This window comes from Azotosporobacter soli, assembly GCF_030542965.1.
Lineage (GTDB): Bacteria > Bacillota > Negativicutes > SG130 > SG130 > Azotosporobacter > Azotosporobacter soli.
On the sequence record NZ_JAUAOA010000019.1, the window covers coordinates 1 to 57,671 of the forward strand.

At 53.2% G+C, this 57,671-nt stretch carries 56 protein-coding genes and 1 other annotated feature (1 of these 57 running past the window's edge); of the genes, 10 read left to right on the forward strand and 46 right to left on the reverse strand.

The window, feature by feature from the left end; genetic code table 11:
• Positions 1-189: 189 nt before the first annotated feature.
• The 3 genes from QTL79_RS13940 to QTL79_RS13950 all read right to left on the reverse strand — a co-directional run bounded on the left by QTL79_RS13940 (position 190) and on the right by QTL79_RS13950 (position 2,568).
• The gene (locus tag QTL79_RS13940) at positions 190-1,182 is read right to left on the reverse strand and encodes an LCP family protein (RefSeq protein ID WP_346355577.1); all 993 of its coding nucleotides are present in this window, start codon (positions 1,180-1,182) and stop codon (positions 190-192) included.
• A gap of 98 nt (positions 1,183-1,280) precedes the next feature.
• The gene (gene rbr / locus QTL79_RS13945; protein ID WP_346355578.1) at positions 1,281-1,817 is read right to left on the reverse strand and encodes a rubrerythrin; all 537 of its coding nucleotides are present in this window, start codon (positions 1,815-1,817) and stop codon (positions 1,281-1,283) included.
• Positions 1,818-2,061: 244 nt separating this feature from the next.
• The gene (locus QTL79_RS13950) at positions 2,062-2,568 is read right to left on the reverse strand and encodes a DUF134 domain-containing protein (protein ID WP_346355579.1); all 507 of its coding nucleotides are present in this window, start codon (positions 2,566-2,568) and stop codon (positions 2,062-2,064) included.
• 161 nt (positions 2,569-2,729) lie between these two features.
• On the opposite strand from QTL79_RS13950, the gene QTL79_RS13955 reads away from it, so the two are divergent.
• The 4 genes from QTL79_RS13955 (at position 2,730) to QTL79_RS13970 (ending at position 6,332) form a co-directional block, all read left to right on the forward strand.
• Complete coding sequence (locus QTL79_RS13955; RefSeq protein ID WP_346355580.1) at positions 2,730-3,686, forward strand: phenylacetate--CoA ligase family protein; 957 nt, start codon at positions 2,730-2,732, stop codon at positions 3,684-3,686.
• Positions 3,687-3,715: 29 nt separating this feature from the next.
• On the forward strand, positions 3,716-4,054 hold the full coding sequence (locus QTL79_RS13960) for a DUF3870 domain-containing protein (protein ID WP_346355581.1): 339 nt from the start codon (positions 3,716-3,718) through the stop codon (positions 4,052-4,054).
• 260 nt (positions 4,055-4,314) lie between these two features.
• Positions 4,315-5,412: a dipeptide epimerase gene (locus QTL79_RS13965; protein WP_346355582.1), complete on the forward strand. Its 1,098-nt coding sequence runs from the start codon at positions 4,315-4,317 to the stop codon at positions 5,410-5,412.
• Between the two features lie 23 nt (positions 5,413-5,435).
• On the forward strand, positions 5,436-6,332 hold the full coding sequence (locus QTL79_RS13970; RefSeq protein ID WP_346355583.1) for a serine hydrolase: 897 nt from the start codon (positions 5,436-5,438) through the stop codon (positions 6,330-6,332).
• Positions 6,333-6,394: 62 nt separating this feature from the next.
• Here the strand turns inward: QTL79_RS13970 and QTL79_RS13975 are convergent, their stop codons facing one another.
• Complete coding sequence (locus tag QTL79_RS13975) at positions 6,395-6,805, reverse strand: hypothetical protein (protein WP_346355584.1); 411 nt, start codon at positions 6,803-6,805, stop codon at positions 6,395-6,397.
• A 127-nt stretch (positions 6,806-6,932) separates the two neighbouring features.
• Positions 6,933-7,571, reverse strand: a complete 639-nt coding sequence (locus QTL79_RS13980) for a flavodoxin family protein (protein ID WP_346355585.1) — start codon at positions 7,569-7,571, stop codon at positions 6,933-6,935.
• Between the two features lie 153 nt (positions 7,572-7,724).
• On the opposite strand from QTL79_RS13980, the gene QTL79_RS13985 reads away from it, so the two are divergent.
• Positions 7,725-8,057 carry a winged helix-turn-helix transcriptional regulator gene (locus QTL79_RS13985; RefSeq protein WP_346355586.1) on the forward strand — a complete coding sequence of 111 codons (333 nt, stop codon included), beginning with the start codon at positions 7,725-7,727 and terminating at the stop codon, positions 8,055-8,057.
• A gap of 10 nt (positions 8,058-8,067) precedes the next feature.
• On the opposite strand, the gene QTL79_RS13990 is transcribed toward QTL79_RS13985, so the two are convergent.
• A complete protein-coding gene (locus tag QTL79_RS13990) occupies positions 8,068-9,858 on the reverse strand; it encodes a MutS-related protein (RefSeq protein WP_346355587.1) in 1,791 nt (596 codons plus the stop codon).
• A gap of 157 nt (positions 9,859-10,015) precedes the next feature.
• Positions 10,016-10,255: a hypothetical protein gene (locus QTL79_RS13995; RefSeq protein WP_346355588.1), complete on the reverse strand. Its 240-nt coding sequence runs from the start codon at positions 10,253-10,255 to the stop codon at positions 10,016-10,018.
• Between the two features lie 216 nt (positions 10,256-10,471).
• Here QTL79_RS13995 and QTL79_RS14000 point away from each other — a divergent pair, with 216 nt between their 5' ends.
• The gene (locus QTL79_RS14000; protein WP_346355589.1) at positions 10,472-10,822 is read left to right on the forward strand and encodes a hypothetical protein; all 351 of its coding nucleotides are present in this window, start codon (positions 10,472-10,474) and stop codon (positions 10,820-10,822) included.
• A gap of 58 nt (positions 10,823-10,880) precedes the next feature.
• Here QTL79_RS14000 and pssA read toward each other — a convergent pair whose 3' ends face one another.
• From pssA to QTL79_RS14025, 5 genes are all read right to left on the reverse strand, one after another.
• Positions 10,881-11,402 (reverse strand): CDP-diacylglycerol--serine O-phosphatidyltransferase, encoded by a 522-nt coding sequence (gene pssA, locus QTL79_RS14005; protein WP_346355590.1) that lies wholly within the window; start codon positions 11,400-11,402, stop codon positions 10,881-10,883.
• Complete coding sequence (locus tag QTL79_RS14010) at positions 11,389-13,266, reverse strand: ATP-binding protein (protein ID WP_346355591.1); 1,878 nt, start codon at positions 13,264-13,266, stop codon at positions 11,389-11,391. The genes pssA and QTL79_RS14010 overlap by 14 nt, the downstream gene beginning before the upstream one ends.
• 14 nt (positions 13,267-13,280) lie before the next feature.
• The gene (locus tag QTL79_RS14015; protein WP_346355592.1) at positions 13,281-14,318 is read right to left on the reverse strand and encodes an HD-GYP domain-containing protein; all 1,038 of its coding nucleotides are present in this window, start codon (positions 14,316-14,318) and stop codon (positions 13,281-13,283) included.
• Between the two features lie 211 nt (positions 14,319-14,529).
• Positions 14,530-15,141: a hypothetical protein gene (locus QTL79_RS14020; protein WP_346355593.1), complete on the reverse strand. Its 612-nt coding sequence runs from the start codon at positions 15,139-15,141 to the stop codon at positions 14,530-14,532.
• Positions 15,128-15,367 (reverse strand): helix-turn-helix transcriptional regulator, encoded by a 240-nt coding sequence (locus QTL79_RS14025; protein WP_428845484.1) that lies wholly within the window; start codon positions 15,365-15,367, stop codon positions 15,128-15,130. The genes QTL79_RS14020 and QTL79_RS14025 overlap by 14 nt, the downstream gene beginning before the upstream one ends.
• A gap of 187 nt (positions 15,368-15,554) precedes the next feature.
• Between QTL79_RS14025 and QTL79_RS14030 the strand changes: the two genes are divergently transcribed.
• A complete protein-coding gene (locus QTL79_RS14030) occupies positions 15,555-16,307 on the forward strand; it encodes a hypothetical protein (protein ID WP_346355594.1) in 753 nt (250 codons plus the stop codon).
• A gap of 49 nt (positions 16,308-16,356) precedes the next feature.
• Here the strand turns inward: QTL79_RS14030 and QTL79_RS14035 are convergent, their stop codons facing one another.
• A complete protein-coding gene (locus tag QTL79_RS14035; protein WP_346355595.1) occupies positions 16,357-17,190 on the reverse strand; it encodes a PhzF family phenazine biosynthesis protein in 834 nt (277 codons plus the stop codon).
• Positions 17,187-17,603, reverse strand: a complete 417-nt coding sequence (locus QTL79_RS14040) for a 2-thiouracil desulfurase family protein (RefSeq protein WP_346355596.1) — start codon at positions 17,601-17,603, stop codon at positions 17,187-17,189. Before QTL79_RS14040 ends, QTL79_RS14035 begins: the two co-directional genes overlap by 4 nt.
• Before the next feature lie 142 nt (positions 17,604-17,745).
• Between QTL79_RS14040 and QTL79_RS14045 the strand changes: the two genes are divergently transcribed.
• Complete coding sequence (locus QTL79_RS14045) at positions 17,746-18,336, forward strand: hypothetical protein (protein WP_346355597.1); 591 nt, start codon at positions 17,746-17,748, stop codon at positions 18,334-18,336.
• Positions 18,337-18,406: 70 nt separating this feature from the next.
• On the opposite strand, the gene QTL79_RS14050 is transcribed toward QTL79_RS14045, so the two are convergent.
• The 10 genes from QTL79_RS14050 to kdpF form a co-directional block, all read right to left on the reverse strand.
• Positions 18,407-19,072, reverse strand: coding sequence for a response regulator (locus tag QTL79_RS14050; protein ID WP_346355598.1), 666 nt, complete (start codon positions 19,070-19,072; stop codon positions 18,407-18,409).
• A 1-nt stretch (position 19,073) separates the two neighbouring features.
• A complete protein-coding gene (locus tag QTL79_RS14055; protein ID WP_346355599.1) occupies positions 19,074-20,801 on the reverse strand; it encodes a sensor histidine kinase in 1,728 nt (575 codons plus the stop codon).
• A gap of 187 nt (positions 20,802-20,988) precedes the next feature.
• The gene (locus QTL79_RS14060; RefSeq protein WP_346355600.1) at positions 20,989-21,732 is read right to left on the reverse strand and encodes an NADPH-dependent oxidoreductase; all 744 of its coding nucleotides are present in this window, start codon (positions 21,730-21,732) and stop codon (positions 20,989-20,991) included.
• A 96-nt stretch (positions 21,733-21,828) separates the two neighbouring features.
• Complete coding sequence (locus QTL79_RS14065; protein WP_346355601.1) at positions 21,829-22,509, reverse strand: response regulator; 681 nt, start codon at positions 22,507-22,509, stop codon at positions 21,829-21,831.
• A 17-nt stretch (positions 22,510-22,526) separates the two neighbouring features.
• Positions 22,527-25,214, reverse strand: a complete 2,688-nt coding sequence (locus tag QTL79_RS14070) for an ATP-binding protein (RefSeq protein WP_346355602.1) — start codon at positions 25,212-25,214, stop codon at positions 22,527-22,529.
• Positions 25,215-25,323: 109 nt separating this feature from the next.
• Complete coding sequence (gene kdpC, locus QTL79_RS14075) at positions 25,324-25,914, reverse strand: potassium-transporting ATPase subunit KdpC (RefSeq protein WP_346355603.1); 591 nt, start codon at positions 25,912-25,914, stop codon at positions 25,324-25,326.
• Positions 25,905-26,228, reverse strand: a complete 324-nt coding sequence (locus QTL79_RS14080; protein ID WP_346355604.1) for a helix-turn-helix domain-containing protein — start codon at positions 26,226-26,228, stop codon at positions 25,905-25,907. Before QTL79_RS14080 ends, kdpC begins: the two co-directional genes overlap by 10 nt.
• Before the next feature lie 16 nt (positions 26,229-26,244).
• A complete protein-coding gene (gene kdpB, locus QTL79_RS14085; protein WP_346355605.1) occupies positions 26,245-28,278 on the reverse strand; it encodes a potassium-transporting ATPase subunit KdpB in 2,034 nt (677 codons plus the stop codon).
• Between the two features lie 11 nt (positions 28,279-28,289).
• Entirely contained in the window at positions 28,290-29,993 is a 1,704-nt protein-coding gene (gene kdpA, locus QTL79_RS14090; protein ID WP_346355606.1) for a potassium-transporting ATPase subunit KdpA, read from the reverse strand.
• Positions 29,994-30,086 (reverse strand): K(+)-transporting ATPase subunit F, encoded by a 93-nt coding sequence (gene kdpF / locus QTL79_RS14095; protein ID WP_346355607.1) that lies wholly within the window; start codon positions 30,084-30,086, stop codon positions 29,994-29,996.
• Positions 30,087-30,282: 196 nt separating this feature from the next.
• Between kdpF and QTL79_RS14100 the strand changes: the two genes are divergently transcribed.
• Positions 30,283-30,579, forward strand: coding sequence for a DUF4405 domain-containing protein (locus QTL79_RS14100; RefSeq protein ID WP_346355608.1), 297 nt, complete (start codon positions 30,283-30,285; stop codon positions 30,577-30,579).
• An 80-nt stretch (positions 30,580-30,659) separates the two neighbouring features.
• On the opposite strand, the gene QTL79_RS14105 is transcribed toward QTL79_RS14100, so the two are convergent.
• From QTL79_RS14105 to QTL79_RS14145, 9 genes are all read right to left on the reverse strand, one after another.
• Positions 30,660-31,376 carry a hypothetical protein gene (locus QTL79_RS14105; protein WP_346355609.1) on the reverse strand — a complete coding sequence of 239 codons (717 nt, stop codon included), beginning with the start codon at positions 31,374-31,376 and terminating at the stop codon, positions 30,660-30,662.
• Positions 31,377-31,423: 47 nt separating this feature from the next.
• Positions 31,424-33,808, reverse strand: coding sequence for an MFS transporter (locus tag QTL79_RS14110; RefSeq protein WP_346355610.1), 2,385 nt, complete (start codon positions 33,806-33,808; stop codon positions 31,424-31,426).
• Between the two features lie 26 nt (positions 33,809-33,834).
• Positions 33,835-35,010, reverse strand: a complete 1,176-nt coding sequence (locus tag QTL79_RS14115) for an ABC transporter substrate binding protein (protein WP_346355611.1) — start codon at positions 35,008-35,010, stop codon at positions 33,835-33,837.
• On the reverse strand, positions 35,007-36,368 hold the full coding sequence (locus tag QTL79_RS14120; RefSeq protein WP_346355612.1) for a PP2C family protein-serine/threonine phosphatase: 1,362 nt from the start codon (positions 36,366-36,368) through the stop codon (positions 35,007-35,009). The genes QTL79_RS14115 and QTL79_RS14120 overlap by 4 nt, the downstream gene beginning before the upstream one ends.
• A gap of 231 nt (positions 36,369-36,599) precedes the next feature.
• Entirely contained in the window at positions 36,600-37,055 is a 456-nt protein-coding gene (locus QTL79_RS14125) for an STAS domain-containing protein (protein WP_346355613.1), read from the reverse strand.
• 18 nt (positions 37,056-37,073) lie between these two features.
• Entirely contained in the window at positions 37,074-37,622 is a 549-nt protein-coding gene (locus QTL79_RS14130) for an STAS domain-containing protein (RefSeq protein ID WP_346355614.1), read from the reverse strand.
• A 21-nt stretch (positions 37,623-37,643) separates the two neighbouring features.
• Positions 37,644-38,060 (reverse strand): ATP-binding protein, encoded by a 417-nt coding sequence (locus tag QTL79_RS14135; RefSeq protein ID WP_346355615.1) that lies wholly within the window; start codon positions 38,058-38,060, stop codon positions 37,644-37,646.
• Positions 38,061-38,105: 45 nt separating this feature from the next.
• Complete coding sequence (locus QTL79_RS14140) at positions 38,106-38,423, reverse strand: STAS domain-containing protein (protein WP_346355616.1); 318 nt, start codon at positions 38,421-38,423, stop codon at positions 38,106-38,108.
• 201 nt (positions 38,424-38,624) lie between these two features.
• Complete coding sequence (locus QTL79_RS14145; RefSeq protein ID WP_346355617.1) at positions 38,625-39,842, reverse strand: response regulator; 1,218 nt, start codon at positions 39,840-39,842, stop codon at positions 38,625-38,627.
• A 182-nt stretch (positions 39,843-40,024) separates the two neighbouring features.
• On the opposite strand from QTL79_RS14145, the gene QTL79_RS14150 reads away from it, so the two are divergent.
• A complete protein-coding gene (locus QTL79_RS14150) occupies positions 40,025-41,167 on the forward strand; it encodes a S1 family peptidase (protein ID WP_346355618.1) in 1,143 nt (380 codons plus the stop codon).
• A gap of 60 nt (positions 41,168-41,227) precedes the next feature.
• On the opposite strand, the gene QTL79_RS14155 is transcribed toward QTL79_RS14150, so the two are convergent.
• The 13 genes from QTL79_RS14155 to QTL79_RS14215 form a co-directional block, all read right to left on the reverse strand.
• Entirely contained in the window at positions 41,228-43,090 is a 1,863-nt protein-coding gene (locus QTL79_RS14155) for a DUF3369 domain-containing protein (RefSeq protein ID WP_346355619.1), read from the reverse strand.
• 108 nt (positions 43,091-43,198) lie between these two features.
• Positions 43,199-44,269: a magnesium/cobalt transporter CorA gene (corA, locus tag QTL79_RS14160; RefSeq protein ID WP_346355620.1), complete on the reverse strand. Its 1,071-nt coding sequence runs from the start codon at positions 44,267-44,269 to the stop codon at positions 43,199-43,201.
• 294 nt (positions 44,270-44,563) lie between these two features.
• Positions 44,564-45,286, reverse strand: a complete 723-nt coding sequence (locus tag QTL79_RS14165; protein WP_346355621.1) for a GGDEF domain-containing protein — start codon at positions 45,284-45,286, stop codon at positions 44,564-44,566.
• 256 nt (positions 45,287-45,542) lie between these two features.
• Positions 45,543-45,815, reverse strand: coding sequence for a hypothetical protein (locus tag QTL79_RS14170; RefSeq protein ID WP_346355622.1), 273 nt, complete (start codon positions 45,813-45,815; stop codon positions 45,543-45,545).
• A 22-nt stretch (positions 45,816-45,837) separates the two neighbouring features.
• Complete coding sequence (locus QTL79_RS14175; RefSeq protein WP_346355623.1) at positions 45,838-46,290, reverse strand: hypothetical protein; 453 nt, start codon at positions 46,288-46,290, stop codon at positions 45,838-45,840.
• A 70-nt stretch (positions 46,291-46,360) separates the two neighbouring features.
• The gene (locus QTL79_RS14180; protein ID WP_346355624.1) at positions 46,361-47,062 is read right to left on the reverse strand and encodes a hypothetical protein; all 702 of its coding nucleotides are present in this window, start codon (positions 47,060-47,062) and stop codon (positions 46,361-46,363) included.
• A 23-nt stretch (positions 47,063-47,085) separates the two neighbouring features.
• Complete coding sequence (locus QTL79_RS14185) at positions 47,086-47,949, reverse strand: thiamine pyrophosphate-dependent enzyme (RefSeq protein WP_346355625.1); 864 nt, start codon at positions 47,947-47,949, stop codon at positions 47,086-47,088.
• A complete protein-coding gene (locus QTL79_RS14190) occupies positions 47,949-49,706 on the reverse strand; it encodes a 2-oxoacid:acceptor oxidoreductase subunit alpha (protein WP_346355626.1) in 1,758 nt (585 codons plus the stop codon). Before QTL79_RS14190 ends, QTL79_RS14185 begins: the two co-directional genes overlap by 1 nt.
• A 144-nt stretch (positions 49,707-49,850) precedes the next feature.
• Positions 49,851-50,684: a deoxyribonuclease IV gene (locus QTL79_RS14195; RefSeq protein ID WP_346355627.1), complete on the reverse strand. Its 834-nt coding sequence runs from the start codon at positions 50,682-50,684 to the stop codon at positions 49,851-49,853.
• 42 nt (positions 50,685-50,726) lie between these two features.
• Entirely contained in the window at positions 50,727-53,666 is a 2,940-nt protein-coding gene (locus QTL79_RS14200; protein WP_346355628.1) for an HD domain-containing phosphohydrolase, read from the reverse strand.
• Positions 53,667-53,706: 40 nt separating this feature from the next.
• Complete coding sequence (locus tag QTL79_RS14205) at positions 53,707-55,392, reverse strand: methyl-accepting chemotaxis protein (protein WP_346355629.1); 1,686 nt, start codon at positions 55,390-55,392, stop codon at positions 53,707-53,709.
• Positions 55,393-55,604: 212 nt separating this feature from the next.
• The gene (locus QTL79_RS14210; RefSeq protein ID WP_346355630.1) at positions 55,605-56,348 is read right to left on the reverse strand and encodes a hypothetical protein; all 744 of its coding nucleotides are present in this window, start codon (positions 56,346-56,348) and stop codon (positions 55,605-55,607) included.
• A 217-nt stretch (positions 56,349-56,565) separates the two neighbouring features.
• On the reverse strand, positions 56,566-57,423 hold the full coding sequence (locus QTL79_RS14215) for a CPBP family intramembrane glutamic endopeptidase (protein ID WP_346355631.1): 858 nt from the start codon (positions 57,421-57,423) through the stop codon (positions 56,566-56,568).
• Between the two features lie 172 nt (positions 57,424-57,595).
• Positions 57,596-57,671, forward strand: a binding site (T-box leader) (it continues 173 nt past the right edge of the window).

The window sequence follows — 57,671 nt, forward strand, 5'->3', positions numbered from 1 at the left end:
ATTGTTCAGTTTTCAAGGAGCACCACCGCTTTCGCGGCCGGAACATTAGTTTAGCACAGTCACTCGAACCATGTCAACTACTTGTTTCCGTTTTTCTTTTTCAGTTGCTGCCGCCGTTTGGCGACTTATTTATGGTAACACTTACGCACCATCATTGTCAACCTTTTTCCTGCTTCTATTTCAACTTTTTTATGGTGCATCTATCATCGGCAAACCCGCCACGGAATCGCTTTGTTCTTTAATCAATTGCCTGCTGTATGCCTGATACCGTTCATCTTGCGCAATGCCTTGTATGCGGCTTACCTGTTGACGCATCGCGGTAATATCCGGTAACCAGTAACTGATGTCTCTAATGTAGACCGGGCGACCGCTTACCATCTCCGTCGCAATGCCCTTCTTATACGCATCGCCAATCACGCCGCCTAACGCCAAGAACATGTTCGCCGGGATGTCGGTCTGCACATTGCTTTTCACCACCTGTGCAAGCGCAGGGACTTGCGCAAGAATCTGCGGTTTGACCAACTGCAGCATGAACGCTTTGATGAATTTTTGCTGCCGTTCAATCCGCCCGATGTCTCCCATCTCATCATGACGGAACCTGACGTATTGAAGCGCCAGATTTCCATCCATATGCTGCGCACCGGGCTTTAGGTCAATCAGGCCGTCATTATCGACCTCTCCTACATCATACGGGTCATTGTAATACATGCGTCGATCAACGACCAAATCAACGCCGCCAACCGTGTCGATGATCTTGCTGAACCCCGCCATATTGACCGCCAGATGATAGTGAATCGGTACGCCAAGCAATTCACTGACCGTTTTGCGCGCCAACTCCGGGCCTGCATAGGAATAAGCATGTCCAATCTTATTCCACTCATACCCCGGAATCTTGACGCGGCTATCGCGCGGCACCCACAGCATCGCGACCGTCCTCGCATCGGTATCTATCGTCATCAGGCAAGTCACATTGGAACGTCCAATATCATTACGCCGCTCATCAATGCCTAAAATCAAGATGTTGATCTTGGCATGCGGCGGCAATGCATACTGCGCTGCCGCATTTTTCTCCATTGCTGCATTCGCCTTCGGATCTGGCGTCAACACGAAGCCTGCCACACAACTTGTCGCAAACACACTCAAAGCAATTCCTACATATAGTAAATAGCGCCATTTATTCATCACTACGACCCCACATCAATTTGTTATAACATCAGTCATTATAACAGATTTTAAAAGAGACCGGCATCAAATTAAATCGATGCCGGCCTCTTTTAAAATTAAAAATTGATTGCGCGGATTTGGAAGTGCGCTTTAGGATGATCGCAGACAGGGCAAACATCCGGTGCTGTGTTACCAATGTGGATATGACCGCAATTCCGGCAGTGCCACTCTTGCTTTTCTTCGCGTTCAAACACTTTATTTTCTTTAATGTTCGCCAGCAGTTTGCGATAGCGTTCTTCATGTTCTTTTTCTATTTCGCCGACTGCTTCAAAGAGATATGCAAGTTTGCCGAAGCCTTCTTCCTTGGCGACTTTAGCAAAGTTAGCGTACATATCGGTCCACTCATAGTTTTCGCCATTGGCGGCGTCTTCCAGGTTGACCGTGGTCGTCGGCATTCCATCATGCAATGCTTTGAACCAAAGCTTTGCATGCTCCTGTTCATTATGCGCGGTCTCTTCAAAGAAAGCCGCCACCTGATTCAATCCTTCACGTTTCGCCTGCGCCGCATAATAAGTGTACTTGCCTCTCGCCTGCGATTCACCGGCAAAAGCCGCCCATAAGTTTGCTTCTGTTTTTGTTCCTTTTAAATTCATCGAAAAACCCTCCTGCAATAAATTTCAATATAGATTTTAATCAATAATTATTATCTATTAGTAGTATAGTTCTGCTCCTTTTCTTTGTCAACGCTTTTTCGCATAAAAATTCGTAAATCGACATTTTTCTCACACCTTCTTCTTTTGCCGTTCCTGGCCACTTATTTCTTTATGGATAGCAATAAGCTGCTTCGCGCAAGCACGAAGCAGCTTATTCTCTCATTTTCTTGGCATAGCGCGTTTGTTACGAGTGGTCGCAGCATCCGCCGCCATTTCCGTGCTGATGCCCGCTTTCACCATGGTGATGGCCGCCTACGCAAGCATGCCTTGCGCCATCTTCGCCCAGCTTGATTTTTTTCATTCCGCCGCACTCCGGGCAGGCGATTTCATAACCGTGCTTGCCGCCTTCGCTGCAAGGCGGCACTTCCCAGACATGTTGGCACGTTTGACATTCAAATTTACGATTCTTAATCATATAAGACCCTCCTACGATTATAATTCCTTGCCCATTCACCAGGGCCATGGCCACTTTTTGCCGAGCCGTCTGCAGTATCCTCTGAAAGGTTGCGCGCGATAATCCCATCGTCTTAGCGGCTGCGTTTTGGTCCATCCCCGCCAAATCTTTCAAACGCAACGATTCCAACTCTTCGACCTGCAAATTGACAGGCAGGGTATCCGCACCGGCCTCGGCGCTGAACTTTCGGCAGATCGGTTCTTCCTCGACCCAGCCGCAGCAACGTTGTCTTGCCAAATTTGCACCTCCATTTGGGCATATGCTCATTTGTAGTATAGTCCACTTCGTTCTTTTTTACAAGAATTACTTTCGTAAAACATAGCAATTTCTTTTCACAAAACCCTGTATAATGTGCTACGCTTATTCTGAAACACGTATCGCGATAGGAGGTCTTTCCCTTGTTTGTAAATGAAAAAATCGAAACCCGTTCCTTCGAGGAACGTGACGCGGCTCAGGGACGACAATTGCAAGCCATCATCGAGCGCGCTTACAAGAAGACCACTTTTTATCAGGACCGTCTGCACGCTCTGCAGCTGACGCCGGAGTCTTTTCAGACGATCCGCGATTTTGCAAGACTTCCTTTTTTGACGGACGCCGATCTGATCGCCAATCATCCATTCGGTTTATTGACGCTGCCGCTCAGCGGCATCGCGCGTCTTCAGGCAAGAAAAGACGGCCAAAGCGCCGTCGCTCTCACCCAGGATGATTTGACGAACCAACTGGAAATGATCGCGCGCGGCCTCATTTCCTGCAACGTCACCCGCTCTTCTGTTCTCCTTCTTCTGGCAGATGAATTGGAACTGGCACTGGTATCTGCCGTGCAGCAAGCGGCCGAAGCGATTGGCGCAACGGTCATCGTCAGCCAACATGCTAGTGTCAAAACATCGATTAAACAAATCTTTGATTACGGCGTCACGACGCTCTTCTCCGCTCCTTCTTCCATGTTGAAGCTCGCGGATTGCCTGCGCGAACTCGGTTTCGACGCGCATGAACTTTCGCTGTTGAATCTATTCAGCCCGGCTTTGCTTTGTCCGCCAAACTTGCGTCAAACGCTCGAGCAAGATTTTCAGGCGCCGCTTTACGAAATGTACGGCGCAGAGAGTCTTCTGCCCTGCGGCATCGCTTCGGCCTGTCATGCGCAGGCCGGACTTCATGTGCAGGATGATCATTTTTATCCGGAAATCGTCAATTTTTCTAGCGGCTCTCTTTGCGCTCCGGGCGAAAGAGGGGAATTGGTTTTAACGACCCTGTCGCGCGAAGGAGCGCCGCTGCTGCGTTATCGCACCGGCACAGAGGCATCGCTTGATCTTCCGCCTTGTTCCTGCGGCAGAACTACGCCCCGCCTGCACTTTTAAAAGAAATCTGAAAGGAGTGACTTCGCAAGATGTTTGAAAAAGATACGCTCTACGTCGTCGGCAATGCAAAAACGCAACAAGACAATCCGATCACGATGCAGTATGGACAATTCTTCATCGGCTTTGTCGTTCAACAGGAAAGCGGCGTCATCATTGACTGCGCCCCCTCGGCGACCCTTCCTACGACCGCCGCATTTATCAGCAGCCTCTTCATCGGCAAAAGCCTCTCGGATGATCCGGTCGCAATCAAACAGGAAGTAGAACGCCGTTACTTCGCTTCTTCGCAAAAGGCGATCATCGTCGCTTACAAGGATGCGCAAAAAAAATTCGCCTGCATTCAAAAAGGATTGCAGGTCGATCTTGCCTGACTGCGTTTGCCAATAACCAAACCAACGCAGTTTGCAGGATTTCCTGCCGGAAGCGCGAAACAACTATCCTTAGAAAGTAAAATATGCTGCTGCTTTGTTTGCCTGTACGCTTGCTGATAAACAAACGTAAACGCAAATAAAACCCAGCAAGAAAAGCCTTCCTGCGAAGGCCTTCTCTTGCTGGATTTTTTTATTGTTTTTGCAACAACAGCGCCCCCGCATGCACGCAGCAGCAAAATAAGCAGGGAGGACGTAAGGTCATGAAAATCAGTTCCATCAAGATCGGTAAAATCAGCATCCCTTTAAAAAAACCGTTCAAGACCGCGCTACGCCAAGTCACTTCGGCGGAAGACATTATCATTAAAGTCATTGCGGACAGCGGCGAAATCGGCTACGGCAACGCGCCGCCCACCGCGGTGATCACCGGCGACAGCCAGGATTCCGTCGTTGCAGCGATTCGCGACACGATCGGGCCGAAACTCATCGGCATGGATATCGACAACCTCGAAGGCATCATGACGCTGCTCGACGCTTCGATGCTGCATAACCAGTCGGCGAAAGCGGCGGTCGACATTGCCGTTTACGACCTGTTCGGCAAACGTCACGGCATTGCGCTCTATAAGCTGTTTGGCGGTTTGCGCAGCACACTAACCACCGACCTAACAATCAGCGTGAACGATCCGGAGGAAATGGTTCGGGATTCGCTGGAGGCAATCGCCGCTGGCTACACAGAACTAAAATTGAAGGTCGGCACCGATGCCGACTTGGACGTCAAGCGGGTCAATGCGATTCGCAGCGCAGTCGGGCACTCCGTCAAGATCCGACTCGACGCCAACCAGGGTTGGACGCCCAAGGAAGCAGTCCGCACCATTCGAAAGTTCGAAGACGCGGGACTGGATATCGAACTGATCGAGCAACCGGTGAAGGCGCATGATTTTGAAGGACTCAAGTACGTGACCGATCACGTTGAGACGAACATCATGGCGGATGAATCGGCTTTTGGCTGTCACGAAGTCTTTCGCCTCTTGTCGATGCGCGCCTGCGACCTGATCAACATCAAACTGATGAAGGCAGGCGGACTGCATAACGCGCTCAAAATCGCTCACTTAGCCGAGACAATGGGCATTCAGTGCATGATGGGCTGCATGCTGGAAAGCAAGGTCGGCATTACAGCAGCCGCCAGCCTCGCCGCCGGCAAGCAGATCATCGGCAAGAGCGATTTGGACGCGGCCGTGCTGCTGGCCGCCGATCCCGTCGTCGGAGGCGTGCGCTTTGAAAAAAACAAGATCCTGCTCTCCGATGCGCCCGGGCTTGGCATCACGGAGATTGCCGGTTGGCAGGAAATAAAAGGATCCTAGATCACTAAAAAAGGAGAATCAGTATGGAAAAAATCGTGCTTGAAAAATTAGCGGCTGTTTCACTGTTTGCGTGTTTCCTTTTGCTTTTTGCCTTTGCGCTTCTCTCGCCAAACATCGCCAGCGCCGCCGCAGAACCATTTTCTTCGACCTGGCTGACCAATCAGATCAAGACGGTTCCGGCAGAAAAGAAGACGAAATATGCCGTCTACGTGCAAGCACTCGGCGACAACAGCAAACCCATCGTGTTCAATTCGCACAAAATGGCTTCCGCCAGTTTGATTAAAATTCCGATCATGATTGAAGCCTTCAAGCAAAAGCAGCAAGGCAAACTGGATTTTAGCGAACCGATCATCATCCGCCATGCTAATGCCGTTGAAGGCGGTTCCGTATACAATCTGCCCGACGGAACGATTCTCTCGCTCGGAGAAATCGTCGAACTGATGATTGTGCAAAGCGACAATACGTCCGCCAATATCCTGATCGACAAGCTTAAAATGGAAAACATCAACGCCATGATCCAGCAGCTCGGTTGCAGTGAAACGATTTTACAGCGCAAAATGATGGACTTTGAAGCGGTCAAAAAAGGACGGCAAAACTATACGTCGGTAAACGACATCGCTCTTCTTTTGCAAAAGCTGCATGCGTTGCAATGCCTCGATCCGGAAAGCGATCAGGCGATGCTCGAGATCATGCAGCGCCAGGAAGACAATATGATTATTCCGGCCCAGTTGCCGCATCAGTTGAAGATCGCGCACAAGACCGGCCAGCTCGATGGCATGTATTATGATTGCGGCATCGTCTACGGCAAGAAAGGGGATTACATCCTCTGCCTCATGGCAGAAAACATAAAGGATGAAGCGCACGTCATGTATGACATGTCCTCCCTTTCCTTGGCCATCTACGACAAAATCGGCCGCTGACGAAAAGAGCGCAGTCCGTTTTCGGACTGCGCTCTTTTCTTTACCCCATGCAACGCAGCGCTTTACTGCACGCGCGTCACGCCTTTTTGCCGCATTTCGGCCGGCGTCAGCGAAGCACCGGCTGCCATCTGCTTTGCGCCCTGCACCTTCCACTCGCTTGCCGCCTCTTGCTGCGCAGCATCACTGGCGCTCGCCTGCTCCGCCTGCTGAAGCGCCAGACCGTCACGGGAAATTTGCAATTTATAATGCTCGTTATCGACCGAGATCGCAAGCCGTTTTTCAAACCCGACCGATCCCGTATCCTGAAGCGGCGCAGTGTTTTGCGTCTCTTGCTTTTCTTGTTCGACCGCCGCTTGGTTGATGCGGGCTTGCGTCAGCCGCTTTTCCATCGCCTTATCTGAACGGACAAAACTCTGCTCCGGATGCGAATTCGGCGAATTCATCAAGCTGCTGCTGGTTGATTTTATGATCATGACTCTTACCTCCGCACATACGCTGTCCTCTTAATTATCGTACGCGAAAAAGAGCGTGTCAATCCATTTGTCGCCGGATAACGCTTAAGAAACTTAACAAAGTCTCGCTTTGCGTCCGCTTCGGACCTTAAGGGCGGATGAAATGCATGAACACCTTGCCCTCTTGCGCCGGTTCTTCAACGCGCCCTTTACCCGCTTCCAGCACGCGCATGATCCAGGCCATGTTCTTGCCCAGCACGCGCAAGATTTGTTGCCCCTCTTCATCCTGCGCCGCTTCGCCGGGCGCCGTGCCGTGAATCACATTCCAGTAATTCGAGCCCGGCAGGATCATTTCCGCGTAGTTGATATAATGGTTCAATCCGTCAAATGTCGCCACGCCGCCGGAACGACGAACCGCGACGACAGACGCGCCGACCTTGTGACGCAACAATCCGCCGTTGACGCCCGCCACGTAAAAAGCGCGGTCCAAAAAGCATTTCATCGTGCCGGCGATGCCGGAGTAGTGAACCGGCGAACCGAGCAAAATGCCGTCCGCCTGCTTCATTTTCTGCACGTATTCGTTCACTTCATCATTGGCGATGACGCAACGTTCATCCTGATTCTTTGCGCACATGCCGCACGCCACACAGCCGCGGATCGTCTTGTTGCCAATCTGCACGATTTCAAATTCGATGCCGGCCTTTTCCAGTTCGACGCCGACTCTCTGCAAACTTTGGTAGGTATTGCCCTCTTTGCGCGGGCTGCCGTTAAAGGCGATTACTTTCATCTTATATCCCCCTCTTATCTACTGCCGCAGCAGGATTTTCACTCTCTTGCCCTAATTTATAGTAGAAACCGATTTGCCGCAAGTACGCACTTTTTAGTAATCGGCTTACCATTTCGTAAGCATACCCATCATAATAACGAAAGGAGTCTGCCCATGCTCACGATCGGACAGCAAACCTACCTGTGCAGCCTCGACTATGCCGTCAGCCTGTTCAAAGGAAAATGGAAAGCCGTGATCATCTGCCATCTCAACGACAGAACCTATCGCTTTCTCGAACTGCAGCGCGCCCTGCCGGGCATCAGCGAAAAAATTCTCAGCGAGAAACTGCGCGAACTGGAAAACGACCGCCTGGTGGAACGCCTTTCCTATCCGGAAGTGCCGCCGCGCGTCGAATATCGCCTTACGCCCGTCGGCCTTCAATTATTTGCAATCCTCAACAGCCTGCAACACTGGAGCGATTCCTATATCGCCGGCGAATCCCGTTGAACACATCCGGTTATGCACTTATCTCAATGCCGACCATTTTCATCAGTTGCTTCGCATTGCTGCTATTACAAGAGCCTTCGCGCATCTTATAATCAAACAGAATTTCTCCATCCCGGTATTCTTCACGGAAATGATAATTCACCGCCTGGATACCCTCTTCGCGTTCCAGTTGGCAAAGCTCCAGATCATGTGTGGAAATCAAACCGATCAGCCAACTTTTTTGCAATGACTTCAACACGCTTACCGCACCCTGAATACGGTCATGTGAATTGGTGCCGCGAAAAATTTCATCAATGAGAAAAATCATGTCCCGCTTTTTTTTCGCATGCTCAATAATGTCTTTTATGCGCAGCAACTCCGCATAGAAAGTCGATATGCCGCTGCCCAGTTCATCCTGCAAACGCATCGACGTCCATAAGTCTATCATTGAACATGCAAAGCGCGTCGCGCAAACCGGACTGCCGGCATAGGCCAGAACCAAATTCACGCCAATGGTACGCAGCCAGGTCGTTTTACCGGACATATTGGATCCGGTAATCACGCACACCCCCTGGCTAAGGCTTACATCATTGCAGATTCGTTGCACTGAATTAATCAGCGGATGTCCGAGCGCTTCCCCCTCAATCGCCGGTCCGTCTTCTCTGATCTGTGGAAACGTCCAGCGCGGTTGGATTCGAGCAATGTTAGCCTGACTAATCAAAACTTCCAACTCTCCGATTCCTTCCAGCCAAGCGCGCACCGCTTCTCCATGTTGTAAATTCCAACGCTGAAGCGCCAACGTGCAGTGGCAATCCCAAAGCAACGTAAAGTTCAGCAACACGTAACTGATGGAATTATAGCGTAAATCGGCCGCTTCTAAGATGCGATCTAACTTTTGAATCGCCCCGGACGCGGTGCCCTCGCTGCGCCGGAAAAGACTTTGCAGACGAAGCAACTCATCAGCAGCAAATGGTTCCGCCTCAATACGCCGAATCATTTTCTCATAGCCTTTAATCGCCGCCCGAAAACGATGCACCGTCAGCAGCAGCGAAGAATTTTTCTTCGCTGTAAACAGCGTAACGGCGCACTGCGCAAGTACGCATAACGACAATAACGTTGCAGCCGATTTCTGTTCAAAAACCGCCAGCATCGCACAAACAAGCGTGATGAACGGCAAGAAATAAAAAAACGTTCGAGCATAACAACCCCAAAGTGAAGGTTTTCCGTCAATGGATTGCAACCATTCTTCCGGATCATGCGCACCGGCAAACAACAATCCATCGCAACTAAATTCGTGGCAAAACGTTTCCTTACCGCTTAATTCCCGTATCGCATTTTGTCGGGCCCGAATCAACTGCGCATTTTTTTCAGGATACGCCAAACGGTCCTTCAAGCGTTGACGACCATAATAGGTACTTGTCGCATTCAGCCACTGAAATAATGACTTAGGGCCAAACAAATCCAAATCATTGCTGTACGGATGCTTCGCCGCCATAAATTCAGTACCATCATCGGGAAACGCCATCCAAGCATTGTTTAACCGTGCCGCCAGTCTTTGCTGCAGTGTAATACCGCATTGTATCCGTCGCCAGGCCAATAATTGCCTGCGATGCATTCTAACCAAAAGGATAAAAGTAAGACCTGCCGAACAAGCTGCCAACCACCCAATTTCATGCAAGCCAGACCACCAAAGCCAACCGCCCCCGCCAATCCCGAGCAAGATGCTGAACAAGCGCCAGTTACTGCTCCGATCAGCCGCCCGTTGCAGCTCTGTAGCCTCGTTTGTAGCCGTCGCGATCCATTTTTCCAATCTATCTTTCATTTTCTTCTCACCATTTCTTTTTTTACGTTATGGTAGTATGTTCGTTGCGCAGGTTTAAACCCCTTTTACTGCCGTCAGCCTTTCCGCTTAAAAAAACGAAAACGGGTTAGTTCAAAAGCGCGTTACTTTTAAACTGACCCGTTTTTCTTTATTTTCTTCATGACATGACCTCGCGCACAATATCGTGCCACTGCGAAAAACACTGTTTCAACTTGGCCCTGCGCTGCTGCAGCTGCCCTTCCAGTTCGTCAATCTCGCCTTCCAGTTCCGTCATTTCCTGCGTTAATTGCTGCAACCGTTCGCTCATTGCCGCGAGCGGCATCTCTGGCGAGCGCTCCGCCCCTTCGCGCCGCTTGAACAATTCTTTTATATTTTTCAGCTTTTCCAGTTCCGTCATAGCTCCGTCTCCCTTTCCCGCTTGCTTAAAACTCATTTTTCCGTTCCTACATGTTCTCCAAACGCTCCTGCTTTTCCTGCCTAAGAATGGAAAAGCAGATAAAAAAGCTGCCTATTCTTGCTCTTTCCCAATAAACGGAAAAGTTTAACTATTGTTTATAATTTCCCTGTTTCTTTTCTGCTACACTGAGATTAATAAAAAATGGAGGTGCTTGTTATGAAAAAATGGTCCATCTTATTTGTTTTGACATTCAGTCTGCTTCTCTCCTGCAGCGTCGCGTTTGCCGGTGCACAAGATTTTACGCTGGTGAACCAAACCGGTCAGCCGATCAGTGAACTCTACGTTTCGCCAGCCAGCAGCAACGACTGGCAGGAAGATGTGCTCGGTGTCGATGTGCTCGGCAACGATGAAAACGTTCATATTACCTTTAACAACGGCGACCGCGCAGCGCATTGGGATCTTAAAGCTGTTCTCGCCGATGGCTCCAGCCGCGTCTATTCCGATTTCAACCTGAAGAAAATCTCCGTCATTACGTTAAAAAGCAATGGCGACGCCAGTTATCAATAAGTTTTAATGAAGAAGGCCGCCGCCTTTCGCGAAAGCAAAAGGCGGCGGCCTTCTTTATTCACATCTTTTGAATCCGATGCCGGGAGACCATCAAGTAGGACAAGGTAAGCATCAAAAGTGCGGTCAGCGGCGGCGGCAACGGGTAGTAGCTGCCGAGCAGGCAATACAGCGCCAACGACAAGCCAGCAAAAGTGATCGGCAGACCGTAAAACGCGCCGTCAAACGGTGTGACGTTAAAACGGGCCAGACGATATGCGCCGCAAAGCGGAAATAAGATGACCAAGGCATATCCGCCCATGCCCCACTGCAGCAGATCGTGCAGTTGAAAGGCCAGCGCCGCAGGCGCCAAACCGAAGGAGATCAGGTCGGCCAGCGAATCGAGTTCCTTGCCGATCGCACTGTCTATCTTTAGATACCGCGCGACCTTGCCGTCATACCGGTCGGCTAACGCCGCGACTAGGATGAAAAAAGCCGCCCAGCGATACTCCGCCTTAAAGAGCAGCATCACAGCCACTACGCCGCAAGCAAGATTCGAAAACGTAAAAAAATTCGGCAACCAGCTCTTTTTAAAGACGCCCATCCTCATCGCCGCCTTTCTCTCTCATGCTTTCCGCCCTGCCAAGGGGAATCTGCAAGGTAAACGTAGTTCCTTTCGCCACTTCACTTTCGACTTCGATGCCGCCGCCGTGTTCCTTGATGATCGCATAGCTTACGCTAAGACCCAAACCGGTTCCCTGTCCTACATCCTTAGTGGTGAAAAACGGTTCAAAGATTCTTGCCAGCACGTCCGGCGGCATTCCTGCGCCATTGTCGCTGATCGAAACAAACACGCTGTCGCTTTCCGACCAGGTCTTCACTTTTATTTCACCTTGCGTCTCAATGGCCTGCGCCGCATTCAATAAGATATTCATGAACACCTGATTCAGTTGCCCCGGATTGCAACGCACCAACGGAAGGCTGCCCAATTCTTTCTTCAGCGTCACTTTATATTTTAATTCGTTCCAAATAAGACGGATCGTACTCTCCAAGCCCTCGTTAAGATCGGCATCACCTTCTCCTTTATTCGACGTGCGCGCAAAGCCCTGCAGATTTTGTACGATCGTTTTGACGCGATTGGCGCCGTCTTCCATATCCTGCACCAGTTCCGCCATGTCCTGTGCAATATAATCCACTTGTTGCGCGCGTTTTGCTTCAGCGACCCGCTGACAGACGGCCGCTTGATGCGCCGATGTCTTAGCAGACTCCGCCAAACTCTCTTCCTGCAATGCAATAAACGAAACGAGCGTCGCGCTGTATTCGCGCAACGACGCTAGGTTGCTGATGATAAATCCCATCGGATTGTTTATTTCGTGCGCCACACCGGCGGCCAGCTGACCAATCGACGCCATTTTTTCCTGTTGCACGATTTGCATCTGTGCATTTTTCAGTTCGGCATAGGCGGTTTCCAGTCGGGCTTCAGCCAAAACACGTTCAGCAACCTCGCGCTGCAGTTCTCGGTTTGCTTCAATTACCTTTTTCATTTTTTTCAAATCCGTTATATCCTGCGCCGAACAGATTACATGGTCGACCTCTTGCGTTTCTGTAAAGCTGGGCGTGAACGATATTAAGAGAATACGCTCGCGATGGCGATGGTTACGTATCGCTAATTCTTTCACGATCTGCCGCTTGCCGCTGAAGACGCTTAACACAATCTCAGCCAATGCATTCGCTTCCGCCAGGCTATAGATCGCATAAATTTGACAATGCACCATTTCTTCACAGGTCTTGCCGAAAAATTTCGCATGCGCCGCATTCGCACTTCCGTAAATCGTCGGATTCAGCATATACCACATTTGAATATCCGTGTTGTTCAACAGAAGATTTTTTTCAACGACCTCCTGTCGCAACATTTCCGCCTCTTCTTTCAGTTGCAGCATCGCCAGCAGAGCCGTTTCGAAAGGCTGCAGGCTTTCAAACATCGTACATGCCAAGCTGGCATTTTCCGCCGTAGCGTCAAAATGCCAGAAGCCGCCTGTCCGCCCTGTCACCGCTTCCGTTAAAGGACGTGCCGCAAAAGAACGGATGCCATGTTGGCGAAAATACTCCTGTTCATTGCCTGCGGCGGCCGGAAGTTTTTCCGTATCAGCGACCAGCACGCATTCTTTATTTCGCAACTGGCGCATCAGCCACGGGTATTCCGCCAGCGAAACAAACTCATCCCCCTCATCGTAAAGCCAGCGTTCACTGCTCCAGTAGATGCGCCTTCGCGCGCTAAGCCCGTCCGCTGAAAAAAGCAGCAGACCGATTCGTTCAACGCCAATGCCGCGCCCTAAGCGTCCGATAGCACTGCGAATCGATTCGTCGCCGCCTTGGATGCCCTGCAGCGCTATCGCCGTTATTTCGTTTAATAGCAGACAGTACTTTCCGGCGTCCGTTTCATCAAGCCGCTTTGCAGTTTCCAGCATCTTTTGCACACCACCTAATCTTCATAGGCTTCTTCGATAAAAAGAGTCAGTTCAATTGAAAGATTGATTTCATTCTGCCCGGCGCCTTCCAGTTCTCGTACCACCGGACGTGAGGCAAAGCCATTGTTTTGTCTCACCACAATGCACTGTCTGCCGTCGTTTAACCGGACGCGATGCCCCGACGGATAGAGCGAGACATTGCGTACAAATTTATCAACCACCAGCGGATCAAATAGTTGACGCGAGGCCTCCAGAAACTCGATCGCCTGAAAAGCCGGTACGTCATATTGGTCTCGCTTGCCGTGAATGATGCAGTCGAACGCGTTGCAAACCGAGATGATTTTCACCATTTCATTGATTTCTTCGCTTTTTAAGCCCAGTGGAAAGCCGGAACCGTCGCATTTCTCATGATGCGTGAGTGCAATCACTTTGACGTAGGAACTGATCGATTGCTGATTCAAAAGATCATACCCCAGCTTCGGATGTTCACGGTAACGCGCCCAATCAATTTCCATTTTCCCCGAGCCCGGAACCAGTTCTTTCATAATCTGCAGCATGCCGACATCGTGCAACAACGCACCTGCCGCCAGTTCTTTCAGCAGCATCAAATTGTAACCCATATTGACGCCGGTCATTACCGCCAAAATGCAGACATTTACGCTGTGCGAAAACAGACTGTCTTCCTTGGCGCGAACATCCACCAGATTAAACATCACTTCTTTTTGCTGCAAAATTTCATCAATCACCTTTTGCGCAGAGACAACAACGCCCTTCAAAGAAAGTTCGCCGCAACGGACAAAACGGCGCATTGTTTCGGCAATGGCTTTCTTGCTCTCTTGGCGCGTTTCTTCCGCCACAACGTCCTGCACGTCAATGCCTTGCGACAGTACATCCTCAATATATACGCTGCCAATGCCCAGACTGAGCAATTTTTCAATAAAGCTGCGCTTTAAAACGACGCCTTCACGCAGTAAGATACGACCTTCTTCATCAAAGATCGCACGTCCCAGTCGTTCATTGCCCTGCAGATACTGTAGGCCGACTTTCCGCATGGCCTTCCTTCCCTTCACGTCGCTCGTTTAGCATTCCCTACTATGAAGTATTCTGTCTTTCAATTCCATTTCCTTCCATCACCTCTTTGCTTTCCCTTTCTTTTCGCATTTTAATTCCGGGCAAAAAAATCTCGCTGCATGTTTGCAGCAAGATTTTCTAGCCCGCTTATTTTTTTGACCATGCTCTACACTTAACAACGCACGGCCACGTTCAACAACCGTCATGCGAATTTCCCATTCCCAGCTTAAGCAACCGGCGCATCATGTAATTGTATACCGCCACCTGCCAAATAAGCAAACCGACAATCAGCGCCGACGCCGACAACGGCAGTCCGGTATAGGAAATAAAGCTAAGTCCGCTTTCTTTCTGCGGTCCATTATTCAGCAATTGAAAATTAATGCCTAATGACAATTGTTTTGTCTGCCCGTTCGTCATTTGTTCCGGCGGCAATGGCGCGACTTCAATTTGAAAACACGACAGGCAAAGGAGCAAAAGCAGCAGCGCCAGCGTAGACAATAAGGTACGTTTCGCTGCACTGGCGCTGAGCTGCACTTCCCGTTCATCACGTTCCGGCACAAATGTCAGCTTCATCAACACCATTTCGCGAAATGCGGCGGAAAATAACAAGCGAGCCGCCAAATAAAGTGCCATAAGCATCATCATCCCAATCACCACGCCGGAGAGATCATAGAAAAACTCCGCCGTCGCATTCGTCTTTGCAGCCGCTTCCAGTTCAAAGATCAGTAATGCAATGCCGTAGACGATGACAAGCGGCAACGTATAAAGAAATCCTTTTAAAGTCCATCTATCAAAGCGTTTCATTTTCATCCTCCTCAACCGAAAAAATTTCATTGATATCCGCCTGAAAATAACGGGCAATACGAAACGCCAACTCAAGTGACGGATTATATCCGCCTCCTTCAATCGATATAATCGTCGCGCGCGTCACGCCAATTTCTTTGGCTAGTTGCTCTTGCGTCAGTTTGCGTTTGGCTCTGAATACATTCAGGCAATTTCCGATCCGCAACTGCATCGTTGATTTTGTCATGTCCGCCTCCTTATTTATTCTCTCCCACGCTATAAATGTATAACAAACACATCTTAATGTCAAATTTATTTTACTTTTCACAGCCGTCAATGTATAATAAACTAGACATGTTTTCAATGTGACAGCGTAGCGTCGACCTGCAGTGTCGCATTTTTAAATAGAACTCATCATCAGAAAGGAGCTTTTTATGCTGTCTCGCATTTACAAATTGATCATTCCTCTACTTCTTTTTCTGGGCGCCTCTAGCGGCACAACGTTTGCCGCCAGCGAATTTCGCGTGGATGGTGAATATTGGGCACCGCGACTCTCCGGTGAAGTTAAAAACGGCTCAACCCTGCAGCCACATCAGGATCTCGGCCTTGATCGCTCTGCGCTCGGCAGTCTCAAGTTCAGTCTAAAAAAAGAAAACGGGCCGCGTTACTTCATCCGCTATGAAGCTCCCTCCTTTTCGAGTACTGCCGCCTTGACGCATTCAGTTTCCCTCGGCGGCATCACCCATAACGCGGGGGATCAGGTCGCCGCAGAACTTAACGTGAAACACTGGCAGATTGGCGTACAGGAAGAAAAACCTTTTCCAAGCGGAAAGTTTTCTGTTATCTACAGTTACCACCACAATTTCGTTGAAACGACGCTGCAAAACACCTCGCAACAAATAACCAGCCGTGAACGCCATAGCGGAGATGCCGTTAGCGTCGGTTTCGCCTGGGAAACGCAGCATGCACGCGGCTTAAATTATTTTGCGGAAGCAACGCCGCTGTCAATCGGGCGAAACGCAAGTTATCAGGATTATAACATCGGCATCAAAAGTAAGATCGGTAAAGCATTAACGCTGACGACCGGCTACCGCGGCGAAAAACTGTCTGCCGGTCAACAGTCCGACAGTATCGGCAGTCGCCTTCATCTGCGCGGTTGGTACATTTTCCTCGCTGCCGAACAATAAAGCAAGGCTGTCTCAAACAGACCGGAACGTCCGTTTGAGACAGCCTTTTTTATTGACCCGTTTGCATTTTGCCGCGCGCAACAACCAGCGCATCGCCGATCAATTCGAGCCGCTGCGCAGAAACATGACGCAGCAGCATTTCACCGCCGCGCGGCGAAGCTTGGTAAGCCCGCAACAACGTTTTTTTCAGTTGTTCACCCCACCAGGCGGCCAGCAGCGTGTGTACGGACCCGGTGACCGGATCTTCGTTCACGCCGGCCCAAGGGTTGAAATAACGCGAGACAAAATCATAGCGGTCGCCGTCTCTTGCCGTAACGGCAATGCCCTTACAGAACGGCGTCCGGCTCAAGCGGAGAAAATCCGGCTGCAGTTCATAAACAGCCGCCGAATCGGCTAGTTGCAGCACTAATTTTCCGGTACGCTCTCCATAGAACGCCTTCTCGTATTTCACAAGGCCCAGCGCCGTCAAGAGCTCGGGCGATGCCTGCGTCATGATCGGCCGGTCGAGCGGAAAATCGAGCGCGATTCCTTCTGCCTCGCGTTTTGCGTGCAGAGTCCCGCTCAGCGTCGCGAATTCGAGCCGGTCCGCCGGATGCTGCCATTCGTCAAACAGGACCTTCGCAGCAGCCAGCGTCGCGTGACCGCAGAGCGGCACTTCCAAAAGCGGCGTAAACCATCGTAAGTGATACGTTGCGGCGGCCAGCCAGTCGTCCATTCCAGGCAAGCGCTGCACAAACGCGGTTTCCGACAGATTCATTTCCGCCGCGATCGCCTGCAGCGTCGCGTCCGGCAGTTCCTGTTCCAGCAGGCACACCGCCGCGGGATTGCCCTTGAACGGCAAAAGGCTGAACGCATCGACTTGATAAAAAGCGCACTCACTCACACCAGTTCCTCCTCTGTACAAACCGCAATCCCTTGTGCCTTCAGGCGCGCGGCGAAGATGCCGTCTCCCTCTACTAAGCGCCCGGCAAACGATCCGTCATAAATTTTGTCGCAGCCGCAGCTTGGCGAGCGGGCTTTTAAAATCGCCTTTTTGCACGCTACGAGCGTTGCGATTTCCAGCGCGGTTTGCGCGCCGGCAAGGTAAAAGGAAGTCACATCCGTCCCGTCTTGCGTGACAACTTTGCCATGCAGCATTTCAGCGCAAGCGCGCGGCGTCGGCAAACCGCCCAACACTTCGGGGCAAAGCGGCAGCGCCTGCCCGCTTTCCACCAATTCTACGACCTTAGGAACCGGATACGCCTGCCCGTTATACCGGCATCGTACGCCCGCCAAACAGGCGCTGACAATCATCATTTCGTTCACCTTCCTTTTTTTTGCGGAATAAGATAAGTTAATAAAGCATTTTCTTTCTTTTTATTTGAAAGGATTTTACATAGTTAGTATTGAAAACGTATTGTATTCAAAAACAATGAAAACTAAGGAGTGTACGCCGACAATGAAAAAATGGATTTCCGCCGTATTATTTTCCCTTTTTGTCATCTTGGGTTCAGCAACTGCGTTTGCTGAAGAGGCTCAACCGGAGCTCGACGCCAAGCCAGCCAAGCCGGTTGTCGCCACGATCTACATCAACAATGCCAAAAGCACCTACGACGCAGAACTCAGCAAAAGCCTCAGCGACCGTTTCAACGGCAAGATGACGTCCTTCACTCTGCAAAACGATCCCAAGTTCGTCGACAAACTGAATAAAGTTGGCGTCACTGATATCAGTATGGCAGAACGCGATGATATTTTACAAGCCTTTGCCGGAGAAAATATCGATTATATCGTTTACGCCGAAATTCAACCGCCTATTCTGAACTCTTGGATTTCTATGTTTAATCAGGGTGTCAAGGCCACGGTGACCGTACCCGTCAAAATCATCGATGTAAAAGGTCATAAGTACCTCTACAACGGAAAATTCACCGAAACAGCTGACAACAGTGCCGTCTTCGGCGGCGTCGGTACAAAAGCAGCCGTCGTCAAAGCACTGGATCAGATCTTTGTAAAAACCGATGCAATGCTGATCAACCGTCTGCCGATAAAATAAGCGGTTGCAACATTTTTAAAAAGCCAAGCCGAAACATTTTCGGTTTGGCTTTTTTCTTATCCGTTTTCCATTATTTAATTTCTTCCTTTTTCGTCAAACCCGATTGCGTAGCATACACAATCAACTGCGCCCTATTTTCCAATTCCAGTTGATTCATAATTTCCCGCATATGGTACTTGACGGTCGCCAAACTCAGGTTCATGCTTTCGCCTACTTCTTTATACGTCATTCCCTCGGCCACCAGCGTAAGCACCTCGATCTGTTTCGCTGTGAGCGGCACTGCCTTGCGGGGAAAGCTCACTTCCGTCGCGCGACTTTGCTCACGCCGGGCAAATTCCTGCAGCACCTTCGCCGCCAAGCCCGGCGCAAGCGGCGCTTCGCCAGAGGCCAAACTTTGCAATGCGTCCAGAAACGGTTCTTTTGCCATGCCTTTCAGCAAATAACCGGCTGCACCGGCTTTGATCGCTTCAAAAAGATATGCGTCATCACTCGATACCGTCAGCATCACGACTTTGCTTTGCGGCATTTCAAGTTTGATGCGCCGCAAACCCTCGAGACCGTCCGCAACCGGCATCTGCACATCCATCAGCACGACATCCGGCTGCAGCTCCTTTGCCTTTAGCGCGGCCGTTATGCCGTCATTCGCAACGCCGACAACCTCGATATCATTCGCCAGCAATAAATTTTTCAACCCTTCCAGAAAAAGAGGATGATCATCCACCAATAACACGCGCATCTTACTCACTCCCCGTCTGAGACTCTGGCGGATCGGCCGTTTCACGTTCATTTTCGCTCAGCGGCGCCTGCAGCGTCACTTTCGTTCCATAGCCCGTTTTCGCGTCGAGACGGAATAGGATTCCCGCTTCCTCCGCCCGTTCCTGCATGATTTTTAGGCCGTAGCTGCTCTTCTTTTTCTCGGCCTGTGCGACGTCAAAGCCGCAGCCGTCGTCGCTCAAAGCGATGAAAAGCGAAGCCCGCTCCTGCCAAATTTCCACCTTGACGCGTTTAGCTGCGGCGTGTTTGCGCACATTGGTCAGCGCCTCCTGTATGATGCGCAGCAGCTGGACTTCAACCGTCGGCGCCAACTGCGGCGCAGCCATTTCCTTCTCTCTTTGCAGAACGATTTTGATCCGATAATTTTGTTCAAACCAGCAAAAGTATTCCTGCAGCGTCTGCCAAAAGCCTTTTTCGCTGAATCCCTTCGTCTGCAAACCGGTAATGGATTCGCGGATATTAACATGGACATCCTGCGTCGCTTGCGCCACTTTTTTTAAAAGCGCAGCCGCTTTGCCGCTCTCGTCTTTCGCAAGAAAAGAAAGTGCGGCCTCCACCTGCATATTGATATAGCTCCAGACCTGTCCCTGTCCGTCATGCAACTCTCGGCCGATGCGTTGACGTTCGATCAAAACGGACAGGGCTTTTTCCTGCTCGACGAGCTTCGCCTGATCTTCCTTGTGGCGCGTAATGTCCTGCAGCAAAATCACGCGTCCCAAGCAATGTCCTGTCGCATTTTTCAGCGGCGTCTGATGCGCTTGGTAATGGCGCTTTCCCTCCGGCAGATCACGCACCAGCTCAACGCTCATCCGTTCAAGTGCGGCAAGCGCCGGCCATGCGGCAACGACATCGCTTATCTTTCCGCCCTTATGCGCTGGCAGGCCTGCGAAAATTCGTTCGGCGGCCGGATTCATCTCGACGATGTACCCTTCCTGATCGACAACTAAAAGCCCATCCAGCATCGTTTCGACGACTGCCGCTTGTGCTTCCGGCAAGATCGTAAAGAACAACCACCAACGATAAACCACGATGCTGTACAAACCGGACAGCAAGAAACCAAGCGCCGTAGGCGCAAAAAAATGCTCGCCGGGAAGATTCGCCGCAAAATGCGCCCCAATCGTGATCATCGGCAACACGCTGATCGCAAAGGCCTGACGACGACGCGAGCCCACGCACGTCAGAACCCAACGCAGCCCAAACGCCAGATTAATGATAAACAAGAGATAAACATAATACCCCGCCACATGCGACCAGACGCCGTTGACGCCAACCAACGTTTCGCCTTCCAGCCTCAGTTCCGTCCAATACAGGCCATGCCAGGGATTCGTCGCAATCAGCAGACAGACCAGCGCCAATATGCCGCCTAATACCGGATGCAACCAGCGCGGCATCGTCTTGTCCTGCCCGCTGATTTGCGTGATAAAGAAAAAGCCGACATAGGCTAGTGAAATGGCCGTAATTTGCTGCAAGCTGATTAAAAGAAGCTTGCCTGCCAAATCCTCCTGCAGTTTAGCGCCGATCAAGAGCAGCAGCCACAATGCCTTGCCTGTTTGCGCGGCCACCTGCGCCTTGGCGCCCGCCATCTTGCGAAATTGCCAAAAATAAACCGCCAAGCCTTCAAGGATCGCAACGACGAGTAAATTACCAATCATAGTACCGCCAATCGGCGCGTATATATCAAACACGGACACCCTGAAAAAACCTCCTTGGTCACAGCAAACTTTTCCTTTTGATTGTACCGCATTTTTGCTTGTTCGTTAGTAAAATAAGTTAATAAAACACGTTGCATTTTCTTATCCAGCAGCATCATACCCAGTTGCAAAAAAAAGAGGAAAGACTAGGACTTTCAACATCATCCACGCCTTTCCCTTCTATTTTCTATTTTTCGTTCTTGAACCCCTGCGCCAGCATCGTCGGATACACTTTGGGAAAATAAATTTGGGAATAATAGTTCATCGTGTTGCGACTCCAGTCGCCCTCTATTTCATAGCGCCCAATGTTTCTCAAGTAGCGCTGCATTAACTGATCGTATTCGTCAATCAAGGCCGGCAGTTTCTCTTTGTCATATTTTTCATCATGGCGGAAGGCAGCTACCGGCATGCGCGGTTTTTGCTGCGAAAGGTTGGCCGGATAACCGACCGCCAAACCATTGATCGGATACGTATATTCCGGCAGATCAAGCAGCTCGATGACCGCCTGCGGATTATTACGAATGCCGCCGATCGGCACGATGCCAAGACCCAAGGATTCGGCCGCCGTAATCACCGTACCCATGCAAATTCCCGCATCAATCGAAACGGCAATCGTCGCCTCGACGCTGTCGGGAATAACGAGAGGCTTGCCAACTTTGTCCGCCGCCAATTTGGCCTTATACAAATCGGCCACAAATACAAAGAACAGCGGCGCCTCGGCAATCCACGGCTGCCCGCCGGCAATTTCGGCAAACTGCGCCCGTAGCGCCTTATCGCGCACCACAAGCAAACTGATTTCCTGACTATTAATTGAAGTTGGCGCGGCTTGCGCGGCAGCGACCAGTTCATCGACCACCTCATCGGGAATGGGCTTCGGTAAATATTCACGAATGCTGCGATGGTTCTTCATTACGCGGATCGTCTCATTCATCGCCATCCCTCCCTAAAACAAACGATTGCTCTTATCGAACTAATTCCCCGCGCAGCGCAACATTCCTTCCGCCAGGCAAAGAATACATTTTCACTATCAGCCCATCATGCGATAGCCGATGCCGGATTCGGTCACGATATAACGCGGCCGGGCGGAATCGGCCTCGATCTTGCGCCGCAGCTGGCCGATATAAACGCGAATGTATTGCGTGTCGCTGCTTTCCGCGCCCCAGACCTTCTTCAATAGTTGACGGTGCGTCAGCACCTTGCCGCTGTTTTGCATCAAGACTTTGAGCAGTTCATATTCGGTCGGCGTCAGCTTGACTTCGCAATCCGCTACGAAGACCTGATGTTTGGTCAAGTCAACGACAATTTCGCCGCAGCGCAGCCGCATTTCATCCTCACCGGCGTGGCTTTGACGCAGACAGACGCGGATACGGGCCATCAGTTCACCGATGCCGAACGGTTTAGTCAGATAATCATTGGCGCCGATATCAAGCGCTTCGATTTTTTCGTCCTCCTGATCGCGCGCCGACAAAATGATGATCGGAATCGCGGACCACTCGCGAATCTGGCGGATGACTTCTTTGCCGTCGGTATCCGGCAACCCCAGATCAAGCAAAAGGATGTCCGGTTTCACGCCGATCAGTTGTTCCAGGCCATCCCGCCCTGTCGCGGCTTCCAAAACTTTAAAGCCATGCCCTTCAAGTGATACCTTGATCAAACGCCGGATCTGGCTTTCATCATCCACGACCAATACTTTAAGATTCCCTTCCATCCTGAACACCTCCGTCGTTACACCTGTATCACTGGTTGTTTTACCACCGGCAGCGCAAAACTAATCCGCGCGCCGCCGTCCGGCCGGTTCGCCGCCCAGATCGTCCCGCCATGCGCCTCAATGATTCCTTTGCAAATCGAGAGCCCGAGTCCTGTACCGCTGATCTTGATCGCATCAGCGGCACGATAGAATTTTTCAAAGACATGTTCCAGTTCGGCAGGCAAAATCCCTCTACCGTAATCGGCAACCGACACGATGATCTTCTTATCTTCCTGCGTTGCATTGATTTCGATCGGCGTATCGGCCGGCGAGTATTTCAACGCATTGTCAATCAGATTGATCAGCACCTGTTCCAAAAGGACGCAGTCGCCGTTTGCCAGCGGCATGCCTTGCGCAATGCTGATATCGATAGTACGCTGGCGCACCGCTTCTTCCAGTCGCTTAAGCGCCGCGCCGATCACGTCTTCGATGTCGCACCAGTCCTGTTTGATTTTCATCGCGCCGCTTTCCAGACGTGCCGTATCTAAGAGATTGCTGACCACGCGTTCCATTCGCCCCGCGCCGTGCCGGATGTTTTCCAGCAGTTCGCTCTGCGCGGCCTCCGGCAACGTGATCTCCTTGTCGAGCAGCGTCGACGCCGAGCCCAAGATTGTCGCCAATGGCGTCCGCAGTTCATGCGAAATCGAATTAAACAATGCGCCGCGCAGTCGTTCCGATTCTTCGAGCAGCGCCGCATGGTTCGCTTCGGTCGTCAGATAAATCCGCTCAATTGCGATCGCCGCCATCGCAGCCCACGCCTCAATCAGTCGGCGCTGATCCGCGTTAACCCGGTTTTCCGACATATGCAAGCCCAGAACGCCAATTGTCTTCTCGCGGACATTCAGCGGCAGGTACAGATAGGCGGCGGACGGCAGCGTTTCCGTAGAACGTCCGGCTACCTCGTTATGCTCATACGCCCAGATTGCCACAGCAAGTTCATTCGCATCCTGCATGATGTCGGCTTCCGCATCAGCGAATTTTTCCCATGCCCTCATTTTTAGCATATTTCGTTCATCCGGCAACAATACCGCAACTGAGCATTCCAGCGCCTGAGCCGCGCTCTGCGCCAAGACGCGGATGATGGGTTCCAATTCCACCTGCGCCGCTATTTCACGGCTGAATTCATAGAGCGAACGCGTCCGCCGCTCATGCTGGCGGGCAAACTCAGCTTCGCTGCGCAAACGCTCGGTCTGGCCGCCGGCAACAAAGGCCACCAGAAGAAAGATAAAGAAACTCCAGATATAGCGGATATCCATAACGCTAAAACTCAGCACCGGCGGAACGAATAAAAAATCAAAAACCAACACCGTACAAACGGCAGTTGCGTAAGACGGTCCGCGTCCCCACCAGGCGGCGCTCAATAGCACCGGCAGCAAAAAGAGCATCGCCACATTGAGCAGCTCCAACTGTTCCTTCATGCCGTAATTGATTGCGCTCATCAGCGCCAGCATCGCCAGACCGCCAAGATACTGCTTCCAGTTGACGTCCGCAGACCGGACGCTGGTCTCGACCTTCGGCACATAGTCCTGCGATTGTTTTCCCTGAATCACATGGATTTGGATGCCGCCGCTCTTACGGATCAGCCGATCTACCAAAGCGCCGCCTTTGAGGATTTCCCAAAACCGGTTATGCACCGGCTTGCCGACCACCAGATGCGTAATATTTTCCTTACGGCAAAAGGACACGATTTCCTTCACCATGTCGGCTGCCGGCAGTGACGCGACATGCGCGCCCAATTCCCTAGCCAATCGCAGATTACGCGACAGTCGATCGCGTTCGCGCTCATCGCCGCTGCCCTGCGGCGTATCGAGATGAATCGCGTACCACTCGGCTCGCATTGCGCTGGCCATCCGTTTGGCAACGCGGATCAAATGCGCCGAAAAAGGGCTCGCGCTGACGCAGACCAAAACTTTTTCCGCCGCCGACCACGGTCCCTCGATCGCATGGTCATGCATATATTCATTAAGCTGCTGGTCGACGCGATACGCGGTGAAGCGCAACGCCATTTCGCGCAGCGCGTTGATGTTGCCGGGCCGGAAAAAGTTTTTCAACGCCCGTTCCGCCTGCCCCGGCACGTATACTTTGCCTTCCTTCAAGCGTTTGATCAGATCCTCCGGCGGGATATCGATCAATTGTACCCTGTCCGCAGTCTCAAGAATCGAATCCGGCACCGTTTCCCTGACTTTCACTTCGGTGATCTGCTCTACGATATCGTTCAAACTTTCCAAATGCTGAATGTTGACCGTCGTATAGACATCGATGCCCGCATTTAAAAGCTCGTCGACATCCTGAAAGCGCCGGACATGCCGCGCTCCGGTTACATTCGTGTGCGCCAGTTCATCCACCAACACGAGGCGTGGTTTTCGCGCCAGAATCGCATCGAGATCCATCTCCGCCAGCATCTTTTCCCGGTATTCGATCAGCCTGCCCGGAATCACAGGCAGGCCGGACAACATCTCCTCGGTCTCTTTACGCTTATGCGTCTCCACCCAGCCGACCACCACGTCGACGCCTTCCGCCAAGCGTTCATGCGCATTTTCCAGCATCGCATACGTCTTGCCGACGCCAGCGGCTGCGCCAAGAAAAACTGTCAGTTTGCCGCGACTTTCTTTTTGTATCTTTTTCAGCAACAGTTCCGGATCGCGTCGCTGCTCCGTTATGCCCACTTTCTCCACTTCCCTTCGACTCTCATTTCCACAGCTTCCGTCGAATGCTTCTCTATGCAGTTAAAAGGGCAGATCTGCATCTGCCCTTACGCGCTATTCTTCTCTGCTTTTATTTTACCTGATTTCCTGCCTGAATGGAATCTAATGCCAAATTCAGTTCCAAGACATTAACGCGCGTTTCTCCGAGCAGACCGAACTGCGGCCCCTTGGCCAGCGAGTCGACCAGCTTTCGCACCTGCCCCGGAGCCAAGCCGCGCTTCGCTGCGACCCTATCAATTTGCAGATAAGCGCCGTCGAGCGAAATATCCGGATCGAGACCGCTGCCGGACGATGTCGCCAAATCAGCCGGAATCGTCGCCTCCTTCGCCAAATCGTTTTGCGCGCGAACTTCGCTCACTTTGTCTTTGATCGCGGTCATCAGCTTTTCACTGTTCGGCCCGAGATTGCTGCCGCCCGAAGCGGTCGCGTCATAGCCGTTTTCACCGGCAGCCGACGGGCGACCGATGAAATAATGATCCTGGCTGAAACCTTGACCGATCAATAAAGAGCCCACCAGCTTGCCGTCTTTCTCAAGCAGTGAACCATTGGCCTGTTTCGGAAAGACGACCTGCGCCACCGCGGTCATTGCCAAAGGATAAACAAGCCCGGTCAGCAACGTAAGTACAACGGTCAGGCAAAAACCACTTCGTATCATTTGCATGCTCTCTCCTCCTTTTGCCCTAAAGGCGCGGCAACGCGCCCGACAACCTTGATGCTATGCGGGCCGGTATGGCAGACGACCAGCATTTCTCCTTCCTCCGTATACAACAATTCACAGCCTTTGATTATTTCCTCGATTCCGACGCCCAAGGCTTCAGCCAGTGCCTGCAATGTCTTTCGGCCCGGACGCCAGACGTCCGCTTCATACGCTTCGATGGCCCGCACCGAGACGCCGACGCATTCTGCCAGCTGTATGCTGGTCATTCCTCTTTGCCGGCGCAACAACTGCAATGTGTCGCCAATCGCTTGCCACATACTATCCCAACCTTTCTTATCCGGCCAGCCCCAAGGCCGTCAGGATCATATCGATCAACTTGATACCGATGAACGGGACGATCAGGCCGCCTACGCCATAGAGCAGCAGATTTTTACGCAGCACCTTGTCCGCACCCATCGGCTGGTATTTTACGCCGCGCAAGGCCAGTGGAATCAACGCAATGATAATCAGCGCATTGAAGATGACTGCGCTCAAGATCGCGCTCTGCGGCGTCGTCAGGTGCATGATGTTCAAAACGCCGAGCACCGGATACGCGCCCATGAACATGGCCGGAATGATCGCGAAATATTTGGCCACATCGTTGGCGACGCTGAACGTTGTCAGCGCACCGCGCGTCATCAGCAGCTGCTTGCCGATTTCCACAACCTCGATCAGTTTGGTCGGATTGCTGTCGAGATCGACCATATTGCCGGCTTCTTTTGCCGCCTGCGTACCGCTGTTCATCGCGACGCCAACATCGGCCTGCGCCAACGCCGGAGCGTCGTTCGTTCCATCGCCGGTCATTGCGACCAGCATGCCCTTGTCCTGGTATTCGCGAATCAATTTTAGCTTTGCCTCCGGCGTCGCTTCAGCCAGGAAGTCGTCGACGCCGGCTTCGGCCGCAATCGCCGCCGCGGTCAGCGGATTATCGCCAGTAATCATAACCGTCTTAATCCCCATTCGGCGCAATTCCTTGAATCGTTCCTTAATGCCTCCCTTGACGACGTCTTTTAAATAAATGGTGCCCAGAACCTTGTTCTTTTCCGCCACAACCAGGGGCGTACCGCCGCTTTTGGCGATCCGCTCGCAATCGACTTGCACCTGATCGGGAATCAGCGCGCCCTGCTCATTAACGTAATTCTTCACCGCGTCCATCGCGCCTTTACGAATCTCGCGCCCGTTGAAGTTGACGCCGCTCATCCTGGTTTGCGCCGTGAACGGCACGAACTGCGCATGCAGCTTTGCCATATCACGCTCGCGCAAATTGTATTTCTGTTTGGCCAGCACGACAATGCTACGACCTTCCGGCGTTTCATCGGCCAGCGACGAAAGCTGCGCCGCATCGGCCATATCTTCGGCGCTAACGCCCGGCGCAGGCAAAAATTCAGCTGCCATTCGGTTGCCAAGCGTAATCGTACCGGTCTTATCGAGGAGTAGCGCGTCGATATCGCCGGCCGCTTCCACCGCTCGACCGGACATTGCCAGTACGTTGCGCTTCAGAAGACGATCCATGCCGGCAATGCCGATTGCGCTCAAGAGACCGCCAATCGTCGTTGGAATCAGGCAAACCAGGAGCGCAATCAATACGATGACCGAAATCGTCGTATTGGAGTATACGGCAAACGGTTCAATCGTCGCGACCGCAATCAGAAAGATAAACGTAAGTCCCACCAGTAAAATCGTTAAGGCAATTTCATTCGGCGTTTTTTGCCGTTTCGCGCCTTCAACCAGACTGATCATCCGGTCGAGAAACGTCTCGCCCGCGTTGGCGGTGATCTGTACTTTGAGCCAATCGGAGAGCAGTTTGGTACCGCCGGTCACTGAAGACTTGTCGCCGCCCGACTCGCGAATGACCGGGGCCGATTCACCGGTAACCGCGCTTTCGTCAACCGAAGCAACGCCTTCGATCACTTCGCCGTCGCTTGGAATGATATCGCCCGGTTCGACCAGAACGATATCTCCCTTTTTAAGACTGGCGGCATCGACCCATTCGACCTTATCGCCTTTCAGTCGCTTGGCCTTTGTCTCGGTTCGCGTCTTGCGCAGCGCATCGGCTTGCGCTTTACCGCGTCCTTCGGCCAATGCTTCGGCAAAGTTGGCAAAGAGCAGCGTAAACCAGAGCCATACCGCAATCTGCAATTCAAAGCCGACCTGCGTACTGCCGCCCTGCAGCAGATCACGCAGCAGCATTGCAGTCGTCACAAGCGAGCCGATCATAACGATAAACATGACCGGGTTGCGGAACTGGACGCGCGGATCCAGCTTCACGAAGGACTGGACAATCGCAGCCCCAATCATCTTGCTGTCAAAACCGGATTGTTTTTTCATGCTATTTCCCCCTAAAATTGCTGCCCTTGCAGCATCAACAAATGTTCAACGATCGGCCCAAGCGCCAGCGCCGGCAAAAACGTCAGCGCACCTACGATAATCACCATCGTAGCTAGGAGTATGACAAACAACATCCCATGCGTCGGAAACGTTCCCGCATTGGGCGGCGCTATCTTTTTCTCAGCCATACTGCCGGCAATTGCCAACACCGGAATGAGAACGCCAAACCGACCTAACAGCAATGCTGCACTCAGGCTCAGGTTGTAAAAGAGCGTATTGGCATTGAGTCCGGCAAACGCACTGCCGTTGTTGCCGGTGCAGGACACGTAGGCATACAGCATCTCGCTTAGGCCATGCGGTCCGGCATTGTTCAGCGATGCGGTGCCAACGTCGAGTACCGAGGCAGCAGCCGTGCCGACCAGAATTGAGGTCGCCGGAATCAAAATGGCCAGCGTAGCCATTTTCATTTCAAATGCCTCAATTTTTTTTCCGAGATATTCCGGCGTCCGCCCTACCATCAGACCGACGATAAACACGGTTAGAACAACGAACACCATCATACCGTAAAAACCCGCGCCGACGCCGCCGACAATAACTTCGCCGAGCATGATCTGCAGCATCGGAATCAGACCGCCGAGCGGCGTAAAGCTGTCAAACATACCGTTGACCGCGCCGCAGGAAGCTGCGGTGGTAACGACGCTGAAGAGCGCCGTACCGGCCTGTCCAAAACGCACCTCTTTGCCCTCCATGCTGCTGGCGCTATTGAGTCCCAGCGCAGCCAGATTCGGATTGCCGTACCGTTCCGCGCCGTACAGAAGGCTCAGCATTACACAGAAAAGCAATAACATTGTTGCTAGAATTGCATAACCCTGCCGCTTATCCCGCGCCAAATGCCCAAACATGAACACTAAAGAAGTCGGCACGAGAAAAATGGCCAACGCTTCAAGGAAATTCGTCAGAGGAGTCGGATTTTCGAACGGATGCGCCGAGTTCGCATTGAAGAAGCCGCCGCCATTGGTGCCCAGCATCTTGATGGCTTCCTGTGACGCGGCCGGCCCCATCGCGAGCGTCTGCTCAGCTCCTTCGAGCGTCGTCACCGTTTGGTACGGCAACAAATTTTGAATAACGCCTTGTTGCACGAAAAGCAACGCGAATACGATGGAGAGCGGCAGCATAATCCAAAGCGTACCGCGTACCATGTCCTTCCAATAGTTTCCGAGCAATTTCGTTTGCTTACGCGTCAGGCCACGGATCAACGCCGTTGCGACGGCCAATCCCGATACGGCAGAAACAAAATTTTGCACCGTCATGCCGGCCATCTCCGTCAGATAACTCGTCGTCGCTTCCGGCGCATAAGCCTGCCAGTTCGTGTTGGTCAAAAAACTGATGCCGCTATTGAGCGCCAGATCCCAAGGCACCGGCCCCAATTGCTGCGGATTTAGCGGCAAAAAATGTTGCCCCATTTGTAAACCGATAATAGCCAGCAAACCAAAGACATGAAAAACGACAAACGCTGCGGCATATTGTTTCCAGTTCATTTCTTCGTCCGCTTTGATGCCGCAAATCCGGTAAATCAACCTTTCAACCGGCAGCAACAGCGGATCCAGCCAGGTGCGTTCTCCTTCCAGCACTTTTGCCATATAGCGTCCAAGCGGCAACGCCAATGCAATAAGCACTGCCAGATACAGAATAAAAACTGCAATATCACTAATCATTTAAAATTCCTCCGGTTTCATTAATGCATACAAGAGATAAACCAATAGTCCGGCGGTAATGATTCCTCCGAGCCAAAAATCATTCATAGCCATGCCTCCTTGCGCAGATATAATCGGTATATTTTGATACTACCACCGGCCACATAAAGATAGGGTAAAGATTGTCCGGCCAGATATAAAGAAAGTATAAAGACGACTTTTTCTAACCGTATTTTAATCTTCCGCTAAGATTCATTTAATTTTTCTTTGTTATGCTAACTACAGAATCCATTTGACAGGAGGAATTCACTTGCGAAAAATCACGTCGATCATCTTAGCGCTCGCCTTTATTCTTGTTTCCATCACCGGCATCCAATTGACGGGCGGCAAACCTCCGGCAAGCGCTGCAACGGTTCAAATTCAATCGGTCGCGAGTGCTGCGCCAAACAGCGAAAATGCAGCCGCTCCGGTCCGGCAAAAATCATTCTACCCCAAAGTCGCACACGAATGGGGCGGCTATCTCTTCATCCTTGCCGGCGCTGTCCATCTTGGACTCAACTGGAGACCGATGCGTTCGTACCTTCAGCCAAAGAAGCAGGCGTCTTGACAAAGAAAGGGCCGTCGCAAAACAGCATGCTGTTTTGCGACGGCCCTTTCAATTTTCTGCTCAAACCAGCGTCTCAGCGCTCATTCAGGCAGACGCCGCGCAAAGACGATCTTTGTTCCCGCGACGCTTCGCTCCAGACGGACGCCGCAGTAGCCCTGCGCCAGCAGTTCCGTCTGCCTGGCGCAGTCTTCGCTTTCGACAAGCAGCGCACTTTCTTCGTTCACTTTCCACGCTTGCCGCATATCCCGGCAGAAGACATAGCGCCAAAACGCGCCATATTTCACCTTTAACGCCGCCACCCGCATGCCGATCGCAAATTTTTCCGCCATGCTGGGATAATTTTTCGGCGACACATTCGAACATAAATAATAAAACGGCCTCATATGCTCCGCGATAGCGACCGCATAAAGCGTCATTGTTTTTTGCAGGCCATTGCCGGTATAATCCGGATGGACATTGGAGAGCGGCAAATGGGCGACCTGCGCCAGCTCTTCTGGCGCAAGCCCCAGATCCAAACCGGGATTGTCATCGCGCTCGCCGGCGAAATAGAGCACGCGAAAGCCAACCAGCCTCTCTGCGACAAACACGCCGACCGTTACGCCGTCTTCGCCCAGATACCGCGTGAGATGATCGAGCGGAAAGCGCCAGCATAAATCCGCATCCGGCAAACTGTCGATCACTTCATTATGAAGAGCTTGCACCTGCGTCAACTGCTCCAAGCCAATTTGTTTCATTTCGTAGGAATACGACAGGCCATCCCGCCGATTTTTTATTACGCCTGTTTTTAAATTTTCCATTTACCTTCATCCTTACATTTCTTGTTCCGGCCTATCTTGCCGGTTCTCTACCGGCTCTGGTTTTCCGAAAAACTATTTTTACGGAAGTTCTCTTTGATTAACAACAGAAAGACCAGCACAGCGCCAAAATAAGCAACGCCGATCCAGCCGATTCCTGCAGCCTGCCCCAATCCAGCCGACCAGGCGAAAACAACCGGTCCGAGCATCTGCCCCAGTTTCTTCGTCATGCTGAAAAAGCCGAGCGCCTTGCCCTCGCCAAACGCTTTGGTTGCCGGCAGCGTAAGCAAAAACGTATTTTGCGCAATAAAGCCGATGCTGTCGGCAATGCCGAACAGCGCGACCGCCGCTATGGCCGCCGCCATCGCTCCCTGCCAGGAAAAGATCAGCAGCGCGCTCACGCCGACGCAGCTGCCGACGATAATCAAACGCGCGATATTATTGCTGCGGGCGATGATTTTCCCCATCACCGGTCCCAGATAGACGATGCAAATCCCATAAATCATAAACGCCCGTCCGATATTGGCCGGCGACAATCCCATCTGGTTCGAGTATAAAGGAAAGAAATAATTCAAAAAACCGGTCAGGCAAAGTGCCGACGGAATTGTGATAAATAGCATCACGCCAACGACGCCTGCATCGCCAAAGAAAGCGCGCCAACGGCGCGTGGTCTTGCCAGGCACTGCAACCGCTTGCTTGCCTACATCCGCCTTGTCCGGATCTTTTACCAGCCACAGCGCAAAGACAGCCGTCATTGCAACGACGCCGAGCGCCACGAAAAACACGCCGGAGTAACCGAGTCGTTCTGCGAGCAGCGCACCGAAGGCGCAAGCGCAAATATTGCCGGCATAAATACCGGCGTTCATTTGCGCAAAACCTTTCGCCCTAGCTGCAGCCGCCGGACTCGCAGCCACATAGCCGCGCATTGCCATCCAGGCGAAGCCGAAACCAGTACCAACCAAGGCCCGAGCCAAAATAAAGACTTCGCCGCTCCTCGCCAACCCCGACAGCAAGACGCCGACGAAGAGGACTGCCGCGCCGACGAAGAAAGGAAAGCGCCAACCCCGTTTGTCGATGATAAAACCGGTCGAGATCGCCGTAAGGCTGGCGCAGAGCATCTCAGCGGAAATCGGCAACGCAATTAGCGTCTGCTTTGACAGTCCCCAAAGCGGCTGCAGCAGATTCTTCATCTGCATCGGAATGAAGGAGATCGACATGTCTGTGGCAAGGAAAAATAAAAAGGCCAGCGAGCGGATCATATTCGGATCGGCCGCACCACCGCTTTCCGTTTCGGAATCATCCATTTTCAGCTTCAGCAAACGCAGTACAAACAAGACCACCTCCACCATGAAGAAGAACGAAATCAGCGAGACGGTCAGTGCATCCAGCAGGATGTTCTTCACCTTGTCCTCGACATAAGCCTTGGACAATACGACATGCAGCTGTGCCTCGACGCCGCTTCGATCCGGGCGCAGCGGCATGCTGTACTGAAAAGCCGCTTCGCCTGACGGCGCTGCCGCCGCGCTCCCGTGCAAAAGCTGTCCCTGCGCGTCCGAGAGGTAGATTGTCTCCAATTCGGGCACCGATCGGACGATCCGCTGCAGCCATTCATCGACGCCGCGCAAACGCTGATACGGCACGCCCATGCCGATTACCCGGTCGACGTCCTGTTGGATGATCGCCGCGGAGAGCAGCGTATTCTTCTGCGCGATAGCGAGATAGGCCGTCTTGAAAGTGCTGGTGCTGGCCGCCGCATACGACAGTTGCGCTGCGCCCAGTACCGCGATGAAAAGAAACAGAATTCTCTTGCGCCGGAAAGAGCCGTCCGCAGCCCAGAGCGGAACCAGCCACAGCAGTGCGCCCAGGCAAAAAGCCGCCGCTGCCGCGATTAGCAGCATCGAGCGGATGATCGGTCCCATCTGCCGCTCGGCCTCTGCATCGACATCCGCTGCCGCAAAGCTCATATCGAGCACGGCAACCCAGTTTTCTTGCCGATCACGTACCGGCAAAAGCAGGTGATAGTCCTTTTCTTGCAGCACATAGGCATAATCGCGCGCTGCGCGTTCCTGCTGAAAATCGAGTTTCGCAACGACAGCTGGCGGCAATCGCAGGCCCGTGTCTTCGACCTGCATGCCATATAAGACTCGACCGTCCGGCAAGGCGAGCCGGATATTTTCCAATCCCGGCGCATACGCGGCCGTTTTGCCGAGCAGCTCCTGCATCCCGTAAAAGTTGGTCACGGGTTTGCCGTAGCGCAGCGCATATTCGATTTCCCGCCGTGTTTCACCGCCAGCCACCGCATAACCGGCCACCAGCGAATCGACGTGGTTCTTCTTGAAGGAAAGTATGTTCAGCCAACCGCTGAAACCAAGGACGACGACAGTGATGAGCACAGCGATCGCCGTAAATATCAACAACATTCTTTGCCGCTGCAAACGTTTCTCCTCCTGCCTTCGCCTTCTTATTTTGCTGTGTCGATCGACGAATAGATCCTATCGGCGGCCAGTAAGATGTCGAAACTGGGCGCATACGCGATTTTTTCCGCCACTTCCATGTTTAAGACGATGTTCGGCGTGTTCTCATAGACCTGCGCTAGCTGACGCGGCGTTTTACCTTGCAGGACTTCGCGCATCGCCTGTGCGCCGAAGCGACCGATGCCGCGAAAATCGGCCCGCGACACGCTGAGCAGCGCTCCGGCCCTCACTTCGGCCGCACCCTGCTGGGCAAAGACCGGAATTTTTTTCGCATAAAGCGGCGCGAATGATTCGGCCATGCGGCTGATATCGCGGTCAAAGTACAATGTGCTGTAGACGGCGTCCACGCCCTGATCTGCCAGCCACTGATGCGCAGCAAGCATTTCCCGCCGGAAGGTTTCCTTGTTCGCCTGCCGGTCACTGACGAACGCACGCACCAGCGTGAAGCCTCGTTTTTCTGCGACGCTCTCCACATCGGCCACCGCGGCAAACGCCCGCCCATCGAGCGACGGTTCATAGACCAGGCCTAACTTTTTAAAAGGAATCAGGTCATGAAACACTTCCAGTTGCCGCTGATAGCGCGCCGGATCCATATGCGCCCAGACATGTTCGTAACCGGAATCCGTCGCCGAAGAGATAATCCCTGCCTGCACCGCATTGCTGGTGGAAAAGATGAACGTCGGCACATGATGGCGGTTATTCGCCAGCGCCTGCCCGGCCTGCGTTCCCATCACGATCAGCAGATCGATGTCGCCCCGGTTCAGCCGTTCGATAATCTCTTCCTGTAACGCCGTCTGTTCCTCTTTGCTGCGGTGGGCGAAACTGTAGTATCCATCGGGAACGAACGCCAGCGCCGCGCCGCTCGGCTGCGCCGCCAGCCAGTTCCAGATGCTGCGGCTGTCCGACTGACCGTCCTGATACGGCAGCCCCTGCGTACTGCCGATCAGACCCGCTTCCTGCAGACCCTCCGCCAACCCCGCCAAGGTACTGGCATAGTTGGCGAATTCGCCGGACTCACAGTAAGCGACGCGCGCTGCCTTCAGCGGCAGCTTGCTTTGTCCGCTCTGGTCCGGCAGCGCTTGCGCACGCAAAAGAGCGCCTGCGGTGAAAAGACAGAGCGTCACGCCAAGAAAAAGCCAGAGCGTCCTCTTTTTCCTATTCACGCTTCGTCAGCCGTGCCCCGGTATTCAAGAACCAGGATCGTGATGTCGTCAAATTGTTCCGCACCATTTGAGAACGTCTCGACCGCTTCGACGATCTCGTTGACGACGGTCCGTGCGCCGCTCGAAGGACACTTTTGAATCGCCTGCTCCAAGCGCAGCGTTGTGAACTGCTCTTCGTTCACCGCCTGCGCTTCGGTCACGCCATCGGTATAGATCACCAAGCGATCGCCCGGTTCTAAGCGCAGCTCCTGCTGGTCGTAGCTAAAATCGTCAAGGATGCCGAGCGCCACGCCCGGCGTACAGGGAATCGCATTCAGGCTACCGTCGGCACGGTGCAGGTACGGCGGATTGTGTCCGCCGTTGCTGTAGGTCACCTCGCCGGTCTTTATGTTCAGGATGGCGCAGAACATCGTGACGAACATCGTTTCCTCGTTGCCGCGGCAAAGTTCGCTATTAGTCTTGAAAAGCAACTCTTCACTGCCGATGCCCGGTCTCGCCTTCGCCCGGATCAGCGTCTTCGTCACCGCCATGAAGAGTGAGGCCGGAACGCCTTTGCCGGAGACATCTCCGATCAAAAAGCAGAAATGGTCATCGTCGATAAAAAAGAAATCATACAGATCGCCGCCGACTTCCTTGGCCGGCGACAAATATGCGTAGATATCGAGTTCCTTTATATTGGGGAAAGCCGGAAAAATTTTCGGCACCATGCTCATCTGAATATTACGCGCGACCTGCAATTCACTTTCAATCCGTTTTTTCGTTTCCTGATTCTTTCGTTCGGCGATCAGGTTCTTCGTGATAAAAATAAAAGTGGCAACCGCAATAGCATTGCCGATGATCAACGGCAGACGTATTCCCTGCTCGATCGCCAGTGCCTTCGCAAAATCAGCCAGGAAAAGGAAAGTCAGACCTGAAGCAAACATCTCATAGAATACCGTAAAAGAAACGGCTTCCGTCACGCTCACCAAATCGTCCTTCTTGCGCCATGCGGCATACAGTCCGGCAAATAAACCCGCCAGTACCGTAGCCAGCGTCGCCGACCAGACCGATGCGCCGCCCTGAAGAAAGCGGTCAATTCCGCCGATCAGGCCGACGCCAAGGCCGACCCACGGTCCGCCGATCAAACCGCCCAGAATCGGCCCCGTCGGGCGCAGACTGACCAAGCCGCCGTAGAACGGAATCGCGTTAAACGCGCCGTAGAGAGAAAACAAACCGAATACAGCTACCAGCAGCGCTTGCTGCCTGCGACTTTTCTTTTTCTCCAGGATATTCGAATAAAATTGCGTGCGCGTCAAAAAATAAGCGATGACGCTCATCACGCAAGCCGTGTTCAGTAACGAACTCATGATTTTAAACATAGCGACCTTCCACCCTCCGTACCTTCTCTGCCAAGATGCTCTTTATCTTCTTCGCCTTTGGCGAAAAATCCCCTGCCTTTTGCGCTGGCAAAAGAGAGCCCCTGCGCAGTGCAAACTAAACAAGGTCAAGGAACGCACGGCCTTGCTGCGTTTCAACTTGACCTGGCTAGCTTATGCAACCGGGCGCCTGCATTTTGAAGCACGCTTCAAGAAAGACGCAGCGCCGCCCGTTTAAATTTTTTCATCCACTTTTCCCCGTGCGCCGTTCATAACGGAATATACTTCGCACGCCGTCGGTTGCTGCCCTTCGGCGACGCTTTCGTTAAGCTGCTCCAGTTGCGCTTTCGCGCGGGAAAGGCTGATGCTCCGTACCGCCTCCTCCACACTCGCGCAAAAGGTAAAGAGGCTGCTGAAACCAACCATGTCAAACACTTCTTGCACGCCGGGCCGGAGTCCGACCAGTACCATATGCCCCGCAGCCTTGTCGACCCGTTTCAAGGTCGAGAGAAAGACACGCAAGCCGGCGCTCGAGACATATTCATTCGCTGAAAAATCGCAGATCAGCTCATTTTCCCCGTTCGCGAGAAGCGCCGCCAGACTGTTTTCCAGTTCCTTGGCATTGTTGGCGTCAATTTTTGCCGCAAGCGTAACAACGCTTGGCATTTTATCGGCCTGCTTCGTCAACACACTCGCCTCCATCACTTTTTATACGGCCGCGGTCGTCGGAATGACGCAGACTTCGCTGCCTTTGATCTTTTCTTCGAGATTCCGCTTAATCTTATTGATGCTTTGCTGTACGGCCGCCATTCGTTTGTTGCCGTCGAACTCGAGGAACAGATCGATGCGCAGACAATCTTCCTGGCGTTGCAAGCGAATTTCATGCAAGTCGACATACTCGTCGAATTCGCTCGACAGTTCCTTTAAGATGCTGACCTGAAGCGCCTCGCCAAAATCATAGTATTTATAGATGTGCGTCAGTCCCGCCGCGACGAAGACTTCACGCACCGCAGGCTGCAGACGACAAAAAGCCATCTGGCCCTGGCGTTCATGCACCTCTTTAAACGCCGCAAGAAATACGTTCAGCCCTGCAGGCGAAACGCGTTCTGTCGCAGACAAGTCGCATAGGATCTTCACATGCCCTGCCTGGATCAAAGACGTAAAGAGAGCCTGCGTCTCTTCGGCCGCCGCACCGTCCAGTTCGACCGGCAGACGCACCACCTTGATCGCGCCGATCTCACTCAGCAAAATTTCCACTCGAACGCCCCCTTCTTTCCTTTACTGCGGCCGGTTGATCGTCAGCGTCAGGATATTGCGGTTCTCTGCGCGTCGGTATTCCACCTTGTCCACCAGTTGGTGCACCAGATAAATGCCGAGACCGCCGATATCGCGTTCTTCCAGTGCGCCTTCCAGATCCGGCGGTTTCGCCGCGGTCGGGTCGAACGGCTGCCCCTCGTCGCTGAATATGAGCTCTACATGGTCCGGTTCTTTCGCAATATCGACCTGAATCGTCCCGCTTGACCCGGGATACGCATAGTGGCTGACATTAACGACCAATTCTTCCGTGACCAGTTCCAACTGCATCGTCTTCCGCTCGCTCAAGCCGACATCTCTCATGCTTTCCTTGACAAAATCGATGATCTCATAGACCGTTTCATCTTTTGCGCAAAAAATCTGCTGTGCCCGCTCCGTCATGACAATTACCCCTCCATTGCCATCTTCACCCGCGCTGTCTTCGTTCTAGTTCACGGCCGCCAGCGCTTCTTCCTTATTGGAACAAATCGTGAAGATCTGGCTGAAACCGGCCATGTCAAACACTTCGCGCACAAACGGACTCAGCGAACAGATCACCAGCTGACCGCCGGATTTCGTCATCAGCTTCATCGCACTGAGAAAGACGCGCAAGCCGGCGCTCGAGATGTAGCTGTTGTCGCTGAAATCGCAGATCAATTTCTGCGCGCCGCCTTGAATCGCTTCGAGCAGCTGCTCCTCTACCTGCTTCGCATTGTTCGAATCCACACGCGGCAATACCGTAATGCATTTCACATTGTCTGTCATGTTACGCCTCCTAAGTTTTTAATGTCCGAAACTGTCTCTACCATACCAGAATCCGGCGCACAGCGCACTATCCCAAAGCATAGTTACGCAAAAAATTTTACCCAACGCCGCTTGGCGCTGCTGCCGCCCCTCGTCACTGACTTTTCTCAAGCTTTTCCTAATCTTTTCGACTTTAGCAGTCGATTCCCTGCTTTTTCGCCCTCAGCCTTTCAAGCGGACCACCGGACTGCTTTCATTAAACCGGATACGCTGACCGTCCGGCAATTGCAAGACCGGTTCGGCAAAGCCGCCTTCTTCGAATTCCTCAATCACGGCTTTTCTTCCATCGGCCAGGATGACGCGCTGACCGACCATCTGCTCTTTGCTGTTTTTCAACAAAACGGAGCAGACAAGCGGATCCAGTTTACCCGCCATATCCTTGACCAATTGTTCTATCACCACGAACGGCGTCACGCCGTGGTGATAGACGCGATTGGACATCATCGCATCATAGACATCGGCAACCGCAATGATCCTCGCAAAGAGGCTAATCGCGCGTCCCGGCAATTTTTCCGGATAGCCGCTGCCGTCGACCCGTTCATGGTGCTGCAGGATGCCGAAGAGCAACTCGCGCTCATAACCTTGCAGCGCCAGTATCTCAAGGCACTTGCGCGGATGGTTGCAGACAATTTCGCGTTCGTCCGGCGTCAGTTCGCCGCGTTTATTCAGGATCGCGGGCGGAATCGCCATTTTCCCCAGATCATGCAGCAAACCTGCCACCGTCAGTTTGCGCAGCTTCTCATCGCCCAGTCCCATCCACTGCCCGATCAACGCGGACAGCAGCGCCACATTCACCGAATGGCGAAACGTATAACCGGCAACGCCGTAATCGTGATTGAACAGGATCAGCCGCACGTCGCCCTTGACGAGCGCGAAACATTCTTCCGCCAGCGCGTCGATCTTCTCCTTAGGAAAGGCGCCTTCGCCCTCTTCTAAGATTGCTTCACTGTTCAAACGAAATTCTTCAACCAGTGCATCATACTTTTCTTTGAAGCTCGTGCCGGCTCCGGCATGAAAAAAATAAGCGATCTTGCGCAAAAAATCCTCGCTTACAAACGGCTTGAGAATGTAGTCTTTCGCGCCGTAACAGAGCGCAGTTCGTATCGTTTCCCTGTCCGCGTTGCCGGATAGGATAAAGACCGCCGGCCATACTTCGCCCGGCTTCTCCTGCATTCCACGCAGCGCAGCCAGACCGCCCCGCTCGCCTGAATCGACGTCAAGCAGCAAGAGATCGAGTTCCGCATAACGCCAAAGATTGGCAAAATAGTCTTGTACGCTGTCAAGTTCCGCAACCTGAAAGCCTTCCCGTTCGAGCAAGAGGCGAACCTGCAGACGCATCAGGTGCGATTCGTCAATCAGCAGAATTTTTTTTGCCGCCATTGCCGCACATCCTTTCCGCAGCATTTCATCTGTAATATTTTTACAACAGTTCGCTCTTTATCGGCGAAAAACCTTTTACCCGGATACAATAATCCCGCCTTTCGCAGGAAAATTTTGTCAGATGTAGAACGATATCATAAACAATACTCGGCTGAATTCATCATTTGCAAGGGGGTGTTTTCATGTCATTTTCAGCGCAGCGCATCCTACCGATCCTGCTCATCCTCGGTTTGCTCTTTTCAAGCGTTGGCGCGGCCGCTTCAAAACCGTTCGGCAGCGAACTGAGCGAAACCAGCTTCACGCAGAAGTTCCTGACCGGGCGCAGTTTGGACGCTGTAGAGGGCATCTGGAATATGAAAGGCGGTAACCTTACTTTTCAACTGGCGATCAGTCGCAACACCACCGGCGGCTATAGCGACTACGATTATCTGGGCGTCTTTCTGCAGTCGCTCGGCAGCTCGATGCCGTATTGGAGCAATGGCGATTTTTGCCTGGGTCTGAAAAAAACCGCCGATGCCGCTTTTAACAACGGCTTCTGGCTGATCCCCAATCTGCTTTGGACCGATAAAATTGCCACACCGATCAGCTATGTCGCCGCGAGCGATACGCTGCAGCTTACCTTTCCCGGCGCATTTGGTCAGGCCATCAACCTGACCGGCAGTCGCAGCGGGCAAACGCCTTCCTCCGGCATCCGCAGCGGCAGCGGCTTTTTCATCACAACCTCGCTGGTCGTGACCTGCGCGCATCTTGTCGAGGGCGCCAATCAGATCAGCGTCGAATTTCACGGCGACAGCAAGCTGCCGGCCAGCCGCATCGCCGTTGATCGCGTCAATGACCTGGCCTTGCTGCGCGTGTCGGGCCTGGAAGTTTTCGTCACGCCGCTGCCGTTAGCGCCGGCGCGCGGCGCCAGCATCGGCGAACGGGTTTATGCCGCCGCTTTTCCGACTCCTGCGCAGCTCGGCCGCAGCCTCAAGTTTTCTGACGGCATTATCAACGGTCTGAACGGTCTGGCCGACGATCCGCGCGCTTTTCAAATCAGTATTTCGGTTCCGCCGGGTGCAAGCGGCGGTCCTCTGCTCAACGGCAAAGGACAGGTGACAGGCATTGTGATCAACAACCAGGCTTTGGGCTATTTCTTCTATAAAGGCCAGACCATTCCCGGCGCCGCTCAATTCGCCATCAAATCTTCCGCTTTGTCGGCGCTGCTTAACAGCCTCGGCGACAGCGAACACTACAGCGTCGGCGATGCCGCCGCTGCCAATCTGGATCTGCCGCAGATCGCCGAACTCGCGAAAAATGCAGCGGTATTGGTCGAAGTCAAATAGCGCTAAAAAAGAGGCTGTCTCCAAAGGCATGCAAGTGGCCTTCGGAGACAGCCTTGTTTTTTATTCCTTTTGGTTCTGCGGCAGGCAGAAGGACACGCTCGTGCCTTGACCCGCTTCACTGTCAAACGTGATCTTGCCGTGATGCTTGTTGACGATGACGTCATAGGCGATGCTAAGGCCCAAGCCGACGCCCTTGCCGACCGGACGCGTCGTGAAAAACGCTTCGAAGACGCGACCGCTCTTCTCCTTGTCGAGCCCCGCGCCGTTGTCGCTGATGCTGCAGCAGACAAAATCCGCTTCCTGCCAGGTTCTGATTCGGATCAGGCCGCGCTCGGCGCCGCCTTTTTCCCGGATCGCCTGAAGCGCATTGAGCACGATATTCATCAGCACCTGCTCCAGTTGCGTTTTGACGCCGCGAACGAGCGCCGTTCCCTCTTCCACTTCGAAATCCGCACAGTTTTGCGCTTCGCTGCCGATCAACATCAGCACCGTCTGCAATCCCTGATTCAGATCATAGTCCGCCCAGGTCTCTTCGCCGGACGGTCGGGAAAAGCTGCGCAGGCCGACGATGATGCGCCGGATCCGTTCCAGGCCGTCACGCGATTCCTGCAGCAGTTCCAGACTGTCTGTAAGCGTCAATGCAGTCTGCTGTCGCGTTTCCAGCGCATCGATCGCGTCCGCCGCTTCGCCCAGCTCTGCCGCCGCGCTTCTCGCCGCCTCTTTCAAAGCTCCATAGCGCTGCCAAAGCGCCTGCCACTGCCCGACATACTGTTCCAGACAGCCAAGGTTGCTGCCGATGAAGCCGAGCGGATTGTTGATCTCATGCGCCACGCCCGCCGCCAGTTGGCCGATGCCGGCCATCTTCTCCTGTTGCACCAGTTGCATTTGCGCCTGACGCAAAGAGGACAGCGCAGTCTGCAACTCCTCGTTCTTCTCTTGCAGCGCCCGTTCCGCTTCTTCCCGCCTTGCCATTTCGCGCAACGTGGCATCCATTTCATCGCGCAGGTTCAACTTGTCAAACGCGGCCGAAATATGCAAACAGAAGATGTCGAGCAGCTTTCCGTCGATTCTTTTCAGCCGCTCCAAGGCTTCCAGATAGATCAGGCAAGTCGCTGCGCCGTTCGAGCCCGGCCGGTGCAGCAGAAGATAATCCTCCTGGTAACAGCTCCGTCCCTCCTGCAGCGCGTTCTGCACGCGACTAACCACATCAGCCGACGCAGCGTCTGCGACGCTCTGCCCCCGCATTACTTCAAACGCCCCCGTTGCCGCCCATATCTTGGGCGATGTTCCGTTTTCTTGTCGCATCGCAAAAAAGCTCTTTGCCGCCTGCAAGCCGAGTAGGCCATCCAGTTGTCCAAGCGCTGCCGCCGCAAAGGCCTCGAGTGTCTGCGCGCGAAAAACATCCGGCGCGGCCTCAATCATCTGTTCCAAGCCGCGCTTGTTTTCCTCAATCGTTTCAAGGTCGCGGTAGGAACGAAGCGCCAAGACGAGCGCGGTCACCAAGCGCTGCGAAGTAAGTTCCGTCTTTTCTTTGTAATCGTTGATGTCATATTCCAGGACAACCTTTGATTCCGGCGCATAGCCCGGCTGCCCGGTGCGCAAGATGATGCGCACCAGTTGATTATTCAGTTCGCGGCGGATATAATGCACCAGTTTCAGCCCCGAATCCTCTTCCTCCATCACGACATCAAGGAAGATCAGCGCAATCTTCGCCGGATTCGACTGCAGAAACTCTTTCGCCTGCTGCGCCGAATACGCGCTGTAAAATTCGAGCTTTCGCCCGTCAATGACAACATCGCGCAGCACCAGTTTCGTCACCGAATGGATCTTCGGCTCATCATCGACGATCAGGATCGGCCAGCTTTCCTGCCTGACCGTCGACTCCGCTTCATCATCCATAAAAACCAATATCTCGTCGCTCATTTTCTTCACCCCTCGCGGCGAATCCCTGTTGTATTACTTCCCGACAAATCTCCTTTTCCCTTTAAAGCCTCAAACTCGCCTGCGATGTTTTTTACCAGGTTTCTTTTCTTACAGCCAACGCCGTCGCCTAAAATACGCCGCCATCGTCAGCGCCGCGAGCGCCATCGCGCTCAGGACTCCATAATAGCCGTATTGCCACTTCAGTTCCGGCATGTTCTCAAAATTCATTCCGTATACCCCGGCAATAAAGGTCAGCGGAATAAAAATCGTCGAAATGATCGTCAGCAGTTTCATGATCTCGTTCATTCGGTTGCTGATGCTCGAGAGATAGATGTCCTGCATGCCCGACAGCATCTCGCGGTAAATCTCGACCGTCTCGATGACTTGAATGACGTGATCGTACAAATCACGCAGGTAAATGTGCGTCGCTTCCTCAATGTGAGCCGACTCCCCCCGTCCAAGGGCGCCGACCAACTCGCGCGCCGGCCATACTGCCTTGCGGATGTAAATCATCTCCCGTTTCAATCGGTGCAGGTCCTGGAGCAAGCCTGGATTCGGCTGCGCCACAATCTCTTCCTCCACATTTTCAATTTTTTCGCCAATCTCTTCCAGCACCAGAAAATAATGGTCGACCAGATTGTCCAATAGCGCATAAAAGAGATAGTCGGCTCTGCGCGTATGCAGTTTCCCTTTGCCATGAACAACCCGCTCATAAACGCCGGCAAACACATCGTTTGCTCTCGCCGAGCTTTCCCGGAAGGAAATAACATACCCCTCGCCAAGGATCATGCTGACCTGTTCGCTTTCATAGCCGGCTTCATCTTGCGACGCTGTTAATGATTTGGCAATGATGCACAGATATTCGCCATAATCTTCAAACTTCGGACGCTGATTGGTGTTCAGGATATCTTCGAGAATCAGTGGATGCACGTCAAATAAAGACCCGACGTCCGCCACCACCTTCGCATCCAAGCCTTGGATATCGATCCAGGTCACGCCCGGTTGAGCAACCAATCCGGGCAACTGTTCCAAAGGAAGCTGCTCTCGTTCCTCAATGTTTTCCGCATTGTAATGGATAACGCGAAGCTTGACTTCCTCCGCGCGAATCTCGCCGATATGCATTAGTGTGCCTGGAGACAAACCCACTTTCGGCGCAATCGAGCGTCTTTTCTTTCGCATAAAACACCACCCAGCCTAACTTCCATAATTTTATTGATCCATTCTTCATTCCTTCATTCGTCACGCGCTTGCATACGGATTTTCCTTCGCGCATATTCGGTCTGTCGATTTCTTTTACCTTATCTCAAATACGTGAAAAAGAAAATCAAAAAACATCCCTTCCTTGCTTTTTATTGTAGAATAAAAGCCCAACTCAGGCAAAACATTTGTCTATTCGCAGCAGCAGCCTCCATTTCCCCTCTTTTCTCCAATAATAAAAAAAGAGAGGCGCCTTTGTCCGGACGCCTCCCGTTCTCACTTGCACTTTTTTTCCTCTTCAATAATCGCATATTGAAAATTGCTGAAGCCGCGCCGTTCTTTTTTTCGGCTGGCGTACATCGCCTGGTCCGCGCGTTTGATGACCATCAGCAGTTTCTCGCCCCGTCCGCTGGCGACGCCTACCGATAGCGTCGGTGCTGTCCTTTCTTCTTTTTGCAGACGCTGCCCCGCCTGTTCAATCTGCTTTTTCAGTGCCAATATTTCACTCACGTTCATCGCCCCGGCAAAAAGCACGATGAACTCATCGCCGCCCATGCGAAAGATTTCCGCTCTTTCCGTGCAGGACTGGCGCAGGATTTGCGCCGCCTGGCGGATCAAACGATCGCCCGCCAGATGTCCGAACGTGTCATTGACGTTTTTCAGACCGTCGATATCGCAGACCAGTACGGTCATCCCTTCTTCGCACTTCTCCATTTCGCATGCAATGTGTGAAAAGGCATAGCGATTCTTTAAACCGGTCAGCGCATCCTGTTCGCTGCAGTAGCGCAATTCTTCGATCCGCATTTTTTGCCGCCGATTCTCTTCGAGCAAACAGCTGCATTCGAGCGTCAGCAGGACAATGATCCCCATCAGTAAGGTGAGCGCCGCTTCCTGCGCGCTTTGCCGTTCGCCCGCATGCAAGGCCGCAGCGCCAATTAAGAGCCCGCACAGAATGCGGCCTTTTTTACCGTCATAGTAGAGTTCCAAGAGTGAGTGCATCGACCAGGCCTCCCGTTCGATATAAAACCGTCGTCAATTGGATACCATTCTCGGCAGACATTGTTTTTCCTGCTGTACGTTCGCTCAATCGTTCGACAATTCACAGAACTTGTTTATAAAGAGCGCTATCTTTTTGTCGAAGAAAGTCTCTTTTCTTTGTTTAGACACTTTTACTGTCGTTTTTTTCTCCTCCCCATAATGAAAAAATGAACCGTCGCAAATAAACAATGCTTTGCGATGGTTCATTTTTTTAATGCTACAGAGGATGAAAGGCGAACACTTTTCCATTCGGACTCATGTATAGCACTTTCACTTTGCGCTTTTTCGTTATCGGCGTCCCTTTTACATAGTTCGCCAATAGCTCACGCGTGATCTTCGGATATTCCTCGCCGTTCATTTTTTTGATTGCTTCGGTTTTCATCCATTTGAAAACGTCGGAAGTCGTGAATTCGCGCGGCAAAAACTCCGCATCCACCGCCAATTTCATTTCCGCGACGAGTTCCGGGTCGCACATTGTTTCGTCATTCATCCAGCGTTGCTCCTCCGATTCTTTAATAGCAGATCCGGATAGCGCCGTCTTGATAAATTTCAATCGCATTGTAGCTATCCATAATCTTGCGTGCTGTTTTTTCATCTACCTCGGCGATATCGGCCGAACCGTAAATGATGTCGTGATAATAATCAAAAATCCCTAAATTATTGATCGCCAAATACGAGCGGATGCCGTTATGTTCACCGTTTGGCGCCAGTTTGACGCTTTGTTTGCGCAGCCATGCGACCGTTTCGTCATGACTACGCAGCCCTTTCGTCAGATGCGTGATTACATGACGATCCGTCCCCACATGTCCGACGCGAAAATGCGCCAGACACTCCTGGCAAATGCCGCGTTCGCCGACCAGCTTCGCCGCGACCGGCGCGTCTTCATAACAGTAAAAGCAAGTTCCATTGTTGCTGCGATGCCACTTATAAATGTCTTCATAACTTTTTTTCTTGCGAAATTCCATCTGCGTTTTTTCTCCCTGTCGTTTCATGCCACGTAACTAGTATACTACATGCAATCAAGCGACCTCTTTTCTAGCGAACCGTGAAAGAAACGGAAGCGGCTTCGCGTCCGTTGTCGTCGCTGTCGTTCATCCGCAGATCCCACTCTCCCGCTTCCGGCGCGACAAAGATCATCCAGCCATGCGTGCGCTCTTCGATGTAGCGATACGTGATGTCATAGCGGTCATTCACCTCTTCGCTCCCATGCGGCACTGAAGACGGCACGATGCCAATCCATGCATTGGCAGGCCAATTGCGTGGCGTGGTGAACGAGACGTCGATCCGCTCGCCCGGGGCGAAGACGTTCTTTTTCAGGAAAAGTTTCGCATCTCCGGCAGTCGGATCGGGGGTCGTCGTGAATCGGGCCGCTGCAATCTCTCGTCCGTTCCTGGCCGCGTCATAGAGACGCGCTTCCCATTGGCCGGGTGCAGGCGCCTTGAAGACCACCACGCCGACGCTGCGCTTTTCGATATATTGATGGACCGTCTGCTTAACGTCCGGCGTTTCTTTGCCATGCGGCGTCGCGGCCGAAACGATTCCGATCCATGCGTCGCGCGGCCAGTCTTCCGGCGTTTGAAACGTCACGCTGATCCTGTCGCCCTGCACATATTCCTCTTTGTCCAGCACAATACTCGCATCGCCTTTTCCCGCGGCCGCCGCGCTCAGCAAAAACAGGAACAGGCATAGCACCGCTACGCTAACGCCGAAGAAGCCCCGTCTCTTCTCGCAAGCCATCCTTATCCCCCCTTTGGCATGCACTAAGCCAATTTGTGCATCAAAGCCGTCACGTCGATGCCGTCAAGCGCTTGCGCGACGAGCGTTCCTTTTTCCAGCTGCGGCAACGAATCGCTGAACGTCGGTTTTTCGCTGCGATAAAAGACGCCGAGCGGTATTTTCTCCCCCCAAAGCGAACCATATTCCAATGCCTGTTTCCGATCCGTCTCGTCGTAGCCGCTGACGCTTTCCAGCGACAACGCACGCTCTTTGTACCACTGATAGGTATTGACCGGATTGAAGGAAACGCAAGGCTGCAGGATGTCGAGCACCGCAAAGCCGCGATGGCGCACGGCTTCGGCCATCAGCTGCGCCAGTTGATCGATGTTCGCGGCCGAACCGCGCGCGACAAAGCTCGCGCCTGCGCTCAGCGCAAGTTGCACGATGTTCACCGCCTGTTCTACGTTACCGAGCGGCGGCGGCGTGAACTTGGTGACCGTTCCCCGATCCGTCGTCGGAGATGCCTGCCCTTTCGTCAGCGCATAGATCTGATTGTTGTGAATGAAATAGCTAAGATCGAGGTTGCGGCGCGCCGAATGGATGAAGTGCCCCATGCCAAGCCCCATTCCGTCGCCTTCGCCGCCTTCGGCAATGACCGTCAGTTCGTGGTTGGCCAGCTTGACGCCGCTGGCCACCGGCAGAGTCCGTCCGTGCAGCGTCTCGATCCGGTACGTGTTGACGTATTGGCCGATCTTGCTGCCGCAGCCGATGCCCGTTACCAACGCCACTTTTTCCAGATCGATTTCCAGGATGCCCATCGCTTTTTTCCAGGCCGTGAGAATGCCGTAATTTCCGCACCCGACGCACCAGGTCGGTGCATACTCTAGTCCTGCGTTTGTCGCCGCCATCAGCCCATCACCTCCCTGATTTTTTCCCGGATGCCTGTTGGAACAAACGGACGTGAATCATATTTTAGATAAAGATGGTCGACCGCCAGTCCGGTATGTCTTCGTATCACGCCGCCTAATTGCGCCGTCTTGTTGCCTTCGATCAGCAACGTTTTTTTCGCTTTGCTTAAGACCGCTGCAACAATTTCAGTCGGAAACGGTTCAATGTAACGCAGTTGAAGGAAATTCACCCGATACGGCCCTGTTTCCTCTTGCGCCAGCGCTTCGAGAATCGCCCCCTTGGTCGAGCCCCAGGCGATGAGCGTCAGATCCGCCTCTTGCGGACCGTAAAGCGTCGCACCCGGAATATCGCGCAGCATCACGGGAATCTTGCGATACCACTTATCAAGCATCGCGACGGTGTTTTGCGGCTCGTCTCCGGCATATTCATGATTCCCCGAACTGTAAAAACCGTCTTCGCCATGACTGTAGCTGGTCGCGATGTGCCGTCCGCCGCGCTGTCCCGGCAAGGCGCGCGGCGATACGCCGTCTTCTGTCAGTTGATAGCGAAGATAGCGCTCCTGTTGTTCTAGTTCCTCTTCACTGATTCGTTTGCCCCGTTCAATTACCAGACCCTCCTGTTTAAAAAACGGCTGCACAAACGACGAGTCCGCCAGATATTTATCGGTAAGGATGATCCCCTGCACTTGGTATTTTTCCACCAGATTCAGCAGGCGGAAGGTTTCGTAGAAGCATTCTTCCACGTCCCCCGGCGCTACGATGATGCGCGGAAACTCACCCTGCGACGCATGCAAAACAAAGTTCAAATCGGCTTGCGCCGTCCGCGTCGGCTGTCCGGTGCTTGGCCCGCCCCGCTGCGCATTGACCATGACCAGCGGAATTTCGGCCTGCGCGGCAAAGCCGAGCGCTTCGGTCATCAACGCAAAACCGCCGCCGCTCGTGGAACCGATGCAGCGTGCGCCGGCAAACGAAGCGCCGATCAGCATGTTCATCGCCGCGATCTCGTCTTCGGCCTGCTTAAAGACCACGCCGTACGGCGCGCCGTATTCAGCCAGATAACTAAGCACGCTCGAGCCCGGCGTCATCGGATATCCGGCGGCGAACTTGCAGCCGCCTTTGATCGCCGCCATCGCGATCGCCTCGTTGCCGTTAATCAGCATAGTCTCTCCTTTCGCTGCCGAAAAACGCAGGGAAAGAGACGGCGTCTGCGTCATCACGCTGGCCACGAGCGCGCGGCCGTTTTCAAACGCCTGCCTGTTCTTCTCTCTCACCTCGGCCTTGCTGAACTCTGCTTCCAGCGTCGCCTGCAACGAAGCAGCCGGAAAGCCGCTCAGCGCACAAAAACCGCCGAGCAGCACGCTGTTCAGCATGATCTTTGCCCCTTTTTCGGGCAATGCACCCGACAGATCCACGCCGATCAATCGAACTCCTTCCGGCGTCTTTATCGAATCCGTCCTGACCGCCTTCGTATCGTACAGCACGCTACCGCCCTTTTTCACTCTGCCGATATTCAATTCAAACGCCGGTTGCGACAGTGCGCCGAGAAAGTCGACCTCCTCTTCATAAGCGAGCAAAGTCTGCTCGGCAATTCTCACTAGGCAGGTGTTCAGACCGCCTTTGATTAACGACGGATATTCATTGACTACGACGGCGCTCAGTCCGCTGCGCATCGCGCTCTTCGCCACCAGTGAGCCTGCGCTCATGACGCCGTACCCGGCTTCGCCGCCGAAGAGGCAGGTGAATGGTTTCGTGTCCAAAAAAATCCCTCCCACATTGCCAATTTATCTTTTTTTACTCCTTCGCTGTGCACAATAAAATACCTGTAATTTTCTTACATAAAAAAAGAAGACTGTCTCAAAACAGCTGCTGTCTGCCGCTTTGAAACAGTCCCTTTCTTTTCATTATAGGCCGCGCAGCAAACGAATCTCTTCGCCATAGCCGTCGACTTCATTCGGCGTTTCGAGAAAGAACGGCAGCTCGCAAAGCGACGGGTGCTTGATGATGCGGGCAATCGCCGCCAAGCCGAGCGAGCCTTCGCCGATTTTTTCATGCCGATCCTTGCGACTGTGAAACGGATTCTTGCTGTCGTTCAAATGAATCGCCTTCAGTCGTTCCAGGCCGATAACTTGATCAAATTCAGCCAGCACGCCATCGAGATCATTTACGATATCATAACCGGCGTCGTAGACATGGCAGGTATCGAGGCATATGCCGAGTTTATCCCGGCAGGCGACGCGGTCGATGATTGCGCGCAGTTCCTCGAAGCGTCCCCCCACTTCACTGCCCTTGCCGGCCATTGTTTCCAAAAGGACAAGCGTCGTCTGCTCTTCTTTCAGCACCTCGTTCAGCAAGGCGGCGATCATTTCAATGCCCGCCTCGACGCCCGCACCGACATGACTGCCCGGATGAAAGTTATAGTAATTATGCGGCAGCTGTTCCATGCGCGCCAGGTCGTCAAGCATCACTTCAAACGCGAACTCACGCACCCGCGCATCGGCGGAACAGGGATTCAGCGTGTACGGCGCATGCGCCAAAATCGGCGCGAACGCATTCTCTTCGGCCAACGCCAAAAACGCTTCCAGATCCGCTTTGTCGAGCGCCTTCGCCTTGCCGCCGCGCGGATTGCGGCTGAAAAACTGAAACGTATTGCCGCCGAGGCGCAGGATCTCACGCCCCATATGTTCATAGCCCTTGCTGCTCGATAGATGACAACCGATCTTCAGATTGTCCGTCATCAAAAAACCTCCTTTCCGTGTGTGCTGCTTGGCATGCGCCATTTATCTCTCTGCTTCGATCAATGCGACAAACGGTTCCACCAGTGCCGGATCGAATTGCGTCCCGGCATGTCGGCGAAGCTCTGCGACGGCCTGCTCGGATGTCAATGCCTTACGATAGGGACGGTCGTTGGTCATCGCGTCATACGCGTCGACGATGCCGAGCATCCGGCAGGGCAGCGGAATTTTTTCGCCGCTCAGACCGAACGGATAGCCCTGCCCGTTCCACCATTCGTGATGTTTCAGAATCCAATCGGCAATCGGATCGAGATCGGCCGCCGATTGCGCGATCCGGTGGCCGATCTCCGCATGCTGCCGCATGACCGTCCACTCCGCTTCCGTCAAACCGCCCGGCTTAAAGAGGATATGATCCGGGATGCCGACCTTGCCGATGTCATGAAACTGGGCAAAGAGCCTTATATCGGCCAACTGCTGGCTCGACAGGCCAAGGGCGGCCGCAAATTCCAGCATGATTTCCTGCAGCCGCTCGCCATGCCCTTCGGTGATGAAGTCCCTCGCCTCGAGTGCCTTCATCATCGCCTGGACGATAGCGCTGCGCGTGCTTTGCTTGCGATGCAGTTTTTCCCGGTACATGTTGTGATCGGCTTCGCGGAATAAGGCATCCATATCCGGCGGCGCCGTTTCGCTGACCGCAAAACCGATCGACAGACTGATCGGCAGCATCGGGTTTTTCTGGTTGTAGTCCTGCAGCTGGCGTTGGATTCTTGTGCAGGCGTTTTCGACGCTCCGCTCCGTATTGAAAGGCAGCAGTACCGCAATCTCATCGCCGCCGATCCGTGCGACGATCTCGTGTGGTTCGAACGACTGCTTAAAAATTGTCGCCACCGAACGCAAAAGCTGATCACCGGTCGCATGACCTAGCGAGTCATTGACGAGTTTCAATCCGTCGACATCGCAGATCATCAAGGCTGCTGGCCCTTTACTGCCGATGCTGATCGCCTTCATTTCCGACTCAAAGACCGTCCGGTTGTATAGTCCCGTCAGACTGTCCTGCATGCTCAGGCGGCGCAGCTGCCGCTCCATTTCCCGGCGTTGCGTGACATTTCTGACCACCGCCAGCATTCGTTCGCTGCTGACGACCGCAACGCGCACGTCATAGTAGATCGTCTCGCCGTCAATCTGCAGGCGATCCTCAAACTGTTGCACCGTCCCGCTTTGCGCCGCTTCTTCCACATGTTGCAAAAAACGGTTTGCCGCTTCTTTCGGCAGACACGTAAGGACAGAGCGCCCCAGTGCCGCCTTATCCATCAAGCGCAGCTGCGCACGCGGATCGAAGATGGCGACAATTGTTTTTTCCTTATCCAACAATAGGATCGGGTCTGGCATCGCCTGCAAAATGGCCTGGCTTTCTTCCTTGGCCAGACGCAGCGCCGCCTCGCTTTGCCTTCGTGCTTCTATTTCCTTTTGAAACGAGTGCGTCAGCCTTGCATTGTCGACGGCCAACGACGCCAGCTCGCCGAACTGATGCAATAAGACGCTGGCCTCCTGCGCCCTCGCTTCATTGGCATTGGCAAACACGATGCCGATGAAGCCGACCACCTGGCCGCCGCTCAAAAGAGGAATCGCCGCGACGCTTCGTTTTTCTTCGTTTTCCGTTGACAGCCAAGATGCTTCCTCCTCTATGAGCAGACTCGCCTGTCGGCTGATTTTTTCCCCCATCGCCTGTAGCCAGGCATTTTCCTTTTTCAGCAATGTCAATGCGCCGCCTCGTGCGACCCGCAGCGTAAACGGCTGCGATGTTTCGTCACGCAGGGCGATCCAGCCGTCTTGCGTACCGAGAAAGCCGAGCGCGCTGTCCATGATCTGATCGAGAATCTCAGCGATATCGAGATGATGCATGAACGACAGCGCGGTCTTGTGTAAAAAGGAAAGCACCATGTTCTGACGACTGATCTGGTCTTCTTTTTCCAGCACCGCAGTGAACTGCTGGCGCAGTTCCTCTTCGATCGCCATCAGTTCTTCGAGCGCGGCGCTGATCTCCGCATTCTTCGTCTGCAGCAAACGTTCCGACTGATGCAGCGTCGCGATGTTTTCGGCCTTGACCAGCACCAGCGAAGCCAGTTGTGCAAGCTGGCGCAGCAGCAGCCGCTCGGCGACGTTGAATTCGCGCGGCGCATCGAAATAATCAAGGCAGATTACGCCGATCGTCTCCTTAGCCATTTTCAGCGGAATGCCGACCACCGTCTGCAGCTTGTCAAAATCCGGATGCGGATGCCGCCCCGGCCAGTTCGGATAATCGCTGATCAAGAGCGCTTCGCCAGTTTGAAAGACTTTGCCGATCAGACCTTCGCCCGGTTCATAATAACCGAACCGATCCTCCTGCGCGTTGCTGCGCCCAATATGGTAACGCCGCACCACGCCCTGACTTTGCGCGTCCTTCAGGCAGATCGAACCGTCCGGCGTACCAAAAAGCTCCGCGGTCCGGCGCAGAATCCCCTGCAAAAGCGCATCGACGTCATTTTCTGCAAGCAGCCTGAGACCGATCTCATGCAACGCCGCCAGACACTCTTCCTGCCGTTCTTCGTTGACCGCCCGCGAAGACGTCTCCGCAATCGGCCGGGCAAAAAGCATAAAGCGATCCTCTGCAACACGCCGCACGCGCACCTCGATCAGAACCAGACCGCCGTCTTTCGCCCGGTTGTTGCCGGTGAACGAAACGCTTTCACCGATGCTCATCTGCTGCATCAGTATGGCGGCCACCTTCGCTTCCTGCTCTGGCAGAAGATCGTCTACATTCAGCGCGAGCAGCTCAGCCCGTTCATATTGCAGCATCCGGCAGGCCGCCGCATTCACATACAAAATGTCTCCGTCCGCCGCCTCGACGAACACAGCGTCATACACCTCTTCAAACAAAGCATACTCCGCTTGCGCCGCTGCCTGCCTTCTTAGAGCCGCTTTCTTGCGTTGCGTTTCCTGTTCCATCCGGCTTCATCCTCTCGCTGTCAGTCTGCTCTCTTTCGCTCTAATGCACGTGAAATCTTGCCACCTTGCTCTGCAGATTTTCCGCGGTCTGCGCCAGTTCGCGGCTCGCCGCGGCGATTTCTTCCACGGTGGCCGATTGCTCCTGCGCACTCGCGGAGATCGTCTGCGCATGTCCGCTGGTTTCCTGCGCCACGCCGCGTACGCCCTGCACCTGACTCAGCACCATTTCGCCCGACGCGGCAAGCTGCTGCGCCGCCGCGGAAATTTCCTGCACCTGCCGGTTCAGATTCTCCACCATTTCGGTCAGCTTGGCAAATTGCGTGCCGGCTTCCGCCATGACGCCGGTTCCTTTTTCTACTTCGCAGGTTCCCGTTTCCATGGCCTGCACCGCTTGTTCCGTCTCATCCTGGATCTGATGGATGATGCTTTCGATCCGTCCCGCCGCGGTTTGCGACTGTTCGGCTAATTTACGTACTTCTTCAGCTACAACGGCAAATCCTTTTCCTTGTTCGCCGGCCCGCGCCGCTTCGATCGCCGCATTGAGCGCCAGGAGGTTCGTCTGGCCCGCGATGCCAGCGATCACCTGCACAATCTCGCCGATCTGCTGCGACCGCTCGCCCAAATTTTGTACCGCCTGCGCGGTATTTTGCACCGAGAGACGAATATTTTCCATCTGTTGCTGCGCCGTCTGCGCGGTTTGCCGTCCGCCCTGCGCGGCAATCGCCGCCTGGCTGGATTCGGCCGCAAGACCGGTCGCCGCGGTCGCGACATGTTCGACCGCACGTTCCATTTCCCCAACCGTTTGCACGACCTGCTCCACGCCGCTTAGCTGTCGTTCCGCGCCTTCCGCCACATCGGTAACCGCGTGCGCCACTTGCGCCGATGCATCCGCGGTCTGGCGCGAACTGGCGGTCAACTCTTCACTCGACGCGGTCAGAATCTGCGCCGTGTCCTGCACACCGTTAATCAGGGTTCTTAAGTCTTTCGTCATCGTGCAAAACGCATCGATCAAATCCTTCAGTTCGTCATTACCGCGATAAAGCACGCAGACTTCACGCAGATCGCCTTTTGCGACCGCGACCGCGCCGCTCGCGAGTTCCTTCATCGGACGACTGATCGTCCGCGCGAAATAAATGCCGCCCCAAACTGTCAAAAGAGCCGCCCCAGCCACGCCGACCGACAGCCAGAGCATCATCTTCTTTGTGCTCTCTTCCCGTTTTTTCTGCTGCTCTTCCTGCCAGGCCAGCGTGAAGCGGACCGCGTCATTCGTATCCTTTTCCAGTGCGGCGATGGCCGTGCCGGCTTGTTTCACGACGCCGGAAACATCCTGCCCGGCCTGGATGCCGCTGACCGCCTTATCGACAAATCCCCAGTACTGTTGATACCCTTCCTTGAGCTTTTTCTGATATTCCCGGCTTTCCTTCGTCTTGCTGTTTTTCTCCCACTCGCTCAGCAGTTGGTTGACCGTCGTCTTCGAATCCTGAAAATTGTTCACCAGCGCGCCGTCCTTCGTGATGATGAAACCGCGCACCAGCGAAGACTCGCGCTGCAGCTCCTTGTCGAGGCGCAGCAGATTAACCGTCATCGGCACCGTGCGTCCGACCATGTCCTCGATGCCGTCTTCCATCACATTCATCTCATAACACAACAGACCTGCCGCGGTCGAAAAGACCAATACGATGCCGACCACCATCAACACTAACTTTTTTTGAATATCCCATCTCATAGTAAAATCCTCCTACTTTTTGCTCCCACTTTCCCGATAAAAAAACAGACGCCTTTGTCTAAAGACAAAGGCGTCAAACAGTTCCGGTTTTACCGCTGCTTAAATAAACCTTGGTTTTTCTTCTTCAATTCCCAAGAAAAAAGACAAGCTTGCTTCATCCAGCTGGTCCGTCAACGAACTGCCGGGCGATTGGCCATGCTATTATTTTCGTTTTAACCGCAGCGCGTCACAGCATCTTGCCTGACGGCCAGCGTAACGATCCGATTCTCCTTGTAGTCAACTGCAGTAAAGCTTTGCAGTTCCTGCTGCCACTCTTCCTCGCACAATTCCTGCAAGACGTGATGCGCCAACGCCGAAAACAAATCCGGCAACGCATTCCCGAGCGCCTCATGCCGCTCTAAATACTGTGCTGAAAAAGATCCCAGCAGGCCTTCCATCTCCAATACGAGGCACTTCTCCGACAATTGCGTCAGCGCGAGGCGGTTCGGGCCTCGTCCGTATGCATCGCGAATCTTGCGCGAGACGATCTTGCCGAGCCGTTCCTCTTCGCGTGCGGCGACGTCGCCCCTCATCTTGAAGATCGGTTCCTGAAACCCTTTGACCGTGAATGCTTTGATTTCGCCCTCTTTTTCATGCGGTTCAAAAAAATGCCAATAGCGTATCGCGCTGCCGTAATGTTCTGCCAGTTTCGGCAGCAGCTGCAGTCTGACCGAATCTTCGATGACGCTCTTGTATTGTTGGAACAGGCATTGTTTCCCATACTTTTCCTGGGCCGCTTGCTCCCATTCCTGGACCTTGGCCGAAATACGCACGACCTGCACCTGCTTGCGGCAGACAATCTCTTCGATCTTGTACAAATCCGGCAATTTTCTGCTCTGTCTCATGTCGCAAGTCAACCGCTCATAATGAGCAATCAATAACGCTTGGCGATCTTTATGCGGCGATGAACGCGTCATCTTCTTTTACAGCCCTCCCTTTCTTTTTAAAATGACACTATAGATGGCATTGGCAAAAGGTTTATCTTTAAGTTCTCTTTTCTACATAAAACTCCTGCCGTACAGCGTCGATTTTTGTAACTTTTGTATCAACTTGTTCATTTGTCTATTTCCAAGGGATAGTGGGGAAAAAGCTGTCTTTTTTTCCCGCCGTCCACTTCCCTGCTGCACTTTGACGCTAGGGCAGCACCGGATAGGTAAAGAAGAGAAAATGAACCGTATTCACCAACCCGTGCAGCAAAATCGAGGCCTCGATTCGTTTCGTTCTCTGATAAGCATAGCCATAGCACAATCCGGCCAGCGTCGCGATCAATACATAACCTGCGCCTCCGCCATAGTGCGCCGCGCCGAACGCAAGCGAGGCCAGTGCGAGCGCAAGCATTTTCCCACCCCGCCGCTGCGCCAGCGCCGCTTCGGCCCTGCGCTGCAAAAAGCCGCGAAAGAACGCTTCTTCCGCCATACAGACAAAGAAGAGATTGGTCAGCAGCCAAAGCGGCAGGCAATCGGGCCACTTCGGATCGAAACGGATTTTACCGCTCGCCAACGCGAACGCAAGCAAAAGCGCAAGGAGATAACCGCCAAGCGGCCAGATGCGTTTTGCCAGCAGCGCCCACTCTTTTCGCTCTCTAATTCGCGGATGCGCAAAGCCCAAGAGGAGCAGGCCGGGCACCGTCTTGTCAAAATTAAGATAGAGGGAGATCGGCGATGCGTCCGCACTGATCCTAAGATCGGCCGCGACCAGCCAGTTGTGGAAATGCGGCATGCGGTGCGCGCCCAGCGCAAAGCTGCCGAAAACCACGCCCAGCAGCAGCGCGGCCCGACTCCATGTCGCCAGTTCTTCCCGTTCCGACAGATATACCGCCATGGCCAGGCAGATGATGAAAAGAACGGCAGCGCCGTCCAGCTGACCGCTCAACAGTCCCGCCAGACAAGCCAGGGCAAAGGCCACGCTCCACAACGGCACGCGTAAGCGATCCGGCAGCCACAACAAGGCGACCGCAAGGAATAAAAGTCCGTAACAAAGCAGCTTCAACATGATCGTCCTCTACCTCTACCTTTTTCATTTCTTTTCCTGCCATTATATAAGATGTGCGGCGTAAACGCCAGTTGCGCTGCCGCCGCTTTTCAGAAGAGAAAAGCTGTAACACTGTTTCTTTTTTCTTGACAACCCCTTCAAGATTTGTTAACTTGTATATAATCTAAATAGCAAATGTGCATTGATAGGGATGATCCACTGCCGCCTGACGCTCCAGAGAGCTGTCGTTTGCTGAAAGACAGCGCGCA

Bases quoted from the DNA above. Each gene is read 5' to 3' on its own strand.
- QTL79_RS13940 (WP_346355577.1), bottom strand. From the start codon at position 1,182: ATGAATAAATGGCGCTATTTACTATATGTAGGAATTGCTTTGAGTGTG.
- rbr (WP_346355578.1), bottom strand. From the start codon at position 1,817: ATGAATTTAAAAGGAACAAAAACAGAAGCAAACTTATGGGCGGCTTTT.
- QTL79_RS13960 (WP_346355581.1), top strand. From the start codon at position 3,716: ATGTTTGAAAAAGATACGCTCTACGTCGTCGGCAATGCAAAAACGCAA.
- QTL79_RS13965 (WP_346355582.1), top strand. From the start codon at position 4,315: ATGAAAATCAGTTCCATCAAGATCGGTAAAATCAGCATCCCTTTAAAA.
- QTL79_RS13970 (WP_346355583.1), top strand. From the start codon at position 5,436: ATGGAAAAAATCGTGCTTGAAAAATTAGCGGCTGTTTCACTGTTTGCG.
- QTL79_RS13975 (WP_346355584.1), bottom strand. From the start codon at position 6,805: ATGATCATAAAATCAACCAGCAGCAGCTTGATGAATTCGCCGAATTCG.
- QTL79_RS13980 (WP_346355585.1), bottom strand. From the start codon at position 7,571: ATGAAAGTAATCGCCTTTAACGGCAGCCCGCGCAAAGAGGGCAATACC.
- QTL79_RS13985 (WP_346355586.1), top strand. From the start codon at position 7,725: ATGCTCACGATCGGACAGCAAACCTACCTGTGCAGCCTCGACTATGCC.
- QTL79_RS13990 (WP_346355587.1), bottom strand. From the start codon at position 9,858: ATGAAAGATAGATTGGAAAAATGGATCGCGACGGCTACAAACGAGGCT.
- QTL79_RS13995 (WP_346355588.1), bottom strand. From the start codon at position 10,255: ATGACGGAACTGGAAAAGCTGAAAAATATAAAAGAATTGTTCAAGCGG.
- QTL79_RS14000 (WP_346355589.1), top strand. From the start codon at position 10,472: ATGAAAAAATGGTCCATCTTATTTGTTTTGACATTCAGTCTGCTTCTC.
- pssA (WP_346355590.1), bottom strand. From the start codon at position 11,402: ATGGGCGTCTTTAAAAAGAGCTGGTTGCCGAATTTTTTTACGTTTTCG.
- QTL79_RS14010 (WP_346355591.1), bottom strand. From the start codon at position 13,266: ATGCTGGAAACTGCAAAGCGGCTTGATGAAACGGACGCCGGAAAGTAC.
- QTL79_RS14015 (WP_346355592.1), bottom strand. From the start codon at position 14,318: ATGCGGAAAGTCGGCCTACAGTATCTGCAGGGCAATGAACGACTGGGA.
- QTL79_RS14020 (WP_346355593.1), bottom strand. From the start codon at position 15,141: ATGAAACGCTTTGATAGATGGACTTTAAAAGGATTTCTTTATACGTTG.
- QTL79_RS14025 (WP_428845484.1), bottom strand. From the start codon at position 15,367: ATGACAAAATCAACGATGCAGTTGCGGATCGGAAATTGCCTGAATGTA.
- QTL79_RS14030 (WP_346355594.1), top strand. From the start codon at position 15,555: ATGCTGTCTCGCATTTACAAATTGATCATTCCTCTACTTCTTTTTCTG.
- QTL79_RS14040 (WP_346355596.1), bottom strand. From the start codon at position 17,603: ATGATGATTGTCAGCGCCTGTTTGGCGGGCGTACGATGCCGGTATAAC.
- QTL79_RS14045 (WP_346355597.1), top strand. From the start codon at position 17,746: ATGAAAAAATGGATTTCCGCCGTATTATTTTCCCTTTTTGTCATCTTG.
- QTL79_RS14050 (WP_346355598.1), bottom strand. From the start codon at position 19,072: ATGCGCGTGTTATTGGTGGATGATCATCCTCTTTTTCTGGAAGGGTTG.
- QTL79_RS14060 (WP_346355600.1), bottom strand. From the start codon at position 21,732: ATGAATGAGACGATCCGCGTAATGAAGAACCATCGCAGCATTCGTGAA.
- QTL79_RS14065 (WP_346355601.1), bottom strand. From the start codon at position 22,509: ATGGAAGGGAATCTTAAAGTATTGGTCGTGGATGATGAAAGCCAGATC.
- kdpC (WP_346355603.1), bottom strand. From the start codon at position 25,914: ATGCAAATGATACGAAGTGGTTTTTGCCTGACCGTTGTACTTACGTTG.
- QTL79_RS14080 (WP_346355604.1), bottom strand. From the start codon at position 26,228: ATGTGGCAAGCGATTGGCGACACATTGCAGTTGTTGCGCCGGCAAAGA.
- kdpB (WP_346355605.1), bottom strand. From the start codon at position 28,278: ATGAAAAAACAATCCGGTTTTGACAGCAAGATGATTGGGGCTGCGATT.
- kdpA (WP_346355606.1), bottom strand. From the start codon at position 29,993: ATGATTAGTGATATTGCAGTTTTTATTCTGTATCTGGCAGTGCTTATT.
- kdpF (WP_346355607.1), bottom strand. From the start codon at position 30,086: ATGGCTATGAATGATTTTTGGCTCGGAGGAATCATTACCGCCGGACTA.
- QTL79_RS14105 (WP_346355609.1), bottom strand. From the start codon at position 31,376: ATGGAAAATTTAAAAACAGGCGTAATAAAAAATCGGCGGGATGGCCTG.
- QTL79_RS14120 (WP_346355612.1), bottom strand. From the start codon at position 36,368: ATGTTTAAAATCATGAGTTCGTTACTGAACACGGCTTGCGTGATGAGC.
- QTL79_RS14135 (WP_346355615.1), bottom strand. From the start codon at position 38,060: ATGACGGAGCGGGCACAGCAGATTTTTTGCGCAAAAGATGAAACGGTC.
- QTL79_RS14140 (WP_346355616.1), bottom strand. From the start codon at position 38,423: ATGACAGACAATGTGAAATGCATTACGGTATTGCCGCGTGTGGATTCG.
- QTL79_RS14145 (WP_346355617.1), bottom strand. From the start codon at position 39,842: ATGGCGGCAAAAAAAATTCTGCTGATTGACGAATCGCACCTGATGCGT.
- QTL79_RS14150 (WP_346355618.1), top strand. From the start codon at position 40,025: ATGTCATTTTCAGCGCAGCGCATCCTACCGATCCTGCTCATCCTCGGT.
- QTL79_RS14155 (WP_346355619.1), bottom strand. From the start codon at position 43,090: ATGAGCGACGAGATATTGGTTTTTATGGATGATGAAGCGGAGTCGACG.
- corA (WP_346355620.1), bottom strand. From the start codon at position 44,269: ATGCGAAAGAAAAGACGCTCGATTGCGCCGAAAGTGGGTTTGTCTCCA.
- QTL79_RS14165 (WP_346355621.1), bottom strand. From the start codon at position 45,286: ATGCACTCACTCTTGGAACTCTACTATGACGGTAAAAAAGGCCGCATT.
- QTL79_RS14170 (WP_346355622.1), bottom strand. From the start codon at position 45,815: ATGAATGACGAAACAATGTGCGACCCGGAACTCGTCGCGGAAATGAAA.
- QTL79_RS14175 (WP_346355623.1), bottom strand. From the start codon at position 46,290: ATGGAATTTCGCAAGAAAAAAAGTTATGAAGACATTTATAAGTGGCAT.
- QTL79_RS14180 (WP_346355624.1), bottom strand. From the start codon at position 47,062: ATGGCTTGCGAGAAGAGACGGGGCTTCTTCGGCGTTAGCGTAGCGGTG.
- QTL79_RS14185 (WP_346355625.1), bottom strand. From the start codon at position 47,949: ATGGCGGCGACAAACGCAGGACTAGAGTATGCACCGACCTGGTGCGTC.
- QTL79_RS14195 (WP_346355627.1), bottom strand. From the start codon at position 50,684: ATGACGGACAATCTGAAGATCGGTTGTCATCTATCGAGCAGCAAGGGC.
- QTL79_RS14200 (WP_346355628.1), bottom strand. From the start codon at position 53,666: ATGGAACAGGAAACGCAACGCAAGAAAGCGGCTCTAAGAAGGCAGGCA.
- QTL79_RS14205 (WP_346355629.1), bottom strand. From the start codon at position 55,392: ATGAGATGGGATATTCAAAAAAAGTTAGTGTTGATGGTGGTCGGCATC.
- QTL79_RS14210 (WP_346355630.1), bottom strand. From the start codon at position 56,348: ATGACGCGTTCATCGCCGCATAAAGATCGCCAAGCGTTATTGATTGCT.
- QTL79_RS14215 (WP_346355631.1), bottom strand. From the start codon at position 57,423: ATGTTGAAGCTGCTTTGTTACGGACTTTTATTCCTTGCGGTCGCCTTG.